Consider the following 44,981-nt stretch of genomic DNA (forward strand, 5'->3'; position numbering starts at 1 on the left):
GGAGTGGATCGGTGGGAACCGGCACACGCCGCCGCCCGATTGTCAGAGGTGTCCGGGAGGATGCGGTGGGGACTTTGGGCTTCGACGGCATCCGGGGCTTCGGGTGCCTCTGAGGGCCTCGGAGGCCTCTGGGGCTTCGAATTCGGAGGGCTCCGGGTCGCGGGACTCCGAGGCCTGGGAGGTTGCGGACTTGGGCTTCCGGGGCCTACGGGACTCCCCGCCTCCTGACCACGGAGCCAGGGCCTGGGGGGCCACGGGCCACAGGGCTTTGCGAACGGACGCGGCGTACGAGTGGAGGCGGTCGGCATGGGTGACGGGCGGCGGTATGTCGGGGTGGCCGAGCGGCGGGCGCGGCTGGGGCTGCGGCAGCGATTGGCCGGATCGGTACGGGCGGCGGGCCCGGAGGAGGTGGCCGATGCGCTGGTCGCGCTGCACGGCTCGGATCCGGCGACGGTGCATCTCGCGGTGGGCGCGCGGCTCGCCGAGCCTGGGCGGACCGTGGCCGAGACGGAGCGGGCGCTGTACGCGGACCACTCGCTCGTCCGGATGCACGGCATGCGGCACACCGTGTTCGTGTTCCCGACCGATCTGACCGCCGTGGTGCACGCCTCGACCGGCATCACGGTCGCCGCGAAGGAGCGGGCCAAGCTGCTGAAGGACATGGCGGTGGCCGGGGCCCCGGACGCGGCCTGGCTGAAGGAGGTCGAGGAGTCGGCGCTGGCCGCGCTGGCCCGCCGCGGCGAGGCGACCGCGTCCGAACTCGCCGAGGACGAACCGAGGTTGCGGCAGCGGTTCGTGTACGCGGCCGGGAAGAGCTACGAGGGGACGCACGCCGTCTCGACGCGGCTGCTGAAGGTGCTGGGGGTGGAGGGCAGAGTCGTCCGGGGGCGGCCGCTCGGGTCCTGGACGTCGAGCCAGTTCCGCTGGGCGGTGGCCCCCGCGCACCCGGAGCTGGACGTGGCCAAGGCCCAGGCGTCCCTGCTGGGCCGGTGGCTGGCGGCCTGCGGCCCGGCGACCGAGGCGGATCTGAAGTGGTGGACGGGGTGGCGTGTCACCGAGGTCCGCCGGGCGCTGGCGGCGATCGGCGCGCGGGCCGTGACGCTGGACGACGGCACCGGGTATGTGACCGCCGACGACGAGGAGCCGGTTCCCGACCCCGCCGAGCCCTGGGCCGCCCTCCTGCCCACCCTCGACCCGACGGCCATGGGCTGGCAGCGACGCGACTGGTACCTCGCCCCTGAACTCCGGCCCGCTCTCTTCGACTACAGCGGCAATGTCGGCCCGACCGTGTGGTGGAACGGCAGGGTGATCGGCGGCTGGGCCCAGCGGCCGGACGGGGAGATCGTCTGGCGGGTGCTGGACACGGAGGGGGTGGGGCGGGAGGCCGAGGAGGCGATCCGTGCGGAGGCTGCGCGGCTGCGGGGGTGGATGGGGGATACCAGGGTCACGCCGCGCTTCCGGACGCCGCTGGAGAGGGAGTTGGCGTGATTTTCACGAAAGAGTGGGGGTCGGTTGTGTGGCGCGTGCGGGTGGTTCGTGGTTGCTCGCACAGTTCCCCGCGCCCCTGAGAGACCAGGCTCTGCGCCCCTGAAGGACCAGGCTCTGCAGGGCTGGAAGGCGACGGCCCCGCGGGCCGGCAAGCACGGGGCTCGGCCCCTGCTGTTCAGGGGCGAGGGGAACTGCGCGACCAGCCCCCACCGGCCCGCGGACGAACAACCCGCCGAGGGGGCCCGGGGGCGCAGCCACCGGTGGGGCCGACACAGACGCCGGGTGCCCCAGAGCAACAGGGCACCCGGCAACCGGCTCACTTGGAGGGGCACTCCTTCCACGCCAAGTGATAGATCGTGCTGATGTCACCGTCGGTGGAGTCCATGGTCATGAAGCTCGTGCTGCTGGCCGGCGACGACCCCCGGTTGACCCGCAACTCGGTGTTGATGTTGAAGTTGCGCTCGACCCCGCAGGGCGCCCAGACCAGTTGGGCCCAGTCGGTCTCGTCCGTGGCCTGCCAGTTGTCGTCGAGGGGGCCGTTGAACGTGTGAGTTCTGGAGGCCGTGTCCGGGGAGCCCTGGAAGTAGTACGAGGCCTTCTCCACGCCACTCGCGCCGCGCTGGAGCGAGGCGAAACCCCGGTAGTCGACGCTGGCGATGGCGTAGGTGAAGCCGCCGGGGACATGGACGATCAGGTTGAGCTGGCAGTTCTTGCGGAACGCGGTGGACGGGGCGCCGCCGCCGACCTGCGCGAGGTAGTTGCTGTAGGTCACCGTGAACGCGGTGTTGTCCGGTGAGACGGCGACCGCGGCCGTGCCCTGGGGACAGCCGGAGCCGTTCACCGTGGCGACCTTGATGATGATCTTGTCCGGGGGCGGGTCCTCGAACGGGGACTCGGCCTGCGCGGGAAGCGCACCGGCGAACAGGGCGGCTACTGCGCCGCCCAGGAGGAGACCACGAACCATGGGGGGTTCTCCCATCAGAGTCATGCGCATGTCAATAGACATGCACGAGAACCCCGCGGCCCGCGGAGACCCAGCCCACGAAAGAGCAGACTGTGAAACAGCTGTGAAGACCGAGGGGCGACCGCATCGTATGGACCTCGGACGGGCAGGGCTAGGGCGATCTCCGGCCAACCCTGGCGGCCGGAGATCACCCCTCCCTCCCCGTCCGCCGAGTCTTCGCGCACGCCGGGACCTCTCGAACGCACCGGTACCGCCCACCCCCACGGAGTGGACGGCACCGGAAATCGGCCGGGCGGCGTCAGTGGCTCTACCGCATCAGCGGCTGTAGCGCATCAGCGCCCGCACCATGTGGCACGTGGTGTCCGACGGCGGGTGCACTCCGATGACCTCCGCCGTGCTCCGGATCGTCTCGTTGCGCGCCTGGTTCGGCATGTGGACACCGGAGTCGAGCAGGGCGATCGCGAGGCGCATGGCCTTCAGACGCCGGTTGTGGGTGACGTACCACTCACGCGGACGGCCCGGCGGCAGCGTGTGCTTCACCACCGGCGCGTAGGGCAGGTCGAGCAGGACGGGGTGCTGGACGGTGGACTGGGTGGGCAACGGCTTCGACTTCAGTGCGGCAGCGGGCACGGACATCCTCCTGTCGCGGTCTGGGCACCGACGGAATCCCCCGTCGACACCCTCGAACACTGCTTCTATTTTACTACTCCCCACTGACAATCGCCCCTGGCCAGGGGGCATCTGAGGGGTCCTGTGACAGAGGTGGAACACGGGTTTTCGCACCCGGTTGGTTACGGTGGGCGGCATGGAGATCTGGATCAATCCGGCCTGTTCCAAGTGCCGCAGCGCGATCAGCCTGCTCGACGCCGAGGGCGCCGACTACACCGTCCGCCGCTACCTGGAGGACGTCCCGAGCGAGGACGAGATCCGCGCCGTACTGGACCGGCTCGGACTCGAACCGTGGGACATCACCCGCACCCAGGAGGCCGCCGCCAAGGAGCTCGGCCTCAAGGAGTGGGCGCGGGACGCCGATTCACGCGACCGGTGGGTCAAGGCGCTCGCCGGACATCCGAAGCTCATCCAGCGGCCGATCATCACCGCGGAGGACGGCACTGCGGTGGTGGCCCGCACGGACGAGGCGGTACGGGACGCTCTGTCCAGGTAGCGGACGGTTCGGACGGCTGGCCCCCAACTTTCGTGTGACGTGGGTTACTTGAGAGTTCGCTGTGACCGTTGAGCAGCTTTGTTCGACATCTCGTACGTAGCGGCGTACTCGTCCGATCCGGCGGCCGATCCGAAGGCACGCCGGGAACAGGAGGCGCGCATGTCGCGTAGGAGAACGCTCGGTACGAAGAAGAAGGTCGCGCTGTTCGTGACCGCGGCGGCGGTGGCGGGAGGCGGGGCCTTCGCCATGGCGGCCACGTCGAACGCGGCGCAGTCCGCGGCGGAGTCCAGTGTCTGTCAGGGGCTGGCCACCGCGCTCGGCAACAACGAGCGGTTCATCGCGGACCAGAAGGCCGAGCCCGACGCCCAGTCGGCGGCCCGGATCGCCAACCGCGAGGCGGTCATCGCCCAGATCAAGGTCCAGCAGGGCGCGTCGGACTGCGTGGTCGGGGAGTCGGCTCAGGGCTCCCAGGCCGCACAACCCGCGCAGCCCGCACAGCCGTCCGCGCCGGCCACGGAGACCGGGGGGTCGGCTCAGGACCCCCAGGGCGACGAGGCCGCGGGCAACGCGGGCGGTGCCGGAAACGCGGGCGGTGCGGGCGGCGCCGAGGCCGCAGAGCAGGTCTGCAACGGCTCCACCGTCACCCTCTCCGGTGAGGGCGGCGCCCCGGCCGCGTCCAGCAACGAGTTCCCGGCCGGTACGAAACTGCGGGTGACGAACCTGGACAACAACAAGTCCACGATCGTCGAGGTCACCTCGGTCTCCGGCAGTTGCGTCCTGCTGAACAACTCCGCCTTCGAGCAGGTCCGGGAACCCGGCAAGTTCCTGATCCGCCGCGCGCTGATCGAGAAGGTGGGGTGACGCCGGCCCGGACGGCGGTGCACCAGGGTACGAAGCGGGCCTGCTCGTAACGGTGAGGTGAAGAGCAGGCGACCGCCGTCGTCCAGGGAGGCCGGCCACCGCGTGAGCGGTGGCCGGCCTCATGTACGCGCCCGACCAGCGCGTCCGACCAGCGCGCCCACCAGGACGTGAGTCGCACCACAGCGACCCCAGGTAACACGGGGTTCACATTCGAGCAACGACCGGGAAATCGCACGTTGACAGGCTGCCCGGCAACAGCGCGGCGTTTCAGTGCCGCAGCGCCGCAGCACCCGCACATGCGCCCAGTGACACACCCCGAAGGATGAGGCCCGTGACCTTCAAGGCTGAGTACATCTGGATCGACGGCACCGAGCCGACGGCCAAGCTCCGATCCAAGACGAAGATCCTCGCCGACGACGCCAAGGGTGCGGAGCTTCCGATCTGGGGCTTCGACGGGTCCTCCACGAACCAGGCCGAGGGGCACTCCTCGGACCGCGTGCTCCAGCCGGTCTTCACCTGCCCGGACCCGATCCGCGGCGGCGACGACGTCCTCGTGCTCTGCGAGGTCCTCAACATCGACATGACGCCGCACGAGTCCAACACCCGTGCCGCGCTGCGCGAGGTAGCCGAGAAGTTCGCCGGCCAGGAGCCGATCTTCGGCATCGAGCAGGAGTACACCTTCTTCCAGGACGGCTCCCCGCTCGGCTTCCCCAAGGGCGGCTTCCCGGCCCCCCAGGGCGGCTACTACTGCGGTGTCGGTGCCGACGAGATCTTCGGCCGTGACATCGTCGAGGCGCACCTGGAGAACTGCCTGGCGGCCGGTCTCGCCATCTCCGGCATCAACGCCGAGGTCATGCCCGGCCAGTGGGAGTTCCAGGTCGGCCCGGTCTCCCCGCTGGAGGTCTCCGACCACCTGTGGGTGGCCCGCTGGCTGCTCTACCGCACCGCCGAGGACTACGACGTCGCCGCCACCCTCGACCCCAAGCCGGCCAAGGGTGACTGGAACGGCGCGGGCGCGCACACCAACTTCTCCACGAAGGCGATGCGCGAGGGCTACGACGCGATCATCACCGCGTGCGAGTCGCTGGGCGAGGGCTCGAAGCCGCTCGACCACGTCAAGAACTACGGCGCCGGCATCGACGACCGCCTGACCGGTCTGCACGAGACCGCCCCGTGGAACGAGTACTCCTACGGTGTCTCCAACCGTGGCGCCTCGGTCCGTATCCCGTGGCAGGTCGAGAAGGACGGCAAGGGCTACATCGAGGACCGCCGCCCGAACGCCAACGTCGACCCGTACGTCGTGACGCGACTGATCGTCGACACCTGCTGCACCGCGCTCGACAAGGCCGGCCAGGTCTGATCCACCGGGCTCTTCGGGCCCGAGCTTCCGAGAGGGCGTCCGCCGATTGCGGTGGGCGCCCTCCGGCGTTGTCGGTGGGGCGTGCCATGGTGGGGGCATGAAGATCCAAGGGGGCGACGACCTGAGCGGCACGAACGAACTCGGCATCAAGGTCGCGACGGAGAACTGGGAGAAGCACGCCCGGATCCCGGCGGAGCGGCTGCGTGAGCTGGTGTGCCGGATCGGGGACAAGGGCGACCGGTTCCTGGTCGTGCAGCGGATACCGGACGTCCCGGACGTCTTCGTCCAGGTCTGGCACGAGCGGACCGACGACGACACCGACGGCGAGTACCAGCTGGAGCACCGGGAGGGCCGCGACCGGTTCTTCAGGGCGGTCCTCACCGACCCGGAGCGGGTCGCCGAGGCCATGACGGGCTGGGCGCGGCGGACGCCGGGCTGGGAGACCGGGATCGACTGGACCCCGCTCGACCACGACGCCCCCGAGGAGGTGCCGGAACTCCCGGACGACGTCCGGGAACAGGTCGAGGAGCGGGTCCGGGAGCTGCTGCGCTGCGGTTACGACGACCGTGCGCGGCTCAGCGAGGCCGCCGAGGAGCATCTGGTCGACGGCGACACGCGGCCCGTCTCCCGTGCACAGGCCCGGCAGCTCGTCGACCGGCTCTGGGTGGAACGGCTCGCCGAGCAGGAGACCTGGGACGGGGTCACCGACCCCGAGCGGATCACCCGCGCCTTCGAGTCGCTCGAAGCGGCGCACGGCATCACCGCCCGGGAGAACTTCGCCTGCTGCCGCAACTGCGGTACGACCGAGATAGGCGCCGAAGGCGCGCCGGACGCCCGGGGGTTCGTTTTCTTCCACTCGCAGTGCACGGAGAGCGCCGCCTCCGGGTCCGGACTGACACTGCTGTACGGCGGGTTCGACGACGACGCCGGGACCACGACGGCGGTCGGGCAGCAGGTCGTCGCGGCGCTCGCGATGGAGGGACTGTCCACGCAGTGGGACGGTGATCCCACCAAGGCCATCACCGTCACCCCGCTGGACTGGCGGAAACGCCTGGTCGGTTGAGGTCACGACACACCCCTGTCATGTCAAAGAAGCGTCCAAGCAGTGAGAGGAGGCTCCTGTAGCGGGCGTGTGTCTGCTTCAATGGAGCCATGGCCAGCTTCCAGAACCGACGCGCGACGGGTCGCCATGACCTCGAGCCCTTCTGGCCTTCCCGTCAGCACCACGACTTCGACCGGGTGTGTTGCCGCGCGATGAACGCGCCGGCCCTCTAAAGCCGTACACCCCGGCCTTCGGTCGGCGCGGAACGACGTACGTCCCTCGGCGGGGCCGATCACGAACTCGGTCGCCGAGGTCTCCCGGACGAACCTCTCGCGCGAAAGAGCTGACCTCTCATGGCGAACACCCGTTCTCTGTCGACCGCCACCCCGCTGACCTCCGCGTCGGGCTCCGCGCCCGTCGCCGTCCCCTCGCCGGGCGCCTCCCCCCGGCACCGGCTGCGTGCCGTGGGCCGGGACGAGGTCGTGGACATCACGGACTTCCTGCCGCCGGGCGCGACATGGCTGCCCGCTCCCCAGCACACCCTGCCCACGCTGCCGGGCCGGCCGCCGATGGTCGGCTACCTGGTACTCGTACCGGCCGACCAGCAGCCGCCGGTGCTGCCGTTCGTGGTCGCGGACGAGAAGGCCGTCGACCACGCCGGCTCCGCCGCCGGTGCCGGTTCCGGCGAAGCCGGGGACGAACTGGTCCGCGTCGACACCGCGCAGCGCACCGCAGAGGTCGGCGGACGGCCGCTCGACCTCACCTATCTGGAGTTCGAGCTCCTCGCCCATCTCGTCGCGCATCCGAACCGGGTGCACACCCGCGACCAGTTGGTCACCACGGTGTGGGGCTACGGGCACGTGGGCGACGGCCGGACGGTCGACGTCCACATCGCCCGGCTGCGTCGCAAGCTCGGCGGGGAGTTCCGCCAGGCGATCCAGACGGTGCGGCGGGTCGGGTACAAGTACACGCCCCCGCTGGGCCGTTGACGACGGATCCGCTCGCACCCGGCCCGGCGGACCCCCTGAGGGGCCGGACCTCCACAGGCTGACTCCCCTCGGGCCGGCTCTCATCGGGGCCGGATCCTCTGCGAGCGGATCTTCTGAGAGCAGATTCCCGTTCCGTACCTGCCACCCGGCGGGCAGAGTCGGCGGTATGAGACTTCTGATGCTGGGTGGTACGGAGTTCGTGGGCCGGGCCGTCGTGGAGTCGGCGCTGGCTCGCGGCTGGGAGGTGACCGTCTTCCACCGGGGACGGCACGCGCCTCCGGCCGGGGTGCGGTCGTTGCTGGGCGACCGCACCGCACCGGACGGGCTCGCGGCGCTCGTCGACGCCGCCACCGCCGCCGGCTCCGCTTCCGGCGGGGGCGGGTGGGACGTCGTCGTCGACACCTGGTCGGCGGCGCCGCGAGCCGTCCGGGACACCGCGCGCCTGCTGTCCGGCGTGGCCGAACGGTATGTGTACGTGTCGAGTTGCTCGGTGTACGCCTGGCCCCCGGCCGCCGGGTACGACGAGCGGGCACCCCTGGTGGACGGCGCGTCGGCCGACGCCGACGCGACGGACTACGCCCGTGACAAGCGGGGCGGGGAGCTCGCCACGGTCGAGGCGTTCGGCGCCGACCGCTCGCTCCTCGTGCGCTGCGGGCTGATCCTCGGGCCGTACGAGAACATCGGCCGGCTGCCCTGGTGGCTCAACCGTGCCGCCCGGGGCGGCCCGGTCCTGGCGCCCGGCCCTCGGGACCTCCCCCTGCAGTACGTCGACGTCCGCGATCTCGCCGCCTGGATCCTCGGCGCCGCGGAGCAGGGGTCGAGCGGCGCCTACAACCTGATGGGCCCCCCGGGCACGACCACCATGGGCGAACTGCTCGACGCGTGTGTGCGGGTCACCGGCGGGGCGGCCGAACTCCGGTGGACCGCACCGCAGTCGATCCTCGACGCCGGGATCGAGCCGTGGACACAGCTGCCGGTGTGGGTGCCCGAGGGGAGCGACCTGCACGACGCGCTGCACCGGGCGGACGTGTCACGGGCCGTACGGGACGGACTCCGCTGCCGGGACGTGGAGGAGACCGTACGGGACACCTGGGAGTGGCTGACGGGGCTCGGCGGGGTCGCGCCGCGGCGACCGGACCGGCCGACGGTGGGACTGGACGCGTCGGTGGAGGCGAAGGTACTGGGCCTCTAGACGACAATCGGCATGGCGACGGCGGTTCTGGCGTATCTTGGCCAGGGCCGCCGAAACTCCCCCTTCACGGACCCCACCAGGGACCTTCACCGCGCACACACCGTAGGGGATCGGCAACTCCCGGTGTCCACCGGGGTGTTGAAACCAGTTTGTCCCACGAATCTCTCATCAATTTCTGAGTCGGCTGAACACTCCTGGGACTCCCCGCGTATTCGATGGCGCCGCTTCACTCCTGTCGGGCGCCTCGATAGCCCCGCAAGGAAGTCAGAGGAGTTCCATGGGACGCAACACACGCAAACGACGTTCGCCGCTGGCCGTTCGGGCCATTGCCGCATCCGCGGCGCTCGCGGTCGCGGGCGGCGGCCTGGTCTGGGCGAACTTCTACGCCTCAGCGGGCGAGTCGAAGTCCAAGCCCAACGCGACGCTGGCCTCCGCTCAGGTGGCCACCATCGCCTGCCCGGACGTCGGCCAGAAGCTGACGAACGTGCCCAAGAAGGCGCGCGCGGGTGTCGCCAAGGAGCTGGCGCTGCTGGACCGGCAGATCACCGAGGCGTACAAGCGCCTGGCTGACACGCGCCAGGCCCAGGCGGGCGACGCCAACTTCGTCAACAACGCCATTCTCGGCCCGCTGAAGTCCAAGCGGACGGCCACCATCGACCGGATCGGCATCAACATCCGGCGCGTGGGTGGCCAGGCTCCGCAGGGCATGGCCCAGCTCGCGGCCTGCCAGGGCAAGGCCGACCAGGCTCAGACCAACGCCGGCGGGGGCCAAGGTCAGAACCAGGGCGGCAACCAGGGTCAGAACCAGGGCGGTAACGGCCAGGGTCAGAACCAGGGCGGTAACGGCCAGGGTCAGAACCAGGGTGGTAACGGCCAGAACCAGGGCGGTAACCAGGGTCAGAACCAGGGCGCCAACGGCCAGGGCGGTAACGGCCCGGTCGCGGGTGACTTCCAGGACATCACGAAGGTCCAGCCCAACGGCGGCCCGAAGGGCGTGAACGGCAACGGTCTCGCCGCGAACGGCAACGGCGGTTCGAAGGGCACGTTCACCACGAGCTGTGGTATCAACCAGAACGAGCTCCGCAACTCGGACAACGTGATCGTCGCCCCCGGTGTCAGCAACGGTGCCCAGCACCAGCACGACTACGTCGGCAACCAGAGCAACAACGCCTTCGCGAGCGACCAGGACCTGGCCAACGCGCAGACCACCTGCCAGAACCAGGGTGACAAGTCTTCGTACTTCTGGCCGGTGCTCCGTATCCAGGACGGTTCGAACGACATCGACGCCAACGCCCCCGGCGGTGGCGTGGACAAGAACGTCGGCAAGATCGTCGAGCCGAGCCAGGCCCAGCTGAAGTTCGTCGGCAACAAGAAGGGCAACGTCGTCGCGATGCCGCAGGCCCTGCGCATCATCACCGGTGACGCCAAGGCCTTCGTGAACGGTCTGAACAACGCCAACACGAACTGGAGCTGCACCGGCTTCGAGGACCGTCAGCTGACGGACAAGTACCCGATCTGCCCGCAGGGCAGCTCCGTGGTGCGGACGTCCTTCTTCCAGAGCTGCTGGGACGGCCAGAACATCGACAGCGCCAACCACCGCACGCACGTCGACTTCGTCGAGGCGGACGGCAGCTGCTCGAACGGCTTCCAGGCCATCCCCCAGCTCCAGGTCCGCCTGGTCTACAACATCCAGGCCCCGCAGATCCAGAACGGACAGGTCGTGAAGCCCTTCGCGGTCGACTCCTTCCCGGAGAACCTGCACAAGCCGATCACCGACCACAACGACTTCATCAACTTCTTCAACCAGCAGACGATGAACAAGGTGGTCCAGTGCATCAACGGCGGCCAGAACTGCAAGTAGTACCGAAGCACTTCTGAGTCACCGAAAGAAGCCGGCGGTGGGAGGTTCTCCCACCGCCGGCTTTCGTCCTGCCCGGGCCGCGTCCGCAGGCGCGGGACGCGGTCCGCGTCCCGCGCGGTCAGCCGCTGTGGCTGTTGTGGCTGCCACCGGGGTTCATGTGCGCGGACCCCTCCTGCATCTCCCCGCCGAGCGTGCCCTGCAGCCCGCCCACCGTCTTCTTCTCGCCGACGGCGACCCACTTGCGGCCGACGAGGTAGTAGCCGCCGTAGTCCTTGGCGCCGGAGAGCCACTCCGCCTGGCCTCGGTCGGTGGCGAAGGTCGCGAGGACGAACCTGCCGTCGAAGTCGCCGTCCTTGTTGGTGCACAGGGCCTGGCGGATGGTGTCCGCGTCGGTCTGCATGTCCGGCTTGCAGCCCACCTCGCCCGCGATGTGCTCCAGCGTCCCGGTCGCCGTCTTGGGCACCGCGGCCTCGGCGTCGTCGCCCGAGCCGCAGCCGGTCAGCCCCAGCAGGGCGGCGACCGCGCAGGCCGCGCTCCCCGCAAGCCTCATCCTCGTCAAACTCATCCGTACCTCCGGGTCCGTTCAGGCGACGTGAACTCGCCAGCTCCGTGCGCACCGTTGTTCACGGACGGTCGCCCAGTTAGCGTGCCGCCACTGTCGACACAGGGGGCACACAGACATGAACAGTCCGTCGCGACGCACGGTGCTGGGCTCGGCCGGTGTCATCGGCCTCGGAACCCACCTGCAGTGGTCGGTCCCGGCCCACGCCGCAGAGAGCCCCGGCGAGGGCCCCGCCTTCGATACGGCTCCCGCGCGCTCCGCGCTCAATCGGCTGCTGCCCGGTCATGCGGGACAGTTCCGGCTCAGTCTGCTCGACCGGAGCGCCACCGTCGACCGGTTCCGTGTCACAGGCACCACCGGACGCATCCAGGTACGGGCCACCACACCGGCCACTCTGCTCATGGGTGTCCACTGGTACCTCAAGTACGTCTGCGGGGCCCACCTCGCCTGGAACGGCAGTCAGCTGAACCTCCCGAGCCGCCTCCCCGCGCCCGCCCGCCCCCTGGAGAGATCCACCGCCCTCCCCCACCGCTTCGCCCTCAACGACACCAATGACGGCTACACCGCCCCATACGCGGACTGGCCGTACTGGGAGCACCAGATCGACCTCCTGGCGGCCCACGGCTGCAACGAGGTGCTGGTCATCGCGGGTATGGAGGCCGTCTACCACCGGCTGCTGAAGGACTTCGGCTACTCCGACGAGGAGTCCCGGGCGTGGCTGCCCGCCCCCTCGCACCAGCCCTGGTGGCTGCTGCAGAACCTGTCCGGCTACGGCGGCCCCCTCTCCCCCGAGCTGATCGCCCGCCGGGCCGCACTGGGCCGGCGCATCACCGACCGTCTGCGCGAGCTGGGCATGTCCCCCGTGCTGCCCGGCTACTACGGGCACGTCCCCAAGCAGTTCGTGCAGCGCAACGGCGGTGACGCGCACGTCGTCCCGCAGGGCATCTGGCACGGCTTCGAACGCCCCGACTGGCTGGATCCGCGCACCGACGCCTTCGCCCGTGTCGCCTCCGCCTTCTACGGCCATGTGAAGGACGTGTACGGCGAGGCCGCCCACTTCAAGATGGATCTCCTGCACGAGGGCGGCACGGCGGGTGACGTGCCCGTCCCGGACGCGGCCCAGGGCGTGGAGCGCGCTCTGCAGAAGGCCCACCCGGGCGCCACCTGGGTGATCCTCGGCTGGCAGGAGAACCCCCTGCCCGAACTCCTGGACGCCATCGACAGGTCGAAGATGCTGATCGTCGACGGTGTCTCCGACCGCTACGCCAGTGTCACCGACCGCGAACGCGACTGGGGCGGCACCCCGTACTGTTTCGGCACGATCCCCAACTTCGGCGGCCGTACGACCATCGGGGCCCGCGCCCACCTGTGGAACGACAAGTTCTTCGCCTGGCGGGACAAGGCCCACAGCGCGCTGGCGGGTACGGCGTTCATGCCGGAGGCCACCGACCGCGACCCGGCGGCCTTCGAGCTCTTCTCCGAACTGGCCTGGACACCGAGGAAGCTCGACCGGCCCGCCTGGTTCTCCTCATACGCCGACTTCCGCTACGGCGGCCGCGACGACTTCGCGCGCGGGGCCTGGCGGGCGCTGCACGACACCGCGTACCAGCAGCAGGCCGTGGAGCGCAGCGACCCGCACGACTCCCTGTTCTGCGCCCGGCCCGACCTCGCCGCGAACCGGGCCGCCGAGTACGCGCCGAGGACACTGACGTACGACCCCGGTCGTTTCGACGCGGCCCTCGCCGGGCTGCTGGGCGTGGCGGGCGGGCTGCGCGGCAATCCGGCGTACCGGTACGACGTGGTGGACGTGGCGCGGCAGGCGCTCGCGCACCGCGGCCGCCAGTACCTGCCGCAGCTGCGGGCGGCCTACCAGCGCAAGGACCTCGACACCTTCCGTGCCCTGTCCACTCTCTGGCTGCGGCTGATGCGGCTGTCGGACGAGGTCACGGGTACGAACACGGCGTTCCTGCTGGGCCCGTGGGTGAACGACGCGCGGCTGATGGCGACGGACGACGCCGAGCGGGCGGAGTTCGAGCGGACGGCGAAGGTCCTGATCACGGTGTGGGGCGGGCGGGCCACCTCCGACACGGGTGATCTCCACGAGTACGGCAACCGGGAGTGGAGCGGCCTCATGGCCGACTTCTACGTCCCGCGCTGGGAGAAGTGGCTCGACACCCTGGAGGACGCGCTCGCCACGGGGACCGCTCCGGCGGCCGTGGACTGGTTCGCGTTCGAGGAGCCGTGGACGCGGGAGCGCAAGGACTATCCGCTGCGGCCGGTGGGTGACGCGTACCGGACGGCGGCGCGGGTGCGTGACGTGCTGGCGCGGGCGCCGTACCAGGGGACGCTGACCGTCACCGCGGAGCCGCCGGTGCTGCCGCCGGGCGGGAGTGCGCGGCTGTCGGCGGTCCTCCGCAATGTCAACGGGCTGCGGGCCACCGGGCGGGTGGACTTCGCCCTCGGCGGCTTCGACGGTACGGCCGAGCCGGAGGGGCCGACATCGTTGCCGAGCGTTCCGGCGGCCGGGTCGGGGACGGTGCGCTGGCGCGCGGACGCACCGGGTGCGCCGCTCGACCGGCCGCTTCGGCCCCTCCCCTACGCGATCACGGTCAGGTACGGGCCCAAGGGCGAGAACCGGGTCGAGGGGCGCTTCGACGGGTCGCTCTTCGAGGCGGGGCCACTGGATCCGGGGTGGAGCACCTACACCGGCAACGAAGCCGTGTTCGGGCAGATGGAGGACCGGTTCGCGATCGACGGGGCCGGGGCGGATCTGTGGCGGGGGACCTCGGAGTTCGGCACGGTCTATCGGGCGGGGGTGTTCCGGGACGGTACGTCCGTCACGCTCCGGGTCGATTCCCAGGCGGCGACCGGGAACTGGGCGCGGGCGGGGATCGTGGTGCGGAACCGTCTCGGTACGGCCGGGTCGGCGGGGTTCGTGAATCTGGCGGTCACTCCGGCGAACGGGGTGGTGTTGTCGTACGACAGTTCGGGGGACGGGACGCTCGATACGTATCGGCGGATCACGGGGGTCAAGGCGCCGGTGGTGTTGCGGTTGAGTCGGACGGGCACGGGGGCGTACACGGGTGAGTGTTCCACCGACGAAGGTGTGACCTGGCGGGTGGTGGCCACGGTGGCTGTGCCGGGGGCGGTGGGTGAGGGGCAGGACGTGGGGTTGTTCATGAGTGCGACGAACGGGGGGAACGGGGCGCGGGGGTTGGTCGAGTTCAGTGGGTGGTCCCTGACCTAGCCTTTCTCGCCCCCGCCGCCCCTACCCTTCCCATCCCCAGGGGCGCTGCCCCTTCGTCCCCGAACGCGGGGTGGGTTGTCCGGGGGTGGGGGTGTCCAGGGTGCGTGGGTGTGTGCGGGTGGGTGGGGGCTGGTCGCGCAGTTCCCCGCGCCCCTGAAAAGCAGGGGCTGCGCCCCGTGCTTTTCGGCCCGCAGGGCCGTCGTTCTCAGGCCCGCGGGGCCGTGATCTGTCAGGCCCGCAGGGCCTGGTCCTTCAGGGGCGCGGGGAACTGCGCGATCAGCCCCCACCGGACCCGCACCCGCCGACGCGCAGGCACCCCCCACCCCATGGGCGCCCCGCCCCACCCAGCGGAGCGCTCAGGTGACCATCTGACCATTCGCTCGTTTTGTTGAACGTGCAGTCACAGGATGTCGCCCCGCGCCCCGCAACTTCCCGCGCCCAGGAGTCGGTCGTGGACGTCGAGCAGGCGGAGGCCGCGCTCGTCGAGCACTATCCGCGTCTGGTCCGGCTCGCCTATCTGACGCTGCCGTCGAGCCTGGGCCGGAACCGCCGCGTGCTGACGGCCCACGCGCTGACGCAGCGGGCGCTGCCCAGGGGGCGCAGGTCGGCGACGCTCATCCCGGCGCAGTCGACAGGAGCGGGGACGGTGGCGGGCCGGGAGCGCAACCCCGGGTACGCCCTTGTCCGGCTGCGAGTCGTCCGCACCGCCCTGGAGGCGGGACTCCCGCTGCGGCGCAGGGCGTGGCCGAAGCGGTCCCAACTGCCGCCGCTGCTCCCGCACGTGTGGGGCCTGCGGCTCTTCCCCCGCTCGGGCGGTGCCGACGAACTGGCTCTGGACCAGCGGCTGTCGGCGCTCACCTCCCCGGCTCGCGCGGCCTACGTCCTGCGCGGTCTGGAGAAGCTCCCCGACCCAGCGATCAGGGCGCTCCTCGAAGAGGCCGGTGTCGACGATCCGGCCGCGGCGCTGAAGGAGGCCGGCTCCGTGCCGGCGCAGCAGTACGCACTGCTCTCCTCCCCCGAGTACGACCCTTGTTCGCTGCACGCCCGCCCCACCGATCTGATGCGCCGGCGCCAGCACATGAAGGCCGCGCTGGCCGCCACGGCCGCCGTGGTCGTGTGCGGGGCGCTCCTCGGGCTGCCCGGGGAGGGCTGGGGGCCCGACGGCGCGGCGGCACCCCCGTACGCGCGGAACCCGGCGGCCCAGGCGGCCCTCGATCCGGGCCGGTTGACGACGGCGACGACCACGGCGTGGCAGGCGACGGGGCGCAGCGACTTCACCACCTGGCCCGCGCGCGGCGATCTCGTCAAGGACAAGGCCCTGCTGCGGCGGGCCCTCGCGGTCTGGGCCCGCCCCGGCGAGTCCGTGCAGGTCGCGGTCACCCTGGGCACCCAGGCAGGGCCCCCGCCCGGCCCTCCGCAACTGCTGTACGCGGGGCAGGTCGACAACCTCCGGGTCGTCCTGCTCCACGACGGCCTGCGCATCGCCCGATACGCGGAGCCCCTGGACGACCCGGGCGTGGCCGCCCTCGACCTGACCCGGGTCGACGGGGCGACCGGCGTCGGCGCGAGCGCCCTGGTGCTGGACCGGACGGACGGCAACGTCCGCTATCTGACGGCCCCGTGGGTGCGCGAGGCGGGCGTACGGGACCTGGCGAAGCCCGACGCCGCGGTGCGCAGGCTCGCGCTGACGAAGGACGGGACGACGGCCCCGTTCGCCGGCCCGGCGGTGCGCACCGGGAAGTGCCGGTCGTGGGACGTCCTGCAGCTGACCGATGCCACGGGCGGTACGCGGCTGCTGACCGACCTGTTGGAGGTGACCCCCGCGCATCTCACGGTCGGCCGCCCTTCGGCCGCCTCGCCAGGTCGTGACGCCTCCGCCGCGCCGGCGGTCTGGGCACCCTTCGCCTGCTCCCTGGCCGCCGCGCGGTCTCAGGGCGTGCGGTCCGTGAACGCCTGGCAGTTCGCCCGTCAGCCGCTGCCCGACGGCAGCGGCCGGGCCGACTGGGTGTGCACCCGCACCGAGACCTGGCGAGGCGCGGGAACCCGGGCACTGACCCAGTTCGACACCGCGGCCGGCGCGTACGTCACGGCCGCCGCCGACGAGGTCCCGGCCTGCGGACCGGCCGATCCGCACGTCCTGGCCGCCGGGCCCTGGAAGTCCGCGGCGGGCGACTCGTACCTGCTCGCCGCCGGCAGCAGGGGGACCGTCTCCGTCGAGCTGAGCGGCCAGGTGAGCGGTTCGGCCCGGGGCAACCTCCTCGCCGTGCCGACCGAAGAAGGCGCACAGGCCGAGTTGCGGGGCACGCTGGCGAACGGCCGGGAGATCGGCGGACTTCAGTCGGCCGGGTGACCGCTCACGGATCGAACATCGCTACGCGATCCAGCCCATGGCGGGCTGGAATCAATCGGTAGGGTGTTCGTATGCAAACCGGTACGCGCCGCAGGATGGGTGTGGAGGAGCGGCGGCAGCAGTTGATCGGGGTCGCCCTCGAACTGTTCAGCCGGCGCTCGCCCGACGAGGTCTCCATCGACGAGATAGCGTCGGCGGCGGGCATCTCACGCCCGCTCGTCTACCACTACTTTCCAGGCAAACTCAGCCTGTACGAGGCCGCTTTGACGCGTGCCTGCGACGATCTCGCGCACCGTTTCGTCGAGCCCCGTGAGGGCCCGCTCGGCGCCCGGCTGCTCCGCGTCACGCACCGCTTCTTCGACTTCGTCGACGAGCACGGCCCCGGATTCTCCGCCCTGATGCGCGGCGGCCCGGCCGTCGGCTCCTCCCGCACGAACGCCCTCGTCGACGGCGTACGCCAGGCCGCGTATGTCCAGATCCTTTCGCACCTGGACGTCGACGCCGTGCCCGCCCGCCTCGAACTCGTCATCCGCTCCTGGATCTCCCTGGCCGAGTCCACTGCCCTCGTCTGGCTCGACGGGCGCCGCATCCCGAGGGAGGAGCTGGAGGTCCAACTCGTCCACGACTTCGCGGCCCTCGCGGCGGTGAGCGCGGCCCAGGACGAGGGGATGGCGGGCCTGCTCCGCAGAATGCTCGCCGAGGAGCCGTCGGACGGCCCGTTCAGCGATCTGGCGGGGTGCCTGGTGGCCTTGGGGCGCGCCGACATCTAGGGGCGCGGGGAACTGCGCGAACAACCACGACGCCCCCGCATCCGGCAGTCCCCCGAAGCTCCAACGGCGCCTAGATCTCGAACTTCCGGTACGAGGGATCAAGGTCGCGTACCTCCGCCGACGCATGAAACGCCAGCCCCTGCCCCACCTTCACGAACTCCCGAAGCAGCTCCAGCACGTTCTCGGTCAACGTCACCTTGGTCACGTCGGTCCGCCCCGCGAGCAGCCCGAGCGTGACGTGCACGATCGCGTGGCCGTCCGTGTCGGGCCCGACCACCGTGTCCTCGGTGGCCCGGAACTGCGTCTTGCACGCCTCCGGCTTCGCGGCAGCGGTCCGCACGACCTCCTCGTGCAGGGCCTTGGCGAACGCGGGCCGGTCAAAGCCCTCGGAGAGAACGGCGGAGTAATCCACGGTGATCTGCGGCATGGGACGCCTCTCTTACAAGGTCAACTACAACAAGGCAACCCGGTCAGCCTAGCCGCAGGCGCAACGCGAGCATCGCGATGTCGTCCTCCCGGTCCCTGCCGAAACAGTGCAGCAACGTGTCGCACAGCGCGACCGTCCCGGCCGGGGCGCCCGCCGCGGCGGCCCGCAGTTGCTCCAGGGAGAGCGAGAGATCGATCCCCCGGGTCTCCACGAGCCCGTCCGTGACCATGAGCAGCCGATCCGTCGGCCACAGCACCGTCTCCGTGGGCTCGGGCCGGTCCAGGCCGAGCCCGAGGAGAGGCCCGGCGGCCTTCACGTACTCGGCCTCTCCCGAGTCGCGGACGATCAGCGGCGGGATGTGGCCCGCGTTGGCGATCCGTACGCGCCCGCTGCCCGGCTCGACCAGGGCCAGACAGACCGTGGCGGTGACGTCGGGGTGGTAGTGCTGGAGCATCCGGTCGAGCCGCCGGGCGAGCGCCGCGGGGTCGGACTGCTCCACGCAGTAGGCGCGCAGGGCGTGCCGGATCTCGACCATCACGGTGGCCGCGTCCAGCGAGTGCCCGACGACGTCGCCGACGGCGGTGAGGACGCCGTCGGCGGTGGACAGGGCCGCGTAGAAGTCGCCGCCGATCTCGGTCCGGCGGGACGCGGGGACGTACCGGACGACCACTTCGAGGCCGGGGAACTCGGGTACCCGCTTGGGCAGGAAGCTGTGCTGGAGGGTGAGCGCGACATGGCGCTCGACCTGGTACATGAGGAGGGGCTGCGCGGCCAGGGCGGTGGCCTGGGCGAGACGGGCGACCAGGCCCATGGCATCGGATGCCGTGCCGCGGGCGCCGTGCACGGGTGTGGCGACGCAGACGGGTGTGCCGCTCTCGGTGCGGGCCAGGACCAGACGGGCGTCCTCGGTGACGCCGGGCCGGAAGAAGCCCGCGGGCCACAGGGGTGCGGGGACGACGGTGTCGTGCGGCCCGGGGTCACCGTCGGTGACACGGCGGATGAGCCGGGCCACGGCGTCGTGCGCGCCGGCGTCGGGGAGGGTGCTGCGGGCCCGTGCCCGGGAGGTGCCGCTGCAGAGGTGGCCGTCCTCGCCGAGCACGAACACGGCGGCGGGCGACCGGGTGAGCCGGGCGGCTCCTTCGGCGGCGGCTCCGGCCAGCTCTTCCAGGGTGCGGGCGGCCTGGACGTCGACGATGGTCTCGGACAGCAGGGTGAGCCGTCGTACGAGGGCCTCGGCGCCGTTGCGCATACGGGCGCCGCGGACGGCCGCGCGGACGACCGCCTGGATCTCCTCCGGCTCGGCGGGGACCGTCAGATAGGCCTCGCCGCCCGCGTCCAGTCCCCGGCAGCGGTCGCTGGGGGCGACGGAGGCGGCGGAGAAGTGGACGACGGGCAGGGCCGCCATCGGGGGTTGCGCCTTGAGCAGGCGGCAGAATTCGAAGCCGCTCATGTCCGGGAGGCCGACGTCGACGAGGGCCACGTCGGGCAGGGCTCCCGAGCGGAGCCGCAGGTCGAGTTCGGCGAGCGCCTCACCGGCGCTGGCCACGGGGACGACGCTGTGTCCGGCCCTGCGCAGCACCGCGCCCATCGCGTACCGGCCGGCGGCCGCGTCGTCGACCACCAGCACCGTGGTTTCTGCTGCGTCGGCCATCAGGCTCATGAGGCTCTCGTCGTCGCTGAAGCTCGGGTGGTGCGGGCCGTCCCCTCCCCGCCCGCACCACCCAAACTAGCGCTCTACCGCTCGGATCGTGCGAATACCGCCACGGTCCGCCCCGGAACGACGAACGTCCCCGATTCCGCTTCGTACGACGAGGTCCGGACGGTAGAGTCCGCACCCGCCGCCTGCACCTGGTGCAGGACGTATCCCGTCCCGGCCAGGTCGTCCACGGTCTGCTTCCGCCTCTCGGGGGTGGCGTTGAAGACGACGACGAGGTCGCCGAGTTCCATGGTGATCACGCCCGGGGTCTCGTCCTTCCCCGACAGCGGGAAGGACAGCTCCGACTGCACCTGCCCGGCCGTGTCCAGGGAGAACACGTCTTCCGTCGTACGGATCCTCAGCAGGTCCCGGTACGCCGCCGAGGCCCCCTCGATCTGCTCGCAGCCGACGCCGACCGAGGTCAACAGGGGCTTGGCATAGGGCCACTTGGACTCGTTGTCGGCCGCGAGGGGCAGTCCGCGCCCGAAGCCGTTGCCGTCCCGGCAGTCCCAGTGGATCGCGTTGAACCAGTCGCCGCTGTCGTACGAGTTCCGGTCGAGGGACTTGGACCGCAGCAGATCGGTGCCGGCCTGGGAGAGCGCCGGGCCCTGCGAGAGGGCGGCCGTGGCCATGGCGAGGACCTGCATACGGGACCGGTCGGCCGCGCTCGTCGACTTCGGCAGTTTGAAGGCGAGCGCGTCGAACAGGGACTCGTTGTCGTGCGCGTCGACATAGGCGAGGGCGTCGCCGGGGGCGTCCGCGTATCCGGCGGCGGCCCCGTTGTAGTCGACCTCGGAGCCCTTGACCTCCTTGCCGTCGGTGTCGGTGAACCGGTAGTTCGCGAGGTTGCCGCTCAGGCCGACCTTGATGAGGTCCTGGTAGTGCAGCAGCCGTGCCTTCTGCTCGGCCGGAGTGCCGTTGTCCTTGGAGGAGTTGGGCTCGGTGTAGAGGCCGGACGCGAAGCCCTGGACACCCGGGTCCTCGTCGAAGGGTCCGCCGCCGCGCACCGCGTCACGGGCCCGGTCGGAGAAGGTCGCGACGCCCGTCCCGGCCATGTTCTTCTGTGTGGCCTGGGTGAAGCGCGCGTCGTCGGCGACCTCGCCGAAGTTCCAGCCCTCCCCGTACAGGATGATCTTCTTCCCCTCGACGCCGTCCTTCTTGGGGGTCAGCGCGTCGAGCGCCTTCCTGACCGCCAGGATGTTGGCCTTCGGGTGGTGGCCCATCAGGTCGAAGCGGAACCCGTCGACCTTGTACTCCTTGGCCCAGGTGACGATCGAGTCGACGACGAGCTTGCCCATCATGGTGTTCTCGGGCGCGGTGTTGGCGCAGCAGGTGGAGGTGGCGACGGATCCGTCGGCGAGGAGCCGGTGGTAGTAGCCGGGGACCACCTTGTCGAGGACGCTCTTGTCGGCCTGGCCGCTCGCCGGGGTGTGGTTGTAGACCACGTCCAGCACGACCCCGAGGCCGTCGCCGTTGAGTGCCTTCACCATCTTCCGGAACTCGACCGTGCGCCGGGTGCCGTCCGGGTCGGTCGCGTACGAACCCTCCGGGACCGTGTAGTGGTACGGGTCGTAGCCCCAGTTGAACCCGTCCTTCGCCGCGGCCTTCGCCACGCACTCCTGCTGCTGGTCGGAGTCGGCGGCGTACGAGCCGAGGTCGCAGTCGACACTCGCCTGGTCCGCCTTCCTCTCGGGGATGGTGGCGATGTCGGCGACGGGGAGAAGGTGCACGTACGACGTGCCCGCCTTCGCCAGCTTCCGCAGATGCTTCGAGCCGTCGCCGCCCTTGTCGGTGAAGGCGAGGTAGGTGCCCTTGTCCTTCGCGGGCACGGCCTTGTCGGCGATGGAGAAGTCCCGGACGTGCAACTCCTGGATCCGCGCGTCCTTCAGCGGTACGGCCTTCGGCTTGGTGTACGACGACCAGCCGCTCGGCGCGAGGGACCTGTCCGCCAGGTCGACGACGAGGCTGCGCTCGGAGTCGGCGGTCAGCGCCACGGAGTACGGGTCGGTGACCTTGTTGGTGACGACCTCGCGGACGCTGGGCGCCCACACCTTCACGACGTACCGGTAGGGCTTGTTCTTCCAGGACTTCGGTCCGGTGACGGACCAGACTCCGGTGGCGTCGTCCCGCTTCATGGGGAGCGTCCTGCCGTCGAGGTCGAGGGAGACCCCCTGCGCGGTGGGCGCCCAGACGGCGAGCGTCGGACGGCCCTTGCGGAAGGTCGGGCCGAGGTCGGCGTCCGCCGCGCTCCTGCCGTACAGGTCGTCGAGCACACCGGCGATCTGCACGCCCGTCGCCGCGAGCACGGCCCCGGTCGCCGCGCGCTGGGAGGCGACGAGCTGACCGCGCAGGGCCTCGCGGACCCGGTCGCGGTCGCGTGGGTCGACGGTCCACGCCGTGTACGACTTCAGGTGCGGGAACCTCGCCTTCTGGGCGTCGGTGAGGGCCGACTTCGTGAGGCGGAGCCGGCGCTCGTCGGTGCTGGTCAGCGCGCCGTCCTTCGCGGTGATGGAGCCGGTGCGGGAGGAGAGCAGCTGAGTGGACGCGGCGGTGTCGTTTCCGTTCCACGCGACGGTGTTCCGGTCGATCCAGACCGCCTTGGAGGTGGTCAGGTCGAGGGCGGCCGCGCTGCCCGCGGGCTGCGGGAGCAGGTACTTCTCCTGGCCGTTCAGCAGCCACACCTCGTGGCCGACGGCCTTGAGGTCGAGCGACTGGTCGGTGGAGAGGTCCTTCTCGTCGCCCTTGTGGATGATGTAACTGAGGCTGGTGGCCCCGTCGGTGAGCGGTACCTCGAAGACGGCACCGTAGGCGTCGGTCCGTACCGGTTCCAGGGGCTTCGACCAGTCCGTGGGGTTCGCGGCGCCGGACCAGACGTGCAGGCCCCAGCCGTCGTGGTTCCCGTCGGCGCGGTGGTAGTGCAGGACGGCCTTGGCCTTGTCCTGCTCGGGGTAGTCGCCGGTCGGCTTCTCCGTCAGGACGGCCTCCTTGCCCTGCTCGACCCAGATCTCGCCCGTCTTCGTGACGTCGATCGAACGGTCGGCGGGGACGTCCTTGTCGCCGTCCTTGTCGATGACGAGGTAACTGACGTTCGAGGCACCGGGCTTGAGCTTGACGTAGGCGAAGGCGCCGTACGCGTCCCGCCCGACGAAGTCGTGGCCGTCCGGCCAGGTGGTCTCCTCCCCCGAGGCGATGTCGCCCCAGGCGTACAGCCGCCAGTCGGTGTAGTCGCCGTCGGCGCGCTTGTAGTGGACGATCGCGTAGTCGCGTGACGAGGCGGTGGGGGTTTCGGGGGCGGGCGGGGTGCCCGTGGTGGAGGTCGCGGTGGCGCTCGCCGTACGTCCGGCTCGGTCGATCACAACTGCCTTGTACCGCAGGGCGGTTCCGGCGGCAACGTCCTCGCCGATGGTCTGGGTGACCCGGTACGGGGCGTGGTCGGCGGAGCCCAGCGTCTTCCACTTGCCGTTGCCGACCTGCGCGGCGAAGACGACGCGGTTGAGCTGTCCCCCGTCGACGTCGGCGCCGATGTCCACCGTGCCGGTGGCACCGGTGGCCGGGGCCTTGAGGGTGAGGGACGGCTCGGTGGCGGGCTCGGCGAGCGGGTCGGCGGCCTTGAGGACCATCGCCGACCCGGCCGGGACGGTGACGGTGACCTCGCGGTCGGCGTCGCTCGTCACCTTGGCGTCGGTCCCGTAGATGCCCTTGAAGGCCATGCGGGCGGAGCCGGTCGCGAAGTCCGCCGTCTTGGCGTCGCCCGCGTTGTTGAAGGCGACGATGTACTCGGTACCGGTCTCGGTGTCCGTGCGGGAGAAGGCGTAGACGCCCGCCCCGTCGGCCGCGTAGCGCTCGGTCTGGACGCCGTCGGCGAGGGCCGGGTTGGCCTTGCGGAGCTTGGCGAGAGCACTGATCCGCCTGTAGAGCGGTGCACTCGTGTCGTACGCGTCCGAGGCGTGGGTGCGGTCCGTGCCGAGTTGGTCGTCGTCCAGGTAGTCGGCGACCTTGGAGGCGAACATGGTCTGGCGGGAATCCTTGTCACCGCCCGCGCCGGTGAAGCCCTGCTCGTCGCCGTAGTAGACGACCGGGTTGCCGCGGCTGAGGAACATCAGCTCGTTGGCGAGCCGGTCCTTGGCGAGCAGTTCGGCGTCGTCGGCCTTCGGGTCGTCCTGCTCGACGAAGGTCCCGATCCGGCCCATGTCATGGTTGCCGAGGAAGGTGACCTGCTCGTACGCGTTGGCCTTGTCGGTCGTGTACTTGTAGTCGTCCCCGAACACCGAGGCGAGCTTCCGAGCGCTGCCACCCTGGGAGGCGTACGCCCGCGCCGCGTCCTGGAAGGGGAAGTCGAGCGTGGAGTCGAGGCGGCCCTGGGTGACGTACGGGGAGGTCACCGACGTGTCGGCGGAGTAGACCTCGCCGAACATGAAGAAGTCGTCGCGGCCCTTCTTCGCGGCGTACGCCTCGAGCGCGGTGGCCCACTGGGTCCAGAACTCCGTGTTGACGTGCTTCACGGTGTCGATCCGGAAGCCGTCGATGTCGAAGTCCTTCACCCACTTCTCGTAGATCTTCTCCATGCCGGAGACGACCTCGGGACGCTCGGTCCACAGATCGTCCAGCCCGACGAAGTCGCCGTACGTGGCGGACTCTCCGGCCCAGGTGGAGTCGCCCCGGTTGTGGTACATCGTCGGGTCGTTCAGCCAGGAGGGGACCTTGGCGTTCTTCCTGGCGGCAGGGACGACGGGGGTGCGGGGGAAGGAATCCCGGTCGACCTTCGGGAACCGTTCGCTCCCGTCCGCGTAGTCGGCGTCGTCGAAGGGCTCGCCGTCCTTCGTCAGATAGGGGAAGGCGCCCTTGGAGAGGTAGTCGTACGACTTCTGCTCGTAGTCGACGACATCGGCGGTGTGGTTGGTGATGACGTCGAAGAAGACCTTCATGCCCTTGGCGTGGGCCTTGGAGATCAGGGTCTGAAGGTCCTTGTTGGTGCCGAAGTGCGGGTCGACCTGGGTGAAGTCGGTGATCCAGTACCCGTGGTAGCCGGCGGAGGCGTTCTCGCCGGTGCCCTGGACGGGCTGGTTCTTGAAGATGGGCGCCATCCAGATGGAGGTCGTGCCCAGGCCCTTGATGTAGTCGAGCCGCTCGGTCAGGCCCTTGAGGTCGCCACCCTGGTAGAAGCCCTTGTCGGTGGGGTCGTGGCCGGTGGCGAGGCGCGAGCCGGTGAGGCCGCCCTTGTCGTTCGCCTTGTCACCGTTGGCGAAACGGTCCGGCAGGACGAAGTAGAACTGCTCGCGGGTGAGGTCGTGACGGGCGGCGGTCTTCGCCAGCTTCGCGTCGGACGGCGGTGCGGGCGGGGTCGCGGCCCCGGCCGCGAGGGGCTGGACGAGCGCTGCGGTCAGCGCGGTCACGGTGACCGCGCCGACCACTGCGGCCCGTTGGGCGTGGGCGGTACGGCGCCTCGACGGCGTCGGCCATCTCGGTATCACGGATGGACTCCTTGCGATGACGGCTCTGGTGGGTCCGACCCCGCGCGACCGTATCGCCGCCGAAAGCTTTTCAGCAAGAGGCTTGAAAGTAACGGAAAGTGCTTCCAGATGTGCTTGTCGCGGTCAGCGGGTGGAATCCCTCAGCAGGTGGACTTGCCGGCGTAGATCGCGAGGGCGGTGTCGGAGCCGAGGGTGGCGGTGAACCGGCCCGAGCCGTTGACGGTCACCGTCGTGTTGCTCTGCACGTTGCAGTACGTGCCGGCCGCGAGGGAGGTCTGGTACGTGCGGCTCAGGCTGCCCGACTCGTGGTTGACGGCGACGAAGCCCTTGGCGCCCCGGCCGAAGGCGATCGCGTCGCCCCCGTTGTCCCACCAGTCGGTGACGGCCTCACCACGGGTGGCGTTGCGGAAGGGCACCATGCGCATGATCTCCGGCCAGGCGTGCTGACACTTCCACCCGTCCTGCCAACAGGCGTTGACCGTACCGCCGTTGGGCGGCCCGGCGTCGGTTGAGGAGAACTCGTAGCCGGAGTTGATGTCGGGCGCGCCGTAGGGGTGGGCCAGCATGAAGACGTTGGCCATCGTGTAGGTGGCGTTGTCCTTGTAGCTGAGCGTGGAGCCGTTGCGCTCGGTGTCGTGGTTGTCGACGAAGACCCCGGCTACGGAGCTGCTCAGGTAGCCCCAGCCCTCGCCGTAGTTCTTCAGGTAGGCGAGGTTCTCGTTGTTGAAGACCCGCTTGAGGTCGAAGGCGTACCGGAATTCCTGGACATCCCCGTTCCCCGTGTACTCGCTCGGCCGCACGGCCTCCCCGGAGCCGTAGATGGCCTCCTGCTTCCAGTACACGGACGTGTTGCTCAGCCGCGACTTGATGTTGGCGAGGTCGGCGGCGGGGATGTGCTTGGCGGCGTCGATCCGGAACCCGTCGACGCCGTACCCGAGCAGGCTGTTCATGTATCCGGCGATGGCCGACCGGACGTACTCCTCACCGGTGTCCAGGTCGGCGAGGGTGACGAGTTCGCAGTTCTGGACGTTGGCGCGGTGGGCGTAGTCGCTGATGGTGGTGGTGCAGTCGTCGAAGTCGAAGGAGGAGTAGAGGCCGGGGTAGTCGTACTTCGTGTAGGACGAGCCACCGGTGCCGGTGCCGCTCCCCGCGGACATGTGGTTGACGACGGTGTCGACGACGACCTTGAGGCCGGCCGCGTGGCAGGTGTCGACCATGTTCCGGAAGGCGGTGGCATCCCCGAGCCGCCCGGCGATCTTGTAGCTGACGGGCTGGTACGACGTCCACCACTGCGAGCCCTGTATGTGTTCGGCGGGCGGCGAGACCTGGACGTATCCGTACCCGTTCGGTCCGAGGGTGTTGGTGCACTCCTTGGCGACGGAGGCGAAGCTCCACTCGAACAGGACGGCGGTCACGTCCTTGGTTCCGGGCGGCGACGCGTACGCGCCGCCCGCGGGCACCGCCAGGGCGATCGACGCACCCGCCGCGAGAGCGAGCGCACCGGAGAGGGTTCTGCTGGCCATGTGTGGGGTCCTTCTCCGTTGAAGGGGTCCGAATGAAGGGATCCGAAGGATCGATCGAAGGGCCTGGGGAACCCGACGCGATCCGCGCAAGATCTGTTGCCGTTTCTTGCTGCAAGACGGCTGAAAACTTTCAGCCGACAGGAAGGTACGAGTCCGCTTGTCGCACGGTCAACCCTCCGGACACACCTTCTTCACGCCCCCGAAATCTCTTCACAGGGCGGGCTGTTGGGGAGGCGGGACGTCAGGAGAGGTCCGCGAGGTCCTCTCGGGTGAGGGTGATCGACGCGGCGGCGGTGTTCTCCTCCAGGTGTTCGAGTGAGCCGGTGCCGGGGATGGCCAGGGTGACGGGAGAGGTGGCGAGCAGCCAGGCCAGGGCGATTTGCGGGACCGTGGCGCCGCGCCGCCGCGCGACCTTGGTGATGCGGTCGCCGGTGAGGTCGGTGAGGCCGCCGCCGAGCGGGAAGAAGGGCACGTAGGCGATGCCGGCCTCCTCGCAGGCGGACAGGAGAGCGGTGTCGTCGCGCCTGTCGGCGTGGAAGTGGTTCTGGACGGCTGCGACGGGGGCGATCGCGCGGGCCTCGGCGAGGTGACCGACGCCCACGTTGCTCAGGCCCAGGTGGCGGATCAGGCCCTCCTCACGCATGGCGGCCAGGGCCTCGAAGCGTTGTGCGACGGACTCGCCGTGGGGTGGCAGCCCTGCGCCCCCGATGCGCAGGTAGACCAGATCGAGGCGGTCCACGCCGAGGGTTTCGAGGTTCTCCTCGACCATCGGCCGCAGGTCCGCGGGGTCGGTGGTCGCGGCGAGGCCGCCCTCCGGGGTACGGGCCGGGCCGACCTTCGTGGCGACGGCCAGGTCGGCCGGGTAGGGGTGAAGGGCCTCGCGGATCAGGGTGTTGGCGCGGACGGTGCCGTCACCGCTGGTGTAGAAGGCGGCGGTGTCGATGTGGTCGACGCCCAGTTCGACGGCACGGCGCAGGACGGCGCGGCCGGTCTCCGGATCGCGGGCCGGGCCGTGGAAGGTGTTCGTGGGCAGGCGCATGGCCCCGAAGCCGAGGCGGTTGAGCGGCAGGTCGCCACCGAGGCGGAAGGAGTTGTCATCGTTCATGAACTCAGCCTGGGCGAGTGGCTGTTCGGGTCGCGAACCGCTGGCAGGTTACTGCCATCGGGCACAATGGCGGGGTGGCAGAGATCGTGACGATCCGCGGTGACCTGGAGCTGCTCACCCGTACCGGGCACCTGTTCTCCTCCGTCCAGGAGGAGTTCGTCTGTGCCGCCCGTGACCTCGACACCTGGCCGCGCCCCGAAGCCCGCCGGACCGCCCGTGTCCGGCTACAGGGCAGTGGCTCTCACCGGATCCGCAAGCTGCTCAGCCCCGCCGCGCTGGCCGACGAACACAGCCGTGAGCACCTGAGCGAACTCGCCGACCGGGGCGCCCTGGTGCGGATCGCCGCCACCGCTCTCCCCCACGAGACGATCATCGTCGACCACCGCTTCGCGATCCTGGCCGGCGCGCACTCCCCCGGTGGCCGCGAGTACACCCTCACCACCGCCCCCACCCTGGTCGGCGGGGTGTACGCCCTGTTCGAAGCCGCCTGGGAGACCGCCACCGACCTCAAGGCCTTCCTCCGCGACGAGCGGCCCCGACTCGACACCGAGAGCCGGAAGGTCCTGCGCGCACTGGGCTCGGGTGCCACCGACGAGACCGCCGCCCGTCAACTGGGCATGTCCCTGCGGACCTACCGCCGCCGGGTCGCCGAACTGCTCGACACGTTGGACGCGGGGTCGCGGTTCCAGGCGGGGGTGCGGGCGGGTGAGCTGGGCTTGAGCGGCTAGGCCCGCTGGGTTCACGGCGGGATCAGCCGGACGTGGCCACCACGCCCCGGTCCCAGGCCCACGGAACGCGGGAGGCTCGCCACCCGAACCGGGTGGCGAGCCCCTCGATGCCCGGTCAGACGGTCGTCCACCAGACCGTCGTGTCCCCCGGCAGCTTCGCCTCGTCCTCGCCCACGGTCAGCTCGCCGCTGGCGACCAGGACGCGGCCGTACGCCGGGATCGTGACCGCCTCGCCCGTCGTGTTCGCGACGCACACGAAGTCACCCCGGCGGAAGGCCAGGACACCGGCGGGCGCCTTCAGCCAGTCGACCGAGTCGCCCGCGCCGAGGCCCGGCTCCGCGCGGCGGACGGACAGGGCGGTGCGGTACAGCTCCAGGGTCGAGTCCGCCGTGCCCGTCTGGGCCTCGATGCTCAGCTCGCCCCACCCGGAAGGCTGCGGGAGCCAGGAGCCGCCCCCGCCGAAGCCGTACGACGGGCCGGACCGGGTCCACGGGATCGGGACGCGGCAGCCGTCCCGGAAGCCGTCCTGGCCGGCGCCCCGGAAGTACGCCGGGTCCTGGCGGACCTCGTCCGGGAGGTCGACGACGTCGGGGAGGCCCAGTTCCTCGCCCTGGTAGACGTAGGCCGAGCCCGGGAGCGCCAGCATCAGCAGGGAGGCCGCGCGGGCGCGGCGCAGGCCCAGTTCACGGTCGCCTGCCAGGCGGATCTGCGTGCCCAGGCCCGGTTCGTTCGCGAAGCGGGTCGCGTGGCGGGTCACGTCGTGGTTCGACAGGACCCAGGTGGCGGGGGCGTTCACCGGGCGCATCGCGTCCAGGGTGCGGTCGATGACGACCTTCAGCTCGGCCGCGTCCCAGTCCGTGCCCAGGTACTGGAAGTTGAAGGCCTGGTGCAGCTCGTCCGGGCGGACGTAGTTCGCGGTGCGCTCGACCGTCGGGGTCCACGCCTCCGCCACGAAGATGCGCTCCCCCGCGTACTCGTCCAGCACCAGGCGCCACTCGCGGTAGATCGCGTGGACGCCGTCCTGGTCGAAGAACGGCATGACATCGTTGCCCAGCAGTTTCAGCTGGTCGTGGGCGCCGAGGTCCGGGAGGCCGTCCGCCTTGACCAGGCCGTGGGCCACGTCGATACGGAAGCCGTCCACGCCCATGTCGAGCCAGAAGCGCAGGACGGAGCGGAACTCGTCGCCGACCGCCGGGTGGTCCCAGTTGAAGTCGGGCTGTTCCGGGGCGAACAGGTGCAGGTACCAGGCGCCCGGGGTGCCGTCCGGCTCCGTCACCCGCGTCCAGGCCGGGCCGCCGAAGATGGACTCCCAGTCGTTCGGTGGGAGTTCGCCGGACGCGCCCTTGCCCTCGCGGAAGTGGTAGCGGTCGCGCAGCGGGGAGCCCGGGCCCTCCGCCACCGCCCTCCTGAACCACTCGTGCTGGTCGGAGGAGTGGTTCGGGACCAGGTCGACGATGATGCGCAGGCCCAGGTCGTGGGCGTCGCGGATCAGGGCGTCCGCGTCCAGCAACGACCCGAACATCGGGTCCACCGCGCGGTAGTCGGCGACGTCGTATCCGGCGTCGGCCTGGGGCGAGGCGTAGAAGGGGCTGAGCCATACGGCGTCGATGCCGAGATCGCGCAGGTACGGGAGTCGGGAACGTACGCCCTCCAGGTCGCCCATGCCGTCGCCGTTGCTGTCGGCGAAGCTGCGCGGATAGACCTGGTAGATCACCGCGTCGCGCCACCAGTCGCGGCGGGAGGCGACGGTGGCGAGCGCGGAGTTGTCGGCCGGGTCGGCAGAGGAGTGCTGGCTCATGACGTCCTTGGTACGTAAAGGAGTTCGGGACATGTGTCGAGGCGTCGGTGTATCGGTCGATGCAACGGTCGGTGTATCGGTCGGTCGACGAGGCGGCCGCGGTGACAGCGGGGTCGGATGGTCACCGCGGCCGCCAAGTGGTCCCGTACGACGAGGCGTACGGGAGTCTGTTCCGCCGAAGGGCCTCAGCCCTTCGTGCCGCCGGCCGTCAGCCCGGTCACCAGGTTCTTCTGCACGAGGTAGAAGAACGCGGAGACGGGGATCGCGACCAGCACCGCGGTGGCGGCCATCAGGTTGCGCTGGGCGTCGTGTTCGCTGACGAAGCTCTGCAGGCCGACGGCGAAGGTGTACTTCGTGTCGGACAGCATGAACGTCGAGGCGAAGGCGACCTCCCCGAACGCGGTGATGAAGCTGTAGAACGCGGCGACCGCGAGGCCCGGCTTGGCGAGCGGCAGGATCAGCCGTGCGAACGTGCCGAAGGGGCTCAGCCCGTCGACGCGTCCCGCCTCGTCGATCTCGAAGGGGATCGTGTCGAAGTAGCCCTTGAGCAGCCAGGCGCAGTACGGCACGGCCGTCGAGCAGTAGACGAGGACGAGTCCGAGGTAGCTGTCGATGAGCTTCAGTTCCGACAGGATCTCGTACATCGGCACCATCAGTACGGCCACCGGGAACATCTGCGTGACCAGGAGCACCCACATGAACTTCCGGTAGCCCGGAAAGCGCATGCGGGAGACCGCATAGCCGGTGGTCGCTGCGATCAGCACCCCGATGACGGTGGTGCCGAGCGAGACGACGAGGGTGCTGACCAGCCAGTCGAAGAACGGTGTCTCCTGGAGCACGTACGAGTAGTTGGCAAATGTCATCTTGCCGAAGATGCGCCCTGGATGCAGGTAATCGTCCTTGTCCGGGCCGAGGGACAGGAACAGCAGCCAGGCGATCGGGAACAGCGCGGCCAGGCTCGCCACGACGAGGATCGCGTGGGAGGCGAGGGAGCCGGCGAGGCTGTTCTCGCCGCGTCGGCGCGTGTCGCGGGGCGCGGCGGTCCGCGTGGCCGGCCGGTCCTCCCCAGCCGTGGTCTTGACGGTCGTGGTGCTCATGGGGGCTCCTGCCTCAGATCGCGAACTGCTGCTCATCGCGGTTCAGCCAGCGGCGGTAGACGGAGGTGAAGACGATCAGGATGGCCAGCAGCAGGATGCCGTAGGCCGCCGACTGCGCGAAGTCACGCGGCTGCTGCCCGAACCCGAGGTAGTACGCCCAGGTCACGAGGATCTGCGCCTCGGGCGCGGTGTCGCCGAACAGCAGGAAGATGACGGCGAACTGGTTGAACGTCCAGATGACGCCGAGGAGTACGACCGTGGAGCTGACGGACCTCAGGCCCGGCAGGGTGACGTAGCGGAAGCGCTGCCAGGCGCTCGCGCCGTCCATCTCGGCGGCCTCGTACAGGGACGTGTCGATGGACTGCAGTCCGCCGAGCAGCGAGACCATCATGAACGGCACACCGCACCACGTGTTGACCATGATCGCGGCGAACCGCTGCCAGAAGGTGTCCTCCAGCCACAGCGGGGCCGGCAGGTGCAGCGCTTCGAGGGCGGCGTTGATGACACCGCCGTCGGCGAGCATGAACCGCCAGCCGAAGACGGTGACGAAGGTGGGCACGGCCCACGGCAGGACCAGGATCAGCCGGTAGAAGGTGCGTCCGCGCAGCTTCTGGTTGAGCAGCAGCGCGAGGCCGAGGCCGATGACGTAGTGCAGGGCGACGCAGAGCGCCGTCCAGACGATCGTCCAGACGAAGTGCGACCAGAAGCGGTCGTACGAGGTCGGGCCCCACAGGATGTCGGCGTAGTTGTCGAAGCCGATGAACTCGTAGGTGGCCTCGATGTGGTTGACGCCGATCGTGCGCGCCGAGTTCAGGCTGTTGGCGTTGGTGAGCGTGAGGTAGAAGCCGCGCGCCAGCGGATACAGCACCAGGACGCCGAGCACGACGACCACCGGGGCGATCATCGCGTACGCGTACCAGTACCGCTGGTACGACTGCCTCAGACGCGTCAGCCGGCCCGGGCGCCCGCCCGGTTCACCTCGGCGCTTGCCGGTCGCTCGGTCGATGGCGACTGTCATCGTTCGACACCTTCTGGAAGATCAGGGGCTGGGCTGGGGACAGGCCGGTGACCGCCGCATCCGTCCCCCGGTGGAGCGGGGGAGGACGCGGCGGCCACGCGGGGTCACTTGCTGAAGTCCGGGACCAGCTTGGCGATCGCGGTCTCCGCGTTGCCCAGGCCCTTGTCGAGGGACTCCTTGCCGCCGGCGATCGCGAGCAGCTCGGTGTCGAGCGGGCCCCACAGGGAGCTGTACTCGGGCAGCTCGGGGCGCGGCTGGGCGGCGGCGAGGACGGTCTGGTAGCCGGCGATGCCCGGGTCGGCCTTGACCGCGGTGGTGTAGGCGTCGTCACGCGTGGGCAGCGTGGAGTTCTTCAGGGCGATGGTCTCCTGGGACTTCGCCGAGGTCATGAAGTTGATGAACTTCAGCGACGCCTCCTGCTTCGCCTTGTCCGAGCCGGCGTAGACCGACAGGTTGTGACCGCCGGTCGGGGCGCCCGCCTTGCCGGAGGTGCCGGCCGGGACGGTCGCGATGCCGAGGTTGGCCTTGTCCTTGAAGGCCTCGCCGTTGTAGAAGTTCGTGATCTCCCACGGGCCCTGGATGATCGAGGCGACCTTGCCGTTGACGAAGGCGTCCTGGATGTGGGCGTAGGCGTCGGCGGTGGTGTCCGCCTTGTGCAGGCCCTTGCCGTCGAAGAGGTCCAGCCAGGTGCCGTACGCCTTCTTCGCCTCGGCGGAGTTGACGGTGATCTTCTTGGCGGCCACGTCGACGGTGTCGGTGCCGTCGCCGTAGAGGAAGGACTGGGCGTAGTAGGCCTGGGTGGAGCCCCAGTAGCCGTCGACGCCCGTCTTGTCCTTGACGGTGGCGGCGGCCTTCTTCAGGTCGTCCCAGGTCTTCGGGGCCTCGACGCCGGCCTTCTCGAAGAGCTCCTTGTTGTAGACCAGCGCGAGGGTGTCGGTGACGAACGGGACGCCGTAGGTCTTGCCGTCGTACTGAGCCTGCTTGATCAGGCTGGGCTGGAACTTGTCCTGGTCCTTGAGGGCGTCGGTGCCGTCCAGCGGCAGGAAGAAGCCCTTCTTGGCGAAGGCGGGGGTCCAGCCGACCTCGGAGCGCAGGATGTCCGGGGCGCCCGTGGCTCCGGCGGCGGTGTCGAACTTGTTCTGCGCCTGGTCGAAGGGCACGTTGACGTACTTGACCTTGATGTCCTTGTTGGCGGCCTCGAACTCCTTGACCAAGGCCTTGTACGTCGGTGCCTCATTGGTGGCGTTGGAGGTGTCCCACCAGGTGATGGTGACCGGACCGTCGGCTGAGTCGCCGCTGTCGCTTCCGCCGCAGGCCGACGCCGTGAGGGCGATCGACGCCACCAGCGCGGTGGCCGCTATGCCACGCCGCATGAGATCTCCTTGAGGGTGAAAGCCCGTGTGCTCGGGGCCGGCCAGGGCCCCTGGGAGGGCCCCGTCCGCCGCTCCCGCCGCCTGGGGCGTCGTTGCCGCCGCCGGGCGTGGCCGAACGTAACAGCGATGTAAGCCGGACGAAAGACCTTGCTGCAAAAAAGTGCAAGAACCGGTGATGGTTACGCCGCCGTGACCTGCCCTCGACCACCCCGAAACCCAGCATCCAGGCCGCTCAGCGCGCATGGTGGCGACCATGAAAGACTCTGCAAGCTCTTGCCACGACGCGCGCGTACGGCCATCATCACTCCGTCAGCGCCTTGCGGAAGCCACCCCTTTCCGCGCACGGGCGCCCCCACGGACACCGACCAGAATCACGAGGGACCGCGATGACGCAGCAGCCCGCAGCGGGCCGCACCCCCGCCCGCACCCGGCGCCGGGCCGGTGGGCAAGCGCAGGCCCGGCCGGTACAGTCCAGTGCTGTGACCACACGGCTTGCCGACATCGCAGCCCAGGCGGGGGTCAGTGAGGCGACTGTCAGCCGCGTCCTGAACGGGAAGCCGGGCGTCGCCGCCACCACTCGCCAGTCCGTTCTGGCCGCCCTCGACGTGCTGGGCTACGAGCGGCCCGTACGGCTGCGTCAGCGCAGCGCGGGCCTGGTGGGCCTGATAACCCCGGAGCTGGAGAACCCCATATTCCCGGCCCTGGCCCAGGTCATCGGCCAGGCGCTGACCCGGCAGGGCTACACCCCGGTCCTCGCCACCCAGACCCCCGGGGGTTCGACGGAGGACGAGCTGACCGAGATGCTCGTCGACCGGGGCGTCGCCGGCATCATCTTCGTCTCCGGTCTGCACGCCGACACCTCGGCCGACATGCAGCGCTACGAGCAACTGCGTGCCCAGGGCGTGCCGTTCGTCCTCGTGGACGGTTTCTCGCCGAAGGTGCAGGCCCCCTTCATCTCGCCGGACGACCGGGCGGCGATGTCCCTCGCGGTGACGCATCTGGTGTCCCTCGGGCACACACGGATAGGTCTGGCCCTGGGCCCCAAGCGCTTCGTCCCGGTCCAGCGCAAGATCGAGGGTTTCGTCCGTACGATGCAGGACCAGCTGGGCCTGGCGGCCGCGACCGTCGAGTCCGAGTTCGTCCAGCACTCCCTGTACACCCTGGAGGGCGGCCAGGCGGCGGCCCTGGCGCTCATCGACCGGGAATGCACGGCGGTGGTGTGCGCGAGCGACATGATGGCGCTGGGTGCGATCCGGGCGGCCCGGCAGCGGGGCCTTCAGGTGCCGCAGGACGTCTCGGTCGTCGGTTTCGATGACTCCCCGCTGATCGCGTTCACCGATCCCCCGCTGACGACGATCCGCAAGCCGGTCCCGGCGATGGGGCAGGCCGCGGTGCGTACGCTGCTGGAGGAGATCGGCGGGACTCCGGCACCCCACAGTGAGTTCGTGTTCATGCCGGAACTGGTGGTGCGGGGTTCCACTGCTTCGGCCCCTGGGGACCGGAGTCGTACCTAAGACGGAGAAGGCGGGGAGCTGTGCAATACGTGCGTAGGAGATGTCCGTCCGCCGTACCCCGACAGAGGTGCGTGATGAACCAGACCAGAGGATGATCGGTGGGGTACCGCTTTTCTGGCAGACTCTGTGCCCATGGGTGATTCGACCGTGACGACACTGGAGGAAGGCCGGGAGCAGGCCGCTCCGCGGTCCGTCACGGGCGCGCCGGGGCAGGGGTTCCTGCACCGACTGAGAGTTCCGCGTCGCCCTCGTCTCTGGTTCGAGATCCTGCTGATCGCGGTGAGTTACTGGACGTACTCCCTGATCCGCAACGCGGTGCCCGAGCAGAAGACGCAGGCGCTCAGCAACGCCGACTGGATCTGGAAGGTGGAGCACCACCTCGGGATCGCGATCGAGGAGACGGTCAACCACTCCGTGAACTCGGTGACGTGGCTGATCGTCGGCATGAACTACTACTACGCGACCCTGCACTTCGTCGTCACGCTCGGTGTCCTCGTGTGGATCTACCGTAGTCATCCGGGTCGTTACGCGGCGACCCGTCTGGTGCTCTTCGCCACCACCGCGGTGGCCCTGGTCGGCTACTACTTCTATCCGCTGGCCCCGCCCCGTCTGATGACCAACGAGAACTTCATCGACACGGTCGTCGTGCACCAGACCTGGGGCTCGATGGCCTCCGGCGACCTGAAGAACATGTCGAACCAGTACGCCGCGATGCCGTCCATGCACATCGGCTGGTCACTGTGGTGCGGGTTGACGATCTTCGCGCTGGCGTCGGTGCCGTGGGTGCGGGTGCTGGGCCTGCTCTACCCCACATTGACGCTCGTCGTGATCGTCGCCACCGCCAACCACTTCTGGCTGGACGCGGTGGGCGGCATGCTGTGCCTCGCGTTCGGCTTCGGCGTGGCCCGGGTCTGGTACGGGGCGCTGCCGTACGCGCTGCCCCGCCAGGTGGCGGGACGTGCCGGGGAGACGGAGTTGGCGCCGGTCAAGGCGTAGCCGCGCGGCCGGGTTCCGCCTGTCGCGGGCCCGAGGCGTGGGCGGCGTCCCGCAGCGCCCGTACGAAGGTGCTCAGGGCGGGCTGCGGCGGAGCCGTCTCGCGTACGGCCACGTGGATGGAGCGCCGGGGTTCCGGGCCGGCGAGGCGGCGTATTACGACATCCGGGTGGGGGCTGCCCAGGCCGAGCCGGGGGATGAGGCCGACGCCCAGTCCGGCGGCGACGAAGCCCTGCGCGGTCGTGTAGTCCTCGCTCTCGACGACGAACCGGGGCCTGAATCCGGCCGCGGCGCACGCGTCCAGCTCGGCGTCCAGGCAGGGTCCCGGCGACTCGCTGCCGACCCACGGCTCGTCGGCGAGGGCGGACAGTTCGAGGGCGGGCCGGCCGGCGAGGGGGTGCGCGGCGGGCAGGACGGCGAAGTAGGTGTCGTCGAGCAGGTGCAGCAGCCGTATGCCCTCGGGGTCGGCCCCGCGCGGCAGTACGACGATCGCGAGGTCGGCCCGGCCCTCCTTGACGGCCGGGAGCGGGTCGTCGGGGTCGATGAGCTTCAGCTCGACCTGGACGCCGGGGTGCTCGGCGCGCAGCCGGGCGACGGCGGGGGCCACCAGGGAGGCACCCACCGTGGCGAAGTACCGCACGGCGAGCCGTCCCGTGCGCCCCTCCCGCAGATCGGCCAGCGCGGTCTCCGCCTCCGCGACCTGCCGGCCGATCGTGCCGGCGTACTCGGTGAGCAGCAGCCCGGCCGCCGTGGGCCGCACCCCGCGCCCGACCCTCTCCAGCAGCGCGATCCCGGCCTCCTTCTCCAGGGCCGCGACCTGCTGGCTGATCGCGGAGGGCGTGTAGCCGAGCGTGGTCGCGGCCGCCGTCACCGAGCCGCTGGTCACCACGGTCCTGAGCACCTGCATCCGACGCACATCAAGCATGTAGACCAGCTTAAAGGTATGTGCATGATTCTTCGCTTGTCCTTATGTGTCCTGGTGCCCGACCGTGGAGCACATGCCTCTCGCGTCCACACTCCGCATGGCCCTGCTCGCCCTGCTCTGGGGCTCCGGCTTCCTCTGGATCAAGCTCGCCCTCAACCACGGTCTGTCCCCGCTGCAGATCACCGTCACGCGCTGTGCGCTGGGTGCGGGGGTCCTGCTGGCCCTGGCCCTCGCCGCCCGTCAGCGCCTGCCGCGCGACCGGCGGACCTGGGGCCATCTGCTGGTGGCGGCCTTCTTCTGCAACGCCCTGCCCTTCGCCCTGTTCGGCATCGGCGAGCAGACCGTCGACTCGGGCACGGCGGGCGTCCTCAACGCGACGACACCCCTGTGGGCCCTGCTCCTCGGTCTCCTCCTCGGCACCGACCGCCCCCTCTCCCCCGCCCGCCTCACCGGCCTGCTGCTCGGGTTCGCCGGAGTCCTGCTGATCTTCGCGCCCTGGCAGCGGGCGGGGCTGATGACCGGGGGTGCGCTCGCCCTGCTCGGGGCGGCCGTCAGCTATGCGGTGGCCTTCGCGTACATGGGCCGCCATCTGATGAGCCGCGACGCCCCGCTGGCGGTGTCCGCCGCGCAACTCCTCACGGCGACGGGGTGGGCAGGGCTGGCACTGCCCGCCGGGAGCTCCCTCGCGGCCGGGGTGGACCTGACCGCCCTTGCCGCGGTGACCGTCCTGGGGATCTTCGGGACAGGGATCACCTTCTACCTCAACTACCGCCTGATCGCGGACGAGGGGGCGACGAGCGCGGCGACGGTCGGCTATCTGCTCCCGGTGGTGTCGATCGCGTTGGGCGCGCTGTTCCTCGACGAGAGGGTGGGGCCGCGGGTGATCGCGGGGATGGTGGTGGTTCTGGCGGGGGTGGCGCTGACGCGGCCGCGCAAGGGGGCGGCGGGGGTGGGGGTGGATCCGACCGCGGGTCCGGCTACGGATGCGGTCCCGACTACGGCCACTGCCGCCGCTACCGCCACTGCTACCGCAGGCGGTCGGCCAGGCCCGCGGCGGTGAAGGCGGCGTCCAGTTCGTCGCGGCCCTCGGTGAAGTGGCCCCAGCTGTCCAGGTGGACGGGGACGACGCGGCGCGCGCCGAGGACGGCGGCGGCTTCGGCGGCCTGGGCACTGTCGAGGACGAGCAGCGCGCCGTCGAAGATGTGGCCGCGGGGTGCGCCCGCGAAGAGGACCGCCGTGTCCACCGGGCCGAACCGCTCGGCGATCTCCTTGACCAGCGTGAGCGAGGCGTTGTCGCCGCTGACGTAGACGGTCGGCAGGTCGGCGGCGGTCAGCACGAACCCGGTGACCTCACCCGCGACCGCCTCCACGCCCTGAGCCCCGATCGCCTCGGGGCCGTGCAGCGCGGGCGTGGCCGTGACGGTGACGGTGCCGCCGTCGGGGCGCCGCACCTGCGTGGACTCCCAGGGCGCGAGGCCGCGTGCGGTGCCGCCCAGACGGGCCGCGCCGCCGGGGGTGGTGAGGGTGAGGGGTACGTCGGCGAGGAGGGCGCGGCCCAGGTGGTCGAGGTTGTCGGGGTGCTGGTCGTGGGAGAGCAGGACGGCGTCGACGGGGCCGAGGCCGGCGGGCGTGATGGTGGCGGGCGCGGTCTTGGTGAGGTGGTGGCCGCCGGGGAGGGGGTAGTCGCCGGGGGCGTCGAAGGTGGGGTCGGTGAGGAGGCGGAGGCCGCCGTACTCGATGAGGGCGGTGGGACCGCCGAAGACGTGGACGGGGATCTCGGTGGCGGTGCGGGCGTCGGTCACGGAAGGAACTCCTCATGGACGGGTGGCGGAGCATCCATGAGTTTCTCACGGATGAATGGCGAGCTATCCGTGAGTGACGGTAGCCGTCTCTCACGGATGAAGGCAACCCGTACCATGAGACTCATGAACGAGGCCGTGACCGTCGAGCCCGCGCCGGGGGCCGAGCAGTACCCCGCGCTCGACTTCGCCAACAGCGCGCCCGCCCTGCCCGGGGGCCATTTCCTTGACCTTCTCGGGACGCCGGTGACGGCCGACCGGTGGCTCACCGCACACGACCTCACCCCCGTGGACGCCGGGATGCGGGAGACGTGCGCCGCACGGTTGCGGTCACTGCGCGAACAGATCCGGGCGCTGCTGGCGGCCCGTGTGGACGGTCGGCCCGCGCCGCCGAGCGCGCTGGCCGCCGTGAACGACGCGCTGACCCGGGCCCCCGCGGCCGCACTCCTGCGCTGGGAGCCGGGGCGCGGGATGTACCGGGCGGCCTCCCACCCCACCACGCAACTCGTCGACCACGCCCTCGCGGTCCTCGCCGCGAACGCCGCCGACCTGCTGACCGGCCCCGACGCCGGCCGGCTCACCGCCTGCGGCTCCAGCCCCTGCAACCGCTACCTCCTGCGCCACGGCCGCCGCCACTGGTGCTCGACCCGCTGCGGCGACCGGGCACGGGCGGCACGGGCGTACGCGCGGCGGACCGGGCAGGAGCAGGGGTGACCGGGCCCGACGAATGCCCGGGGAGCGTGGCCGTGGGCCTCACCCCCCGTAGAACAACTCCTCCACCACGCCCCGAGCCCGCCGTGTGATCCGGCGGTAGTCGTCGAGCATGTCGCCCACATGTCCCGGGCCGTACCCCAAGTACCGCCCCACGGCGGCGAGTTCCCGGCCGTCGGACGGGAACGTGTCGCCGGCCCGGCCCCGTACGAGCATCACGGCGTTGCGTACGCGGGTGGCCAGTACCCAGGCCTCGTCGAGTACGGCCGCGTCCTCGGCGCTCACCAGGTCGGCCGTGCGGGCCGCGGCCAGGGCCTCGCGGGTGCGGGTCGTGCGCAGGCCCGACTCGCTGCGTCCGTGGCGGAGCTGGAAGAGCTGGACGGTCCATTCCACGTCGGACAGGCCGCCGCGGCCGAGCTTGGTGTGGAGCGTCGGGTCGGCGCCGCGCGGCATCCGCTCCGACTCCATACGGGCCTTCAGGCGCCGGATCTCGCGTACGGCGTCGTCGCCGAGTCCGTCCGCCGGATAGCGCAGTGGATCGATGAGCTCGATGAAGCGGCGGCCCAGTTCCTCGTCACCGGCGACGGGTTCGGCGCGCAGCAGCGCCTGCGACTCCCAGCCCAGCGACCAGCGGCGGTAGTAGGCCTCGTACGACTTCAACGTCCGTACGACGGGCCCGGACTTGCCCTCGGGGCGGAGGTCCGCGTCGATGAGGAGGGGTGGGTCGGCGCTCGGGAGCTGGAGCAGGCGCCGCATCTCGGCGACGACCGCGTTCGCGGCGCGGGCCGCCTCCTGCTCGTCGGTGCCCTCCCTCGGCTCGTGGACGAACAGGACGTCGGCGTCGGAGCCGTAGCCCAGTTCGTGGCCGCCGAAGCGGCCCATGCCGATGACGGCGAAGCGGGTGGGGAGGGTGTCGCCCCAGCGTTCGCGGACCACGGCCCGCAGGGTGCCGGCGAGGGTCGCGGCCGTGAGGTCGGAGACCGCGCCGCCGACGAGGTCGACGAGGGCGCCCTGGTCGGATGGGGGTCCCCCCGTTCGAGCGAAGCCGAGAATGGGGGAGGCCGGGGACGCCTCGGTGCCGTAGGAACCGACGATGTCCATGGCGGCCGTACGGAACAGTTCGCGGCGGCGGACGCCGCGCGCCGCCGTGACGCCCTGTTGTGCGCTGTCGGCGCGGCCGACGGCGGCGAGGATCTCCTGTTCGAGGTGGGCGCGTTCGCGGGGTTCGAGCCCGCCTGCGCCGCCCGCGACGCCGTCCCCGTCGCCGAGGAGGGAGACGGCCTCGGGGGCGCGCATGAGGAGGTCGGGGGCGAGGCGGCCGGCGGAGAGCACGCGCGCCAGGTTCTCCGCGGCGGCCCCTTCGTCGCGCAACAGCCTCAGATACCACGGGGTTCTGCCGAGGGCGTCCGAGACCTTGCGGAAGTTGAGGAGCCCGGCGTCCGGGTTGGCCGAGTCCGCGAACCAGCCCAGCAGGACCGGCAGCAGCGTGCGTTGGATGGCCGCCTTGCGGGAGACGCCGGAGGCCAGGGCCTCCAGGTGACGGAGGGCGGCGGCCGGGTCGGCGTAGCCGAGGGCGACCAGGCGTTCGCGGGCCGCGTCGGCGCTCAGCCTGGTCTCACCGGGGGCGAGTTGGGCGACGGCGTCGAGGAGCGGACGGTAGAAGAGCTTCTCGTGCAGCCGGCGTACGACGGCCGCGTGGCGCCGCCACTCGCGGTTCAGCTCGACGAGCGGATCGGTGCGCAGACCGAGCGAGCGGCCGAGGCGCCGCAGGTCGTCTTCGTCCTCGGGGACGAGGTGGGTGCGGCGCAGGCGGTAGAGCTGGATGCGGTGTTCCATGGACCGCAGGAAGCGGTAGGCGGCGTCGAGTTGGGCCGCGTCCGACCGCCCCACGTACCCGCCGGCGGCCAGCGCGCCCAGAGCGTCGAGCGTGGTCCCGCTGCGCAGCGAGGTGTCGCCGCGCCCGTGCACGAGCTGAAGCAGCTGCACGGCGAACTCGACGTCCCGCAACCCGCCCGGCCCGAGCTTGAGTTGACGTTCGACCTCGGCGGCCGGGATGGTCTCCACGACCCGGCGGCGCATGCGCTGCACGTCGGCGACGAAGTTCTCCCGCTCGGCCGCCTTCCACACGAGCGGTTCGAGCGCGGAGACGTACTCCTCGCCGAGGTCGAGGTCCCCCGCCACCGGCCGGGCCTTCAGCAGGGCCTGGAACTCCCAGGTCTTGGCCCACCGTTGGTAGTACGCGAGATGACTGCTGAGTGTGCGGACGAGCGGGCCGTTGCGCCCCTCCGGCCGCAGATTCGCGTCGACGGGCCAGATACTGCCCTCGACGGTCGTCTCGGAGCAGATCCGCATCAGGTGCGAGGCGAGCCGGGTGGCCGCCCGGATCGCCTTCTGCTCGTCGGCCCCGTCCGCGGTCTCCCCGACGAAGATGACATCGACGTCGGAGACGTAGTTCAGCTCGTGGCCGCCGCACTTGCCCATCGCGATCACCGCGAGCCGGCACAGCGCCGCGTCCTCCGGGGCGGCGGCGCGGGCGATCGCGAGGGCGGCGCGCAGCGTGGCGGTGGCGAGGTCGGCGAGTTCGGCGGCGGTCTGGGCGAGGTCCGTCGTACCGCAGACGTCACGGGCGGCGATGGAGAGCAGGCAGCGGCGGTAGGCGACCCGCAGCGACACCGGGTCGGTGGCCTCCGCGAGCCCCTGTTCGAACTCCTCGACGCCCGGATGCAGGTCCTGCGCCTCGTACGTCACGAGCGCCTGCCAGTCCTGCGCGTGCCGGGCCAGATGGTCGCCGAGCGCGGCGGACGCGCCGAGCACCCCCAACAGCCGGTCGCGCAGCGGCTTCGCCGCTATCAGCGTGTCCAGCACCGACCGTCGCGCCGTTCGGTCCGGCTGCGCCTCCAGCAGCCGTACGAGACCCAGCAGCGCGAGGTTGGGGTCGGCGGTCGCCCCCAGCGCGTCCAGCAGCACCGGGTCGTTCCGTACGGCCGACAGCTCCTCGCTCTCCAGCAGCCGCTCGGCGGCGCTGGGATCGGTGAAACCGTGCCGCAGCAGTCGCGAGAACGTGCTGCTCCTGCGCCCCGGCGCCGTCATCCAGGCCTCCCGTCGGATCAAGCCCGCTCGTCCGCTCACCCGATCGCCGGACTCCGTCGATCAAGGTCGTACGGGCTTGAGCCTAACCGGAGAGCCTGGGAGAAGCGCCGGTCGGCGGGGTCCGGGTTCGGTGGCGACGAGAGGTTCCACGGAGCCCCGGCCGGGGCGGCCCACCGGTGCCGCTGTCACGGCGGGCCACTTTCGCCATGCCCACGTCTACTCTGCCGAGGTGGGTGACGAGAAGGACGGCGGGAACGGCTCGATACGGCGTCGTTCGTGGGGGCCGGTGCTGTCGTCGGAGCCGGTGGTGACCACCGTCCTGCTGGAACTCGCCGGTCTGGCCGTCTACGGAGTCGTCACGCTGGTGGGGTGGCTGTTCGGATCGGCGCCCGACCCCCATCTCGCCGCGTTCACCGCGACCGTCGCCGCGGCCGGGCCCGCGATCGAGCTGTACCGCGAGGGGCGCCCGCCGCGCCGGCTCGCCGTCGTCGCCGCCCTGCTGACGCTGGCGGGGTTGAGCCTGCTCGGGGCCGCGGCGACGAGCTGGGCCCTGCCCCCGGCGGCCGACCCGGGCCTCGGTCTCCTGGTCGGCTATCTCGTCGCGATGCCTGCCGGTGTCGCTGTGCTGGCTCGGTTTCTCGGCGGGGAGGAGCCCACGTGACGTCGGAGTGCGGAGCGCGCCGACGCAGTGTGGGATGAGTTTCGGCGCTCTGTGGAGTCTGCCCTTGTACGACAGGCGCCCGGTGACAGGAAGAGACACCCCATGTCCGACACCAGCACACCGCAGACCCGGCTCGACCCCCGCTACAGCGACCCGGACGCCGCCGCGATCCCCTGGGCGGAGGCCGAGGCGCGGCTGTCCGGCGCCGGGCTGTTCTGGATCTCGACGGTACGGCCGGACGGGCGGCCGCATGTGACGCCGTTGCCCGCGGTGTGGTCGCGGGGGGCGTTGCACTTCTGCACGGGGCCGGAGGAACGGAAAGCCAAGAACCTCGCGGAGAACCCGCACGTCGTGCTGACGACCGGTACGAACACCTGGGACGAGGGCTACGACCTGGTGGTGGAGGGTGAGGCCGTACGCGTGACGGAGGACGGCCGGCTGCGGGAGCTGGCCCTCGCGTGGGAGGCGAAGTACGGCAGCTTCTGGCACTTCGAGGTACGGGAGGCGTGTTTTCAGCACGGCGCGGGACGGGCTTTCGTCTTCTCGGTGGCGCCCGACACGGTTTTCGGCTTCGGTAAGGGGGAGCCGTTCAGCCAGACGCGGTGGCGGTTCGGCTGATGCGCGGGCTCGCGCAAGGAACCGGCACGAAAGATGTGCCCGGGCACTCCCGTCAACGGCTACTTGGAGGACCAAGGGATGCAGTACACGCTCGAAGTGATTCCGCTGCCCGTGAGCGACATCGACCGGGCCCGGGACTTCTACCGGGACAAGGTCGGTTTCCATGTCGACATCGACCAGGAGGTCATGCCGGGCATGCGGATCGTCCAGCTGACTCCCCCGGGGTCCGGCTGTTCCATCGCCCTCGGCGACGCCATCTGGGACATGGCCCAGGGCCCCAAGCCTGCCCCCGGCGCCTATCAGGGCCTCCAGCTCTGTGTCGCCGACATCAAGGCCGCCCACGCCGAACTCCTCGAACGGGGCCTCGACGTGTCCGAACCCGTCCAGTACGCCCCCGACGACGGCGCCACCTTCATGTACTTCAAGGACCCGGACGGCAACGGGTGGGCGATCCAGGAGTACCGGCGCAGGGTCACGGAGCCGCTGCACCAGGTGCTGGCGGGCCTGGCGGAGCAGTAGCAGCCGGCCTGGCGTACCCGTCGTGGCGGACCGCCGGGGGCCGGCGGCGGTGCGCGGCGGTGCG

General features: G+C 70.7%; 34 protein-coding genes. 19 read left to right on the plus strand and 15 right to left on the minus strand.

Annotation, left to right across the window (positions count from 1 at the left end; all coding sequences use genetic code 11):
- Positions 1–306 precede the first annotated feature (306 nt).
- On the plus strand, positions 307–1,488 hold the full coding sequence (locus AWZ10_RS45945) for a winged helix DNA-binding domain-containing protein (RefSeq protein WP_060894223.1): 1,182 nt from the start codon (positions 307–309) through the stop codon (positions 1,486–1,488).
- Between the two features lie 316 nt (positions 1,489–1,804).
- Here the strand turns inward: AWZ10_RS45945 and AWZ10_RS45950 are convergent, their stop codons facing one another.
- Positions 1,805–2,452 carry a DUF4360 domain-containing protein gene (locus tag AWZ10_RS45950; RefSeq protein WP_046704251.1) on the minus strand — a complete coding sequence of 216 codons (648 nt, stop codon included), beginning with the start codon at positions 2,450–2,452 and terminating at the stop codon, positions 1,805–1,807.
- 315 nt (positions 2,453–2,767) lie between these two features.
- A complete protein-coding gene (locus AWZ10_RS45955; RefSeq protein ID WP_037696402.1) occupies positions 2,768–3,082 on the minus strand; it encodes a hypothetical protein in 315 nt (104 codons plus the stop codon).
- A 175-nt stretch (positions 3,083–3,257) separates the two neighbouring features.
- Here AWZ10_RS45955 and AWZ10_RS45960 point away from each other — a divergent pair, with 175 nt between their 5' ends.
- The 7 genes from AWZ10_RS45960 to AWZ10_RS45990 all read left to right on the plus strand — a co-directional run bounded on the left by AWZ10_RS45960 (position 3,258) and on the right by AWZ10_RS45990 (position 10,922).
- Positions 3,258–3,617, plus strand: coding sequence for an arsenate reductase family protein (locus AWZ10_RS45960; RefSeq protein ID WP_037693911.1), 360 nt, complete (start codon positions 3,258–3,260; stop codon positions 3,615–3,617).
- Between the two features lie 159 nt (positions 3,618–3,776).
- Positions 3,777–4,478, plus strand: coding sequence for an RlpA-like double-psi beta-barrel domain-containing protein (locus AWZ10_RS45965; protein ID WP_046704259.1), 702 nt, complete (start codon positions 3,777–3,779; stop codon positions 4,476–4,478).
- A 331-nt stretch (positions 4,479–4,809) separates the two neighbouring features.
- A complete protein-coding gene (glnII, locus tag AWZ10_RS45970) occupies positions 4,810–5,838 on the plus strand; it encodes a glutamine synthetase (RefSeq protein WP_046704252.1) in 1,029 nt (342 codons plus the stop codon).
- Between the two features lie 97 nt (positions 5,839–5,935).
- Entirely contained in the window at positions 5,936–6,901 is a 966-nt protein-coding gene (locus AWZ10_RS45975; protein WP_060894213.1) for a DUF6891 domain-containing protein, read from the plus strand.
- 332 nt (positions 6,902–7,233) lie between these two features.
- Entirely contained in the window at positions 7,234–7,869 is a 636-nt protein-coding gene (locus AWZ10_RS45980; RefSeq protein ID WP_046704254.1) for a winged helix-turn-helix domain-containing protein, read from the plus strand.
- Between the two features lie 166 nt (positions 7,870–8,035).
- Positions 8,036–9,061 (plus strand): NAD-dependent epimerase/dehydratase family protein, encoded by a 1,026-nt coding sequence (locus AWZ10_RS45985; protein WP_244172792.1) that lies wholly within the window; start codon positions 8,036–8,038, stop codon positions 9,059–9,061.
- A gap of 277 nt (positions 9,062–9,338) precedes the next feature.
- Positions 9,339–10,922, plus strand: coding sequence for a DUF1996 domain-containing protein (locus AWZ10_RS45990; protein WP_060894214.1), 1,584 nt, complete (start codon positions 9,339–9,341; stop codon positions 10,920–10,922).
- Positions 10,923–11,040: 118 nt separating this feature from the next.
- Here the strand turns inward: AWZ10_RS45990 and AWZ10_RS45995 are convergent, their stop codons facing one another.
- Complete coding sequence (locus AWZ10_RS45995) at positions 11,041–11,487, minus strand: hypothetical protein (RefSeq protein ID WP_046704257.1); 447 nt, start codon at positions 11,485–11,487, stop codon at positions 11,041–11,043.
- 115 nt (positions 11,488–11,602) lie between these two features.
- Here AWZ10_RS45995 and AWZ10_RS46000 point away from each other — a divergent pair, with 115 nt between their 5' ends.
- From AWZ10_RS46000 to AWZ10_RS46010, 3 genes are all read left to right on the plus strand, one after another.
- Positions 11,603–14,731 carry an alpha-N-acetylglucosaminidase gene (locus tag AWZ10_RS46000; protein ID WP_060894215.1) on the plus strand — a complete coding sequence of 1,043 codons (3,129 nt, stop codon included), beginning with the start codon at positions 11,603–11,605 and terminating at the stop codon, positions 14,729–14,731.
- Between the two features lie 394 nt (positions 14,732–15,125).
- On the plus strand, positions 15,126–17,081 hold the full coding sequence (locus AWZ10_RS46005; protein WP_060894224.1) for a hypothetical protein: 1,956 nt from the start codon (positions 15,126–15,128) through the stop codon (positions 17,079–17,081).
- A gap of 71 nt (positions 17,082–17,152) precedes the next feature.
- Positions 17,153–17,851, plus strand: coding sequence for a TetR/AcrR family transcriptional regulator (locus AWZ10_RS46010; RefSeq protein ID WP_079104726.1), 699 nt, complete (start codon positions 17,153–17,155; stop codon positions 17,849–17,851).
- 70 nt (positions 17,852–17,921) lie between these two features.
- On the opposite strand, the gene AWZ10_RS46015 is transcribed toward AWZ10_RS46010, so the two are convergent.
- The 5 genes from AWZ10_RS46015 to AWZ10_RS46035 form a co-directional block, all read right to left on the minus strand.
- A complete protein-coding gene (locus AWZ10_RS46015) occupies positions 17,922–18,278 on the minus strand; it encodes a 5-carboxymethyl-2-hydroxymuconate Delta-isomerase (RefSeq protein ID WP_046705945.1) in 357 nt (118 codons plus the stop codon).
- A 43-nt stretch (positions 18,279–18,321) separates the two neighbouring features.
- Complete coding sequence (locus AWZ10_RS46020; RefSeq protein WP_060894225.1) at positions 18,322–19,929, minus strand: fused response regulator/phosphatase; 1,608 nt, start codon at positions 19,927–19,929, stop codon at positions 18,322–18,324.
- 83 nt (positions 19,930–20,012) lie between these two features.
- Complete coding sequence (gene pulA / locus AWZ10_RS46025; RefSeq protein ID WP_060894217.1) at positions 20,013–25,445, minus strand: pullulanase-type alpha-1,6-glucosidase; 5,433 nt, start codon at positions 25,443–25,445, stop codon at positions 20,013–20,015.
- Positions 25,446–25,585: 140 nt separating this feature from the next.
- Entirely contained in the window at positions 25,586–26,968 is a 1,383-nt protein-coding gene (locus AWZ10_RS46030; RefSeq protein WP_060894218.1) for an alpha-amylase, read from the minus strand.
- Positions 26,969–27,209: 241 nt separating this feature from the next.
- Positions 27,210–28,073: an oxidoreductase gene (locus AWZ10_RS46035; protein WP_060894219.1), complete on the minus strand. Its 864-nt coding sequence runs from the start codon at positions 28,071–28,073 to the stop codon at positions 27,210–27,212.
- Between the two features lie 74 nt (positions 28,074–28,147).
- Here AWZ10_RS46035 and AWZ10_RS46040 point away from each other — a divergent pair, with 74 nt between their 5' ends.
- On the plus strand, positions 28,148–28,801 hold the full coding sequence (locus tag AWZ10_RS46040) for a helix-turn-helix domain-containing protein (RefSeq protein WP_046707412.1): 654 nt from the start codon (positions 28,148–28,150) through the stop codon (positions 28,799–28,801).
- A 115-nt stretch (positions 28,802–28,916) separates the two neighbouring features.
- Here AWZ10_RS46040 and AWZ10_RS46045 read toward each other — a convergent pair whose 3' ends face one another.
- The 4 genes from AWZ10_RS46045 to AWZ10_RS46060 all read right to left on the minus strand — a co-directional run bounded on the left by AWZ10_RS46045 (position 28,917) and on the right by AWZ10_RS46060 (position 34,087).
- Positions 28,917–30,599, minus strand: coding sequence for a glycoside hydrolase family 13 protein (locus AWZ10_RS46045; protein WP_060894220.1), 1,683 nt, complete (start codon positions 30,597–30,599; stop codon positions 28,917–28,919).
- A 185-nt stretch (positions 30,600–30,784) separates the two neighbouring features.
- Positions 30,785–31,696: a sugar ABC transporter permease gene (locus AWZ10_RS46050; protein WP_046707414.1), complete on the minus strand. Its 912-nt coding sequence runs from the start codon at positions 31,694–31,696 to the stop codon at positions 30,785–30,787.
- 13 nt (positions 31,697–31,709) lie between these two features.
- Positions 31,710–32,714: a carbohydrate ABC transporter permease gene (locus AWZ10_RS46055; protein WP_046707415.1), complete on the minus strand. Its 1,005-nt coding sequence runs from the start codon at positions 32,712–32,714 to the stop codon at positions 31,710–31,712.
- A gap of 104 nt (positions 32,715–32,818) precedes the next feature.
- Positions 32,819–34,087, minus strand: coding sequence for an extracellular solute-binding protein (locus AWZ10_RS46060; RefSeq protein ID WP_060894221.1), 1,269 nt, complete (start codon positions 34,085–34,087; stop codon positions 32,819–32,821).
- A gap of 479 nt (positions 34,088–34,566) precedes the next feature.
- On the opposite strand from AWZ10_RS46060, the gene AWZ10_RS46065 reads away from it, so the two are divergent.
- Together AWZ10_RS46065 and AWZ10_RS46070 are read left to right on the plus strand one after the other, a co-directional pair.
- Positions 34,567–35,601, plus strand: a complete 1,035-nt coding sequence (locus tag AWZ10_RS46065; RefSeq protein WP_046707417.1) for a LacI family DNA-binding transcriptional regulator — start codon at positions 34,567–34,569, stop codon at positions 35,599–35,601.
- Positions 35,602–35,733: 132 nt separating this feature from the next.
- Positions 35,734–36,597 carry a phosphatase PAP2 family protein gene (locus AWZ10_RS46070; protein WP_046707418.1) on the plus strand — a complete coding sequence of 288 codons (864 nt, stop codon included), beginning with the start codon at positions 35,734–35,736 and terminating at the stop codon, positions 36,595–36,597.
- On the opposite strand, the gene AWZ10_RS46075 is transcribed toward AWZ10_RS46070, so the two are convergent.
- A complete protein-coding gene (locus tag AWZ10_RS46075; RefSeq protein ID WP_046707419.1) occupies positions 36,587–37,519 on the minus strand; it encodes a LysR family transcriptional regulator in 933 nt (310 codons plus the stop codon). The genes AWZ10_RS46070 and AWZ10_RS46075 overlap by 11 nt on opposite strands.
- Before the next feature lie 73 nt (positions 37,520–37,592).
- Here AWZ10_RS46075 and AWZ10_RS46080 point away from each other — a divergent pair, with 73 nt between their 5' ends.
- A complete protein-coding gene (locus AWZ10_RS46080) occupies positions 37,593–38,579 on the plus strand; it encodes a DMT family transporter (RefSeq protein ID WP_079104727.1) in 987 nt (328 codons plus the stop codon).
- Here the strand turns inward: AWZ10_RS46080 and AWZ10_RS46085 are convergent.
- On the minus strand, positions 38,545–39,321 hold the full coding sequence (locus tag AWZ10_RS46085; protein WP_060894222.1) for an MBL fold metallo-hydrolase: 777 nt from the start codon (positions 39,319–39,321) through the stop codon (positions 38,545–38,547). The two genes, AWZ10_RS46080 and AWZ10_RS46085, sit on opposite strands and share 35 nt — an antisense overlap.
- 114 nt (positions 39,322–39,435) lie before the next feature.
- On the opposite strand from AWZ10_RS46085, the gene AWZ10_RS46090 reads away from it, so the two are divergent.
- Positions 39,436–40,032 carry a CGNR zinc finger domain-containing protein gene (locus AWZ10_RS46090; RefSeq protein WP_107084490.1) on the plus strand — a complete coding sequence of 199 codons (597 nt, stop codon included), beginning with the start codon at positions 39,436–39,438 and terminating at the stop codon, positions 40,030–40,032.
- Positions 40,033–40,071: 39 nt separating this feature from the next.
- Here the strand turns inward: AWZ10_RS46090 and AWZ10_RS46095 are convergent, their stop codons facing one another.
- Positions 40,072–43,119: a bifunctional [glutamine synthetase] adenylyltransferase/[glutamine synthetase]-adenylyl-L-tyrosine phosphorylase gene (locus AWZ10_RS46095; protein ID WP_046704395.1), complete on the minus strand. Its 3,048-nt coding sequence runs from the start codon at positions 43,117–43,119 to the stop codon at positions 40,072–40,074.
- Between the two features lie 229 nt (positions 43,120–43,348).
- Here AWZ10_RS46095 and AWZ10_RS46100 point away from each other — a divergent pair, with 229 nt between their 5' ends.
- The 3 genes from AWZ10_RS46100 (at position 43,349) to AWZ10_RS46110 (ending at position 44,917) form a co-directional block, all read left to right on the plus strand.
- Positions 43,349–43,780: a hypothetical protein gene (locus tag AWZ10_RS46100; protein WP_159015037.1), complete on the plus strand. Its 432-nt coding sequence runs from the start codon at positions 43,349–43,351 to the stop codon at positions 43,778–43,780.
- A 102-nt stretch (positions 43,781–43,882) separates the two neighbouring features.
- Positions 43,883–44,398 carry a pyridoxamine 5'-phosphate oxidase family protein gene (locus AWZ10_RS46105; protein WP_046704394.1) on the plus strand — a complete coding sequence of 172 codons (516 nt, stop codon included), beginning with the start codon at positions 43,883–43,885 and terminating at the stop codon, positions 44,396–44,398.
- 78 nt (positions 44,399–44,476) lie between these two features.
- On the plus strand, positions 44,477–44,917 hold the full coding sequence (locus tag AWZ10_RS46110) for a VOC family protein (protein ID WP_046704397.1): 441 nt from the start codon (positions 44,477–44,479) through the stop codon (positions 44,915–44,917).
- The last annotated feature ends 64 nt before the right edge of the window (positions 44,918–44,981 follow it).

Origin of the sequence: Streptomyces europaeiscabiei, assembly GCF_001550375.1 — a bacterium.
GTDB lineage: Bacteria > Actinomycetota > Actinomycetes > Streptomycetales > Streptomycetaceae > Streptomyces > Streptomyces europaeiscabiei.

Excerpts from the sequence above, each read along its gene's own strand:
- AWZ10_RS46015 (WP_046705945.1), bottom strand. The coding sequence starts at position 18,278 with ATGCCGCAGATCACCGTGGATTACTCCGCCGTTCTCTCCGAGGGCTTT.
- AWZ10_RS46060 (WP_060894221.1), bottom strand. The coding sequence starts at position 34,087 with ATGCGGCGTGGCATAGCGGCCACCGCGCTGGTGGCGTCGATCGCCCTC.
- AWZ10_RS46020 (WP_060894225.1), bottom strand. The coding sequence starts at position 19,929 with ATGGCCGACGCAGCAGAAACCACGGTGCTGGTGGTCGACGACGCGGCC.
- AWZ10_RS46030 (WP_060894218.1), bottom strand. The coding sequence starts at position 26,968 with ATGGCCAGCAGAACCCTCTCCGGTGCGCTCGCTCTCGCGGCGGGTGCG.
- AWZ10_RS46080 (WP_079104727.1), top strand. The coding sequence starts at position 37,593 with ATGCCTCTCGCGTCCACACTCCGCATGGCCCTGCTCGCCCTGCTCTGG.
- AWZ10_RS46010 (WP_079104726.1), top strand. The coding sequence starts at position 17,153 with ATGCAAACCGGTACGCGCCGCAGGATGGGTGTGGAGGAGCGGCGGCAG.
- AWZ10_RS46055 (WP_046707415.1), bottom strand. The coding sequence starts at position 32,714 with ATGACAGTCGCCATCGACCGAGCGACCGGCAAGCGCCGAGGTGAACCG.
- AWZ10_RS45980 (WP_046704254.1), top strand. The coding sequence starts at position 7,234 with ATGGCGAACACCCGTTCTCTGTCGACCGCCACCCCGCTGACCTCCGCG.
- AWZ10_RS45960 (WP_037693911.1), top strand. The coding sequence starts at position 3,258 with ATGGAGATCTGGATCAATCCGGCCTGTTCCAAGTGCCGCAGCGCGATC.
- AWZ10_RS46000 (WP_060894215.1), top strand. The coding sequence starts at position 11,603 with ATGAACAGTCCGTCGCGACGCACGGTGCTGGGCTCGGCCGGTGTCATC.
- AWZ10_RS46035 (WP_060894219.1), bottom strand. The coding sequence starts at position 28,073 with ATGAACGATGACAACTCCTTCCGCCTCGGTGGCGACCTGCCGCTCAAC.
- AWZ10_RS46045 (WP_060894220.1), bottom strand. The coding sequence starts at position 30,599 with ATGAGCCAGCACTCCTCTGCCGACCCGGCCGACAACTCCGCGCTCGCC.
- AWZ10_RS45950 (WP_046704251.1), bottom strand. The coding sequence starts at position 2,452 with ATGGTTCGTGGTCTCCTCCTGGGCGGCGCAGTAGCCGCCCTGTTCGCC.
- AWZ10_RS46095 (WP_046704395.1), bottom strand. The coding sequence starts at position 43,119 with ATGACGGCGCCGGGGCGCAGGAGCAGCACGTTCTCGCGACTGCTGCGG.
- AWZ10_RS45985 (WP_244172792.1), top strand. The coding sequence starts at position 8,036 with ATGAGACTTCTGATGCTGGGTGGTACGGAGTTCGTGGGCCGGGCCGTC.
- AWZ10_RS45995 (WP_046704257.1), bottom strand. The coding sequence starts at position 11,487 with ATGAGTTTGACGAGGATGAGGCTTGCGGGGAGCGCGGCCTGCGCGGTC.
- AWZ10_RS45975 (WP_060894213.1), top strand. The coding sequence starts at position 5,936 with ATGAAGATCCAAGGGGGCGACGACCTGAGCGGCACGAACGAACTCGGC.
- AWZ10_RS46090 (WP_107084490.1), top strand. The coding sequence starts at position 39,436 with ATGAGACTCATGAACGAGGCCGTGACCGTCGAGCCCGCGCCGGGGGCC.
- AWZ10_RS45965 (WP_046704259.1), top strand. The coding sequence starts at position 3,777 with ATGTCGCGTAGGAGAACGCTCGGTACGAAGAAGAAGGTCGCGCTGTTC.
- AWZ10_RS45990 (WP_060894214.1), top strand. The coding sequence starts at position 9,339 with ATGGGACGCAACACACGCAAACGACGTTCGCCGCTGGCCGTTCGGGCC.
- AWZ10_RS45945 (WP_060894223.1), top strand. The coding sequence starts at position 307 with ATGGGTGACGGGCGGCGGTATGTCGGGGTGGCCGAGCGGCGGGCGCGG.
- AWZ10_RS46110 (WP_046704397.1), top strand. The coding sequence starts at position 44,477 with ATGCAGTACACGCTCGAAGTGATTCCGCTGCCCGTGAGCGACATCGAC.
- AWZ10_RS46075 (WP_046707419.1), bottom strand. The coding sequence starts at position 37,519 with ATGCTTGATGTGCGTCGGATGCAGGTGCTCAGGACCGTGGTGACCAGC.
- AWZ10_RS46105 (WP_046704394.1), top strand. The coding sequence starts at position 43,883 with ATGTCCGACACCAGCACACCGCAGACCCGGCTCGACCCCCGCTACAGC.
- AWZ10_RS46070 (WP_046707418.1), top strand. The coding sequence starts at position 35,734 with ATGGGTGATTCGACCGTGACGACACTGGAGGAAGGCCGGGAGCAGGCC.
- AWZ10_RS46050 (WP_046707414.1), bottom strand. The coding sequence starts at position 31,696 with ATGAGCACCACGACCGTCAAGACCACGGCTGGGGAGGACCGGCCGGCC.